This window comes from Streptomyces sp. NPDC054932, assembly GCF_053610205.1.
In genome coordinates, this window is record NZ_JBSGXU010000024.1 from 1 (window position 1) to 57,671 (window position 57,671).

42 protein-coding genes, 1 pseudogene and 1 riboswitch (1 of these 44 running past the window's edge) are annotated in these 57,671 nt (G+C 72.0%); of the genes and pseudogenes, 17 read left to right on the top strand and 26 right to left on the bottom strand.

Annotated features, from left to right (window positions below; translation table 11 throughout):
• Nucleotides 1-55: 55 nt before the first annotated feature.
• A complete protein-coding gene (locus tag ACWGE1_RS09700) occupies nt 56-859 on the bottom strand; it encodes an inositol monophosphatase family protein (RefSeq protein ID WP_453419984.1) in 804 nt (267 codons plus the stop codon).
• A gap of 11 nt (nt 860-870) precedes the next feature.
• On the bottom strand, nt 871-2,025 hold the full coding sequence (locus tag ACWGE1_RS09705; protein WP_453419985.1) for a ferrochelatase: 1,155 nt from the start codon (nt 2,023-2,025) through the stop codon (nt 871-873).
• 174 nt (nt 2,026-2,199) lie between these two features.
• On the opposite strand from ACWGE1_RS09705, the gene ACWGE1_RS09710 reads away from it, so the two are divergent.
• Together ACWGE1_RS09710 and ACWGE1_RS09715 are read left to right on the top strand one after the other, a co-directional pair.
• Nucleotides 2,200-3,456, top strand: coding sequence for an MFS transporter (locus ACWGE1_RS09710; protein ID WP_453419986.1), 1,257 nt, complete (start codon nt 2,200-2,202; stop codon nt 3,454-3,456).
• Nucleotides 3,404-4,735: a D-arabinono-1,4-lactone oxidase gene (locus ACWGE1_RS09715; protein WP_453419987.1), complete on the top strand. Its 1,332-nt coding sequence runs from the start codon at nt 3,404-3,406 to the stop codon at nt 4,733-4,735. The genes ACWGE1_RS09710 and ACWGE1_RS09715 overlap by 53 nt, the downstream gene beginning before the upstream one ends.
• 20 nt (nt 4,736-4,755) lie before the next feature.
• Here ACWGE1_RS09715 and ACWGE1_RS09720 read toward each other — a convergent pair whose 3' ends face one another.
• Nucleotides 4,756-5,556 carry a hypothetical protein gene (locus tag ACWGE1_RS09720; protein WP_453419988.1) on the bottom strand — a complete coding sequence of 267 codons (801 nt, stop codon included), beginning with the start codon at nt 5,554-5,556 and terminating at the stop codon, nt 4,756-4,758.
• Between the two features lie 489 nt (nt 5,557-6,045).
• Between ACWGE1_RS09720 and sepH the strand changes: the two genes are divergently transcribed.
• The gene (gene sepH / locus ACWGE1_RS09725; RefSeq protein ID WP_453419989.1) at nt 6,046-7,104 is read left to right on the top strand and encodes a septation protein SepH; all 1,059 of its coding nucleotides are present in this window, start codon (nt 6,046-6,048) and stop codon (nt 7,102-7,104) included.
• A 148-nt stretch (nt 7,105-7,252) separates the two neighbouring features.
• On the opposite strand, the gene ACWGE1_RS09730 is transcribed toward sepH, so the two are convergent.
• Nucleotides 7,253-8,098, bottom strand: coding sequence for a sulfurtransferase (locus tag ACWGE1_RS09730; protein ID WP_453419990.1), 846 nt, complete (start codon nt 8,096-8,098; stop codon nt 7,253-7,255).
• Between the two features lie 176 nt (nt 8,099-8,274).
• Between ACWGE1_RS09730 and ACWGE1_RS09735 the strand changes: the two genes are divergently transcribed.
• Nucleotides 8,275-9,060 carry a VOC family protein gene (locus ACWGE1_RS09735; protein WP_453419991.1) on the top strand — a complete coding sequence of 262 codons (786 nt, stop codon included), beginning with the start codon at nt 8,275-8,277 and terminating at the stop codon, nt 9,058-9,060.
• A gap of 2 nt (nt 9,061-9,062) precedes the next feature.
• Here ACWGE1_RS09735 and ACWGE1_RS09740 read toward each other — a convergent pair whose 3' ends face one another.
• Complete coding sequence (locus ACWGE1_RS09740; protein WP_453419992.1) at nt 9,063-10,358, bottom strand: MFS transporter; 1,296 nt, start codon at nt 10,356-10,358, stop codon at nt 9,063-9,065.
• Nucleotides 10,359-10,520: 162 nt separating this feature from the next.
• Between ACWGE1_RS09740 and ACWGE1_RS09745 the strand changes: the two genes are divergently transcribed.
• The 8 genes from ACWGE1_RS09745 (at nt 10,521) to ACWGE1_RS09780 (ending at nt 18,615) form a co-directional block, all read left to right on the top strand.
• Nucleotides 10,521-11,549: an ABC transporter substrate-binding protein gene (locus tag ACWGE1_RS09745; RefSeq protein WP_453419993.1), complete on the top strand. Its 1,029-nt coding sequence runs from the start codon at nt 10,521-10,523 to the stop codon at nt 11,547-11,549.
• Nucleotides 11,539-12,687 (top strand): FecCD family ABC transporter permease, encoded by a 1,149-nt coding sequence (locus ACWGE1_RS09750; RefSeq protein ID WP_453419994.1) that lies wholly within the window; start codon nt 11,539-11,541, stop codon nt 12,685-12,687. The genes ACWGE1_RS09745 and ACWGE1_RS09750 overlap by 11 nt, the downstream gene beginning before the upstream one ends.
• On the top strand, nt 12,684-13,520 hold the full coding sequence (locus tag ACWGE1_RS09755) for an ABC transporter ATP-binding protein (protein WP_453419995.1): 837 nt from the start codon (nt 12,684-12,686) through the stop codon (nt 13,518-13,520). The genes ACWGE1_RS09750 and ACWGE1_RS09755 overlap by 4 nt, the downstream gene beginning before the upstream one ends.
• Entirely contained in the window at nt 13,517-14,356 is an 840-nt protein-coding gene (locus ACWGE1_RS09760) for a Rossmann-like domain-containing protein (protein WP_453419996.1), read from the top strand. The genes ACWGE1_RS09755 and ACWGE1_RS09760 overlap by 4 nt, the downstream gene beginning before the upstream one ends.
• The gene (locus tag ACWGE1_RS09765; RefSeq protein ID WP_453419997.1) at nt 14,353-15,405 is read left to right on the top strand and encodes a GHMP family kinase ATP-binding protein; all 1,053 of its coding nucleotides are present in this window, start codon (nt 14,353-14,355) and stop codon (nt 15,403-15,405) included. Before ACWGE1_RS09760 ends, ACWGE1_RS09765 begins: the two co-directional genes overlap by 4 nt.
• Nucleotides 15,326-16,360: a pyridoxal-phosphate dependent enzyme gene (locus ACWGE1_RS09770; protein ID WP_453419998.1), complete on the top strand. Its 1,035-nt coding sequence runs from the start codon at nt 15,326-15,328 to the stop codon at nt 16,358-16,360. The genes ACWGE1_RS09765 and ACWGE1_RS09770 overlap by 80 nt, the downstream gene beginning before the upstream one ends.
• Before the next feature lie 48 nt (nt 16,361-16,408).
• A complete protein-coding gene (locus ACWGE1_RS09775; protein WP_453419999.1) occupies nt 16,409-17,035 on the top strand; it encodes a TetR/AcrR family transcriptional regulator in 627 nt (208 codons plus the stop codon).
• Between the two features lie 74 nt (nt 17,036-17,109).
• Nucleotides 17,110-18,615 carry an MFS transporter gene (locus ACWGE1_RS09780; protein ID WP_453420000.1) on the top strand — a complete coding sequence of 502 codons (1,506 nt, stop codon included), beginning with the start codon at nt 17,110-17,112 and terminating at the stop codon, nt 18,613-18,615.
• Between the two features lie 71 nt (nt 18,616-18,686).
• Here the strand turns inward: ACWGE1_RS09780 and ACWGE1_RS09785 are convergent, their stop codons facing one another.
• From ACWGE1_RS09785 to ACWGE1_RS09810, 6 genes are all read right to left on the bottom strand, one after another.
• The gene (locus tag ACWGE1_RS09785) at nt 18,687-19,790 is read right to left on the bottom strand and encodes a zinc-binding dehydrogenase (RefSeq protein ID WP_453420001.1); all 1,104 of its coding nucleotides are present in this window, start codon (nt 19,788-19,790) and stop codon (nt 18,687-18,689) included.
• Complete coding sequence (locus ACWGE1_RS09790; RefSeq protein ID WP_453420002.1) at nt 19,790-20,602, bottom strand: phytanoyl-CoA dioxygenase family protein; 813 nt, start codon at nt 20,600-20,602, stop codon at nt 19,790-19,792. Before ACWGE1_RS09790 ends, ACWGE1_RS09785 begins: the two co-directional genes overlap by 1 nt.
• A gap of 78 nt (nt 20,603-20,680) precedes the next feature.
• On the bottom strand, nt 20,681-21,451 hold the full coding sequence (locus ACWGE1_RS09795; RefSeq protein WP_453420003.1) for an SDR family NAD(P)-dependent oxidoreductase: 771 nt from the start codon (nt 21,449-21,451) through the stop codon (nt 20,681-20,683).
• 101 nt (nt 21,452-21,552) lie between these two features.
• On the bottom strand, nt 21,553-25,431 hold the full coding sequence (locus ACWGE1_RS09800; RefSeq protein ID WP_453420004.1) for an amino acid adenylation domain-containing protein: 3,879 nt from the start codon (nt 25,429-25,431) through the stop codon (nt 21,553-21,555).
• Nucleotides 25,432-25,814: 383 nt separating this feature from the next.
• Nucleotides 25,815-26,531, bottom strand: a complete 717-nt coding sequence (locus ACWGE1_RS09805; RefSeq protein WP_453420005.1) for an AfsR/SARP family transcriptional regulator — start codon at nt 26,529-26,531, stop codon at nt 25,815-25,817.
• Nucleotides 26,532-27,395: 864 nt separating this feature from the next.
• Nucleotides 27,396-27,905, bottom strand: a complete 510-nt coding sequence (locus ACWGE1_RS09810) for a hypothetical protein (protein ID WP_453420006.1) — start codon at nt 27,903-27,905, stop codon at nt 27,396-27,398.
• A gap of 294 nt (nt 27,906-28,199) precedes the next feature.
• Here ACWGE1_RS09810 and ACWGE1_RS09815 point away from each other — a divergent pair, with 294 nt between their 5' ends.
• Nucleotides 28,200-29,303 (top strand): hypothetical protein, encoded by a 1,104-nt coding sequence (locus tag ACWGE1_RS09815; protein WP_453420007.1) that lies wholly within the window; start codon nt 28,200-28,202, stop codon nt 29,301-29,303.
• A gap of 26 nt (nt 29,304-29,329) precedes the next feature.
• Here the strand turns inward: ACWGE1_RS09815 and ACWGE1_RS09820 are convergent, their stop codons facing one another.
• From ACWGE1_RS09820 to ACWGE1_RS09860, 9 genes and pseudogenes are all read right to left on the bottom strand, one after another.
• Entirely contained in the window at nt 29,330-30,811 is a 1,482-nt protein-coding gene (locus ACWGE1_RS09820) for a UDP-N-acetylmuramoyl-L-alanyl-D-glutamate--2,6-diaminopimelate ligase (RefSeq protein WP_453420008.1), read from the bottom strand.
• 119 nt (nt 30,812-30,930) lie between these two features.
• Complete coding sequence (locus tag ACWGE1_RS09825) at nt 30,931-31,083, bottom strand: hypothetical protein (RefSeq protein ID WP_453420009.1); 153 nt, start codon at nt 31,081-31,083, stop codon at nt 30,931-30,933.
• A gap of 241 nt (nt 31,084-31,324) precedes the next feature.
• The gene (locus ACWGE1_RS09830; protein ID WP_453420030.1) at nt 31,325-31,987 is read right to left on the bottom strand and encodes a thymidine kinase; all 663 of its coding nucleotides are present in this window, start codon (nt 31,985-31,987) and stop codon (nt 31,325-31,327) included.
• Between the two features lie 230 nt (nt 31,988-32,217).
• Nucleotides 32,218-32,895, bottom strand: coding sequence for an Lsr2 family DNA-binding protein (locus ACWGE1_RS09835; protein ID WP_453420010.1), 678 nt, complete (start codon nt 32,893-32,895; stop codon nt 32,218-32,220).
• Nucleotides 32,892-37,218, bottom strand: a pseudogene (locus ACWGE1_RS09840) (RHS repeat-associated core domain-containing protein). The gene ACWGE1_RS09835 and the pseudogene ACWGE1_RS09840 overlap by 4 nt, the downstream one beginning before the upstream one ends.
• 823 nt (nt 37,219-38,041) lie before the next feature.
• On the bottom strand, nt 38,042-38,692 hold the full coding sequence (locus ACWGE1_RS09845; protein WP_453420011.1) for a thymidine kinase: 651 nt from the start codon (nt 38,690-38,692) through the stop codon (nt 38,042-38,044).
• Nucleotides 38,693-38,786: 94 nt separating this feature from the next.
• The gene (locus ACWGE1_RS09850; RefSeq protein ID WP_453420012.1) at nt 38,787-39,989 is read right to left on the bottom strand and encodes an alkaline phosphatase family protein; all 1,203 of its coding nucleotides are present in this window, start codon (nt 39,987-39,989) and stop codon (nt 38,787-38,789) included.
• Entirely contained in the window at nt 39,989-40,591 is a 603-nt protein-coding gene (locus tag ACWGE1_RS09855) for a DUF5998 family protein (protein ID WP_030385644.1), read from the bottom strand. Before ACWGE1_RS09855 ends, ACWGE1_RS09850 begins: the two co-directional genes overlap by 1 nt.
• A 50-nt stretch (nt 40,592-40,641) precedes the next feature.
• The gene (locus ACWGE1_RS09860; protein WP_453420013.1) at nt 40,642-43,419 is read right to left on the bottom strand and encodes a bifunctional acetate--CoA ligase family protein/GNAT family N-acetyltransferase; all 2,778 of its coding nucleotides are present in this window, start codon (nt 43,417-43,419) and stop codon (nt 40,642-40,644) included.
• Nucleotides 43,420-43,603: 184 nt separating this feature from the next.
• Here ACWGE1_RS09860 and ACWGE1_RS09865 point away from each other — a divergent pair, with 184 nt between their 5' ends.
• Nucleotides 43,604-43,885: an HPr family phosphocarrier protein gene (locus ACWGE1_RS09865; protein ID WP_030012489.1), complete on the top strand. Its 282-nt coding sequence runs from the start codon at nt 43,604-43,606 to the stop codon at nt 43,883-43,885.
• A gap of 492 nt (nt 43,886-44,377) precedes the next feature.
• On the opposite strand, the gene ACWGE1_RS09870 is transcribed toward ACWGE1_RS09865, so the two are convergent.
• From ACWGE1_RS09870 to ACWGE1_RS09885, 4 genes are all read right to left on the bottom strand, one after another.
• Nucleotides 44,378-45,055, bottom strand: coding sequence for a GntR family transcriptional regulator (locus ACWGE1_RS09870; protein ID WP_453420014.1), 678 nt, complete (start codon nt 45,053-45,055; stop codon nt 44,378-44,380).
• Between the two features lie 184 nt (nt 45,056-45,239).
• Complete coding sequence (locus ACWGE1_RS09875; protein ID WP_453420015.1) at nt 45,240-46,040, bottom strand: M23 family metallopeptidase; 801 nt, start codon at nt 46,038-46,040, stop codon at nt 45,240-45,242.
• Nucleotides 46,041-46,053: 13 nt separating this feature from the next.
• Nucleotides 46,054-46,212, bottom strand: a riboswitch (cyclic di-AMP (ydaO/yuaA leader).
• 217 nt (nt 46,213-46,429) lie between these two features.
• Nucleotides 46,430-47,797: a M16 family metallopeptidase gene (locus ACWGE1_RS09880; protein ID WP_453420031.1), complete on the bottom strand. Its 1,368-nt coding sequence runs from the start codon at nt 47,795-47,797 to the stop codon at nt 46,430-46,432.
• A gap of 20 nt (nt 47,798-47,817) precedes the next feature.
• A complete protein-coding gene (locus ACWGE1_RS09885) occupies nt 47,818-49,170 on the bottom strand; it encodes a M16 family metallopeptidase (RefSeq protein ID WP_453420016.1) in 1,353 nt (450 codons plus the stop codon).
• A 282-nt stretch (nt 49,171-49,452) separates the two neighbouring features.
• Here ACWGE1_RS09885 and ACWGE1_RS09890 point away from each other — a divergent pair, with 282 nt between their 5' ends.
• The gene (locus ACWGE1_RS09890) at nt 49,453-51,909 is read left to right on the top strand and encodes a DNA gyrase/topoisomerase IV subunit A (RefSeq protein ID WP_453420017.1); all 2,457 of its coding nucleotides are present in this window, start codon (nt 49,453-49,455) and stop codon (nt 51,907-51,909) included.
• Nucleotides 51,910-52,008: 99 nt separating this feature from the next.
• On the top strand, nt 52,009-54,078 hold the full coding sequence (locus ACWGE1_RS09895; protein WP_453420018.1) for a restriction endonuclease: 2,070 nt from the start codon (nt 52,009-52,011) through the stop codon (nt 54,076-54,078).
• 219 nt (nt 54,079-54,297) lie between these two features.
• Here ACWGE1_RS09895 and ACWGE1_RS09900 read toward each other — a convergent pair whose 3' ends face one another.
• Both ACWGE1_RS09900 and ACWGE1_RS09905 read right to left on the bottom strand, forming a co-directional pair.
• Nucleotides 54,298-55,389 carry a CobW family GTP-binding protein gene (locus ACWGE1_RS09900; RefSeq protein ID WP_453420019.1) on the bottom strand — a complete coding sequence of 364 codons (1,092 nt, stop codon included), beginning with the start codon at nt 55,387-55,389 and terminating at the stop codon, nt 54,298-54,300.
• A gap of 24 nt (nt 55,390-55,413) precedes the next feature.
• Nucleotides 55,414-56,580: a citrate synthase gene (locus tag ACWGE1_RS09905; protein WP_453420020.1), complete on the bottom strand. Its 1,167-nt coding sequence runs from the start codon at nt 56,578-56,580 to the stop codon at nt 55,414-55,416.
• 65 nt (nt 56,581-56,645) lie between these two features.
• Between ACWGE1_RS09905 and ACWGE1_RS09910 the strand changes: the two genes are divergently transcribed.
• A protein-coding gene (locus tag ACWGE1_RS09910; RefSeq protein WP_453420021.1) for a citrate/2-methylcitrate synthase crosses the window boundary here: on the top strand, nt 56,646-57,671 show its 5' portion. It continues 222 nt past the right edge of the window; 1,026 of the gene's 1,248 nt are visible here — the first part of the coding sequence; the start codon lies at nt 56,646-56,648; the stop codon falls past the right edge of the window.

The window sequence follows — 57,671 nt, forward strand, 5'->3', positions numbered from 1 at the left end:
GCCCCAGCGGGCGTCCGGGGTTCGCGTGCTTCCGGGCGGACGGCGCCGCCGGAGGTCAGTCGTGCCAGGCTCCCGACTCCTCCAGCAGCGGCTGGAGCGAGGCGAACACGGCAGGCGTGGCGGCCAGGGTCAGCCCGCCCGAGGCCGGCTCACCCGGGCGGCCCCCCGTCACGGCCCCGGCCTCCCGGGCGATCAGGTCCCCGGCGGCCAGGTCCCACGGGTTGAGCCCCCGCTCGTAGTACCCGTCGAGGCGCCCCGCGGCCACGTCGCACAGGTCCAGCGCCGCCGACCCGCCCCGCCGGATGTCCCGCACCAGCGGGATGATCCGCGCCACGACCTCGGCCTGGTGGGCCCGCCGGGTCTGCACGTACGCGAAGCCGGTCCCGAGCAGCGCCTGGTCCAGCGGCGCCGCCGGCCGGCAGGCGAGGCGGGACGTACCCAGCCACGCGCCGCCGCCGAGCACCGCGTGGTAGGTCTCCCCGCGCATCGGCGCCGCGACGACGCCCACCACGGTCTCGCCGCCGTACTCGGCCGCGATGGAGACGCCCCAGCTCGGCAGCCCGTAGAGGTAGTTCACGGTGCCGTCCAGCGGGTCGACGACCCAGCGCACCCCGCTCGTCCCCGGGGTGTCCGCGCCCTCCTCGCCCAGCAGCCCGTCCTCGGGCCGCCGCTCGGCGAGGATGCCGGTGATCAGCTTCTCCGCCGCGATGTCCATCTCGGTCACCACGTCGATCGGGCTGGTCTTCGTCGCCGCCACGGCCAGATCGGCCGGGCGGCCGTCGCGCAGCAGAGCTCCGGCCTGCCGGGCGGCCTCCAGGCCCACGTCCAGCAGTTCGGCCTTCAGCTCGTCAGAGATCACGGTCCCACTTCCTACGCGTACGGACTGTCCACGCCCGCGGCCGCCGGCCGGGGGCCCCGCGCCGGGCAGCAGCCCACCGCGCACAGGTCATGACTCTGGCCCAGCGTGCCCACCCAGCACTCCGCGGCCGGCTCCCCGCGCTCCTTGGCGGCGCGCTCCAGCACCAGCTCCCGTACGGCGGAGGCGAAGCGCGGATCGGCGCCGACGGTGGCGGACCTGCGGGCGGGCAGGCCCAGCCCGGCCGCCTTCGCGGTGGCCTCGGTGTCCAGGTCGTAGAGGACTTCCATGTGGTCGGAGACGAAGCCGATGGGCACCATGACGACGGCGGGCGCCCCGGCGGCGTGCAGGGCCTCCAGGTGGTCGCAGATGTCCGGCTCCAGCCACGGGATGTGCGGGGCGCCGCTGCGGGACTGGTAGACGAGCTCCCAGGAGTGCGCGACCCCGGTCCGCGCGGCCACCTCGTCCGCGATCACCCGGGCGACGTCCAGGTGCTGCTTGACGTACGCCCCGCCCTCGCCGCCCCCGGTGTGGTCCGCGACGGGGCCGGAGGTGTCGGCCGCGGCGGTCGGGATGGAGTGGGTGGTGAAGGCGAGGTGCGCGCCGGAGCGCACCTCCTCCGGCAGCTCGGCGAGCGAGGCCAGCACCCCGTCGATCATGGGCTCCACGAAGCCGGGGTGGTTGAAGTAGTGGCGCAGCTTGTCGACGCGCGGCAGCTCCACGCCCTCCCCGGCCAGGGTGGCCAGCGCGTCGGCGAGGTTCTCGCGGTACTGGCGGCAGCCCGAGTACGAGGCGTACGCGCTGGTCGCGAGCACCGCGATCCGGCGGCGCCCGTCGGCGGCCATCTCCCGCATCACGTCGGTCAGGTACGGGGCCCAGTTCCGGTTGCCCCAGTACACCGGCAGGTCCAGCCCGTGCCCGGCGAAGTCCTTGCGCAGTGCGTCCAGCAGCTCACGGTTCTGCCCGTTGATCGGGCTGACCCCGCCGAACCCGAAGTAGTGCTGCCCGACCTCCTTGAGCCGCTCGCGGGGGATGCCGCGCCCGCGCGTGACGTTCTCCAGGAAGGGCACGACGTCGTCGGGTCCCTCGGGGCCGCCGAAGGACAGCAGGAGAAGGGCGTCGTAAGGGGCGGCGGAGCCGCCGTCGGGGGCACGGAGCTGGTCTGACATGCCTCGAATCCTGCCACCCGGTGCCCGGGCCCGGGCACCGGACCCGGCCCGTCCCACCCCTCGGACGCGAGGTAAGGTCACCCTAACTTCCTGTCGGTATTTTCCCCATGCGGGCGCCTTGTCGGCGGACGTAACCTGTGTTTGCCAATCACGTCCCTTACGGAGGGCACCACCTTGCCCAGTCCCTACCGCGCCATATTCGCCATCCCCGGCACCAAGGGGTTCACGGGCGCCGGCATTATCGGCCGGCTACCGCTGGCCATGGTGGGCATCGGCGTCCTCACGATGATCACGGAGCTCGGCGGCAGCTACGGGCTCGCCGGCGCGCTCACCGGCACCATCGCCCTGTCCGCCGCCGCCGTGGGCCCCCAGATATCGCGGCTCGTGGACCAGTACGGACAGCGGCGGGTGCTGCGCCCCGTCACCCTGATCACGGCCGCCGCGGTGACCGGCCTGCTGGTCGCGGCGGCGAACGGCTGGCCGAGCTGGACCCTCTTCCCCTTCGCCGTCGTCGCCGGGTGCGTGCCGAGCGTCGGATCGATGGTCCGGGCCCGCTGGACGGCCCTGTTCCGCGACACCCCCCAGCTGCACACGGCCTATTCGTTCGAGTCCATCGTCGACGAGCTCTGCTTCATCATCGGCCCGCCGCTGGCCGCGACCCTCTCGGCCGGCTGGTTCCCCGAGGCCGGCCCGGTGGTCGCCCTCGTCTGCCTGGTGACGGGCGTGTGGTGGCTGACGGCCCTGACCGCCACCGAGCCCGAGCCGCACCCCCACCACGAGCACACGGACCGGTCCTCGGCGCTGCGCTCCCCCGGCCTGCAGGTCCTGGTGGCCACCTTCGTGGCGACCGGCGCGATCTTCGGCTCCGTCGACGTGTCGACCCTCGCCTTCGCCGAGGAGCAGGGCAGCAAGTCCCTCGGTGGGGTGTTCCTGGCGGTCTGGGCGTTCGGATCCTGCCTGGCGGGCATCGTCTTCGGCCTGTTGCACTTCAAGGGCAGGGCCGAACCTCGCTGGCTCCTGGGCATCAGTGCGATGGCCGTGAGTATGATCCCCCTCCTACTGGCCGGGAACCTTCCGTTTCTGGCCGTGGCGCTCTTCGTCTCGGGCCTCGCCATCGCTCCCACGATGATCACCACGATGGCCCTGATCGAGGCGCACGTACCACACGCGAAGCTGACCGAGGGCATGACCTGGATCAGCACCGGCCTCGCGGTCGGTATCGCGCTGGGGTCCTTCGTGACCGGCTTGGTCGTCGACGCAGCCGGAGCGCAGGCCGGGTACGTCGTCTCCATCACGGCGGGGATCGCGGCGGCCGCGGTCGGGTTCGCGGGTTATCGCCGGCTGCAGAGGCCGGCGCAAGGGGAGGAGCCAGCAACCGATGGGGACGGCGACAGCACGGCAGCGCAGCACGGAACGGACCGCGTGGCGTAACTGGGCGGGCAACATCACCGCCACACCGACCCGCGTGGTGAGCCCGGCATCGGTCGGGGAGCTCCAGGAGGCGGTCCGCCGGGCCGCCGAGGACGGGCTGCGGGTGAAGGCGGTCGGCACCGGCCACTCCTTCACCGCGGCCGCCGCGACCGACGGGGTGCTCGTACGCCCGCAGGCCCTGGCCGGGATCCTGTCGATCGACCGGGCCGCGGGCACGGTCACGGTGGCGGCGGGCACGGTCCTGAGGGACCTCAACCGGGCCCTGGCCGCGGAAGGCCTGTCGCTCACCAACATGGGCGACATCATGGAGCAGACGGTCTCCGGCGCCACCAGCACCGGCACCCACGGCACCGGCCGCGACTCGGCCTCCATCGCCGCCCAGATCCGGGGCCTGGAACTGGTCACCGCCGACGGCCGGCTGCTGAACTGCTCGGACAAGGAGAATCCCGAGGTCTTCGCGGCGGCCCGGGTCGGCATCGGCGCGCTCGGCATCGTCACCGCGATCACCTTCGCCGTGGAGCCGGTCTTCTTCCTGTCCGCGCGGGAGGAGCCGATGGGCTTCGAGCGGGTGACGGCCGAGTTCGAGCAGCACTTCGCGGAGAACGAGCACTTCGAGTTCTACTGGTTCCCGCACACCGGCAACTGCAACACCAAGCGGAACAACCGCAGCCAGGGCCCCGCCGCCCCGCCCGGACCGGTGAGCGCCTGGATCGAGGACGAGTTGCTCTCCAACGGCCTCTTCCAGGCCGTCAACTCGCTGGGCCGCGCGGTCCCGGCCACCATTCCCTCCATCGCCCGGGTGGCCAGCCGCGCCCTGTCGGCGCGCACGTACACGGACATCCCGTACAAGGTGTTCACCAGTCCGCGCCGGGTGCGCTTCGTGGAGATGGAGTACGCGCTCCCGCGCGAGCAGGTGGTCGAGGCGCTGCGGGAACTGCGGGCGATGGTCGACCGCTCCGGGCTGCGGATCAGCTTCCCCGTGGAGGTGCGCACGGCTCCGGCGGACGACATCACGCTCTCGACCGCCTCGGGGCGCGAAACGGCGTACATCGCGGTGCACATGTACAAGGGCACCCCGTACCAGTCCTACTTCACGGCGGCCGAGCGCATCTTCACCGCGCACGGCGGGCGTCCGCACTGGGGCAAGGTGCACACGCGGGACGCGGGGTACTTCGCGGAGGTCTACCCGCGGTTCGGCGAGTTCACCGCGCTGCGCGACCGTCTCGACCCGAACCGGGTCTTCGGCAACGACTACCTGCGGCGCGTCCTCGGGGACTGAGCCGGTCCCGGCGGCCGGGGTCAGGGCGTGCTCCGCCCCGCCGCCGGTGTCGACGCGTCAGGGCCGGTCGGCGGGGCCGGCGGTGCGGGGGCCGGGGACGTGGACGGGGACTCCTTCGAGGGGGAGGTGCTGGGCTTCGGATCCCCGGAAGCCCCGGAGTTCCCGGAGTTCCCGCCGGAGTTCCCGGATCCCGAGGGGCTCGGTCCGGGGCCGGGGCTCCGGCCGTCCTGCGGGTCCGAGGGGCTCGGCGAGGTCCCCGGACCGGGGGCCCGCCCGCGCTTCCCGTCGGAGCCCGGCCCCTCCGGGGGCGGGGCGGGCCGGTCCCGGTCCGCCGTGCGGGTGCCGCCGGAGAAGAGCGTGCCGCCGCCACTGCTGACGGAGGTGCCGGCCATCGCCTCGTACGTGCCGAGGCCGCCGATGGCGAGGGCGAAGGCCGCTCCGGAGGCCACCGCGGTGCGCTTCCAGCCCCGTACCCGGGTGCCGTGCACGGTGGCCTCGCCGAACTCCCCCGTGAGCGCGCCGTCCGGGGCCCGCTGCTCCGCACGGTCCGTCGGCACGCTACGGGCCCCGGTCCGGGCGCTCCCCCGCAGCCGGTCGCCGGTGCGCCGGAAGAAGTGCTGGATCACGGGCCCGCCCGCGGTCGCGACGACGCTGACCACGCCGGCCCCGAGGATGGTCCCGTAGACACCCATCTTCGAGGCGAGCAGGGCCGCCGCGACGGTGGCGAGCGAGGAACCGGCGACCTGGGCCGCGCTCAGGTCGAGCTTCTTCCTCTCCGGCTCCTCCCCGACGTCCCGCGCCGCCCTCTGACCCATCGCCATCCCCGGTGTGTCCTGCCTCTCGCGCTTCTCCTCTTTCAGGAGTTACGGACCCATGAGCGAAGCAGATAGTTCCGTTTCTGGTGATTATGTGAAGCAAGACACCCGAAAACGGACCACGGGTGCAGGTCGGACCCGATCGAGGGCAGGCCAACTCCCGCCGTCCGGGGAAACTTCGGCGGCGCGGCGGTCCACCCAGGTGGCCCGAATGGAGTACTGTGGCGAGCCCTGGGGCCGTCCTTCCTTTCGGATGTCCGGACTCGGGAGAGGGGGCCGACTGATGGAACACGGCACTCAAAGACCGGTGATGCCGCGGAATTGCACGGGCTCCTGCTGCGCACAGTAACCGTTCGGTCACTGTGCGTGCCCAACAGGTAACCGTGCCATAACGACGATCAAGGGCGCATGCCCGACACGCCGGTTTAACTCGGCAAGGTTGTGGCAGGCTGCACCCGGGCAGGCCACACTCGACTAGCGGAAGCAGCGACGCACGTGACGTCGGCAGGCACCACCCGGGAGGTCCCCATGCCCGAACTGCGTGTCGTGGCCGTCTCAAATGACGGCACACGACTGGTGCTCAAGGCTGCGGACAGCACGGAGTACACGCTTCCGATCGACGAGCGGCTCCGCGCCGCCGTCCGCAACGATCGCGCACGCCTGAACCAGATCGAGATTGAGGTGGAGAGCCACCTCCGCCCCCGCGACATCCAGGCCCGCATACGGGCCGGTGCCTCCGCGGAGGAGGTCGCTCAACTCGCCGGTATCCCCGTCGACCGCGTACGCCGCTTCGAGGGCCCGGTGCTCGCCGAGCGCGCGTTCATGGCCGAGCGTGCCCGCAAGACCCCCGTGCGCCGCCCCGGCGAGAACACCGGTCCGCAGCTCGGCGAGGCCGTGCAGGAACGGCTGACGCTGCGCGGGGCCGAGAAGGAATCCGTCCAGTGGGACTCCTGGCGCCGCGACGACGGCACCTGGGAGGTCCTGCTCGTCTACCGCGTCGCGAGCGAACCTCACTCCGCGAGCTGGACCTACGACCCGCCGCGCCGGCTGGTCGTGGCCGTCGACGACGAGGCCCGCTCCCTGATCGGCGAGTCGGAGGACCTGCCCGCGACGCCGGAGCCGAGCTTCCCCTTCGTGCCGAGGATCGCGCGGCTGCCGCGCGACCGGCCGCTGGACCGCGCCCTGGACCGGCAGCTGGAGCGGGCCGACAGCCGGCCGGCGCCCACGCCGGAGCCGGAGGAGGAGCGGGACACCCTGACCAGCCTGCTGGAGGCGGTCCCGAGCTTCCGCGGCGACATGGTGGTCCCGGAGCGCACCGAACCGACGGACACGGAACCGGAGGCGGAGGAGCCGCCGGCTCCCGCCGCCTCGGCGGGCGCGGGCGCCGCGTACGCCGATGTCCTGATGCCCCGCACGGTGGCGGGCCACCGCGACCGGCTGACCGGCACGACCGACCGCCAGGCCGAGGCCGACGGGGTCCGCCCCGGGCGCCGTGCGGCCGTACCGAGCTGGGACGAGATCGTCTTCGGCACCCGCCGCAAGAAGCAGGAGTAGCGCCGCAGAGCAGGGCCCCCGCCGACGCGTGGAGCGGCGGGCCGAACGGTACGGCGGGACCGGTCAGGGCCGGTTGCGCCGGGGCCGGGCGGCCTTGCGTCAGGCGCCCCGCAGGGAGCGCCCCGGCATGCGCCCGGCCCCGTCCCGACTACTGGGGGTCCGGGCCCGTGGCCACCGGGCGGGCCGGGTCGCCGGACCATTCGGACCAACTGCCCGCATAGAGGTCGGACTCGATGCCGGCCACCTCCAGGGCCAGTACCTCATGCGCTCCGGAGACTCCCGAGCCGCAGTACACACCGACCGGGGTCCCCTCGGACGCGCCGAGCCCCTCGAACCGGGCGCGCAGCGCGTCCGCCGGCAGGAACCGCCCGTCCGGACGCACGTTCTCCGAGGTCGGAGCCGACAGCGCGCCCGGGATGTGGCCGCCCACCGGGTCGATCGGTTCGACCTCGCCCCGGTAGCGCTCGCCCGCACGGGCGTCCAGGAGGACGCCCTCCCGCGCGCGCAGGGCCGCCGCGTCCGCGTCCAGCAGTCCGACCGCCCCCGGAGTTGGCTTGAAATCGCCCTCCGCGGGAGTCACCCGATCGGCTGTCACCTCACCCCCGGCGGCCGTCCAGGCGGCAAGGCCGCCGTCGAGGACCCGCACGTTCGGGTGACCTGTCCAGCGCAACAACCACCATGCCCGGGCCGCCGCCCAGCCCTGGCCTCCGTCGTACACAACGACGGGCCCGTCCGCCGGGACGCCCGCCCGCCGCATCGCTTCCCCGAAGGCCTCCGGGTCCGGCAGCGGGTGCCTCCCGCCCGACCCGGGCGGACCTGCCAGTTCGCTGTCGAGGTCGACGTACACCGCTCCGGGAAGGTGTCCTGCCTCGTAGGCGGGCCGCTGGTCGGGGCCGCCGAGCTGCCAGCGGACGTCCAGCAGCACCGGCGGGCGGGGGCCCGCCAGCTCGTTCCTCAGTCCGGCGGCGGCGAGGATCGCAGATTTCGCAGTCATGCCCGCCATCTTCCTCCCCGCCCGGCACCGGCGTAACAAGCCCGTCATCGGGGGGCCGCACCGATCCGGTCAACTCCGCGCCGGGCCCCCTCGTTGCGGCCCGGTCGGGGCGCGCCGAGTCCCCGGGAGTGGAAGCATCAGCACCGGTAAGCGCCACGACGGAGGAGACGGCTGACATGACCGAGGCAGCGGAAGCAACCCGGCGCACGCCCGGTACCCCGTGCTGGGTGAGCCTCATGGTGCACGGCCTCGGGACCACCGAGGACTTCTACGCCGACCTGTTCGGCTGGGAGTACGAACCGGGACCCGAGCAGCTCGGCCCGTACGTCCGTGCGGTGCTGAACGGCCACGAGGTGGCCGGGATCGGGGAGATGCCGCCGGACCGGCATCTTCCGGTGAACTGGACGACGTACCTCGCCACCGACGACGCGGACGCGACCGCCGAGTCGGTCCGCGCCTGCGGCGGCACGGTCGCGGTGGGTCCGCTGGACGCCGGCATCGCGGGGCGGGTGGCGATCTGCTCCGACCCGCTGGGTGCGATCTTCGGACTGTGGCAGGCGCAGAGCCGCATGGGCACCCGGCTGCACGGCGGGCCGGGCACCCCCGTGTGGAACGAGCTGGTCACCCAGGACACCTCGACGGTCGGGAAGTTCTACGAGCACGTCTTCGGCCACGAGGCGCAGACGCACGCCACGGCCTCCGACGACTTCGACTACCTGACCCTGCACCTGGAGGGCCGCCCCGTGGCCGCCGTGCACGGCGTCGGGCGTTCGCTCCCGCACGACCGGGGACCGCACTGGATGGCGTACTTCGAGGTGGAGGACACCGACGCGGCGGCGGCCCGGGTGGTCGAACTCGGCGGACGCGTGGTCGATCCGCCCCGCGAGGGTCCGCGCGGCCGGCAGGCCACGGTCGCGGACCCGGAGGGAGCGGTCTTCGCCATCGTGCGGTCCCCGCGCTGAGCTCAGTCCGCCCTCGGCCCGGGCGCCCGTCCGAAGTGGCGGGCGGTGGGCACGAGGGCGGCCGCGGCGGGTACGAGGAAGCAGGCCCCGGCGCACACCGCGAGGACCGGGGTGACGCCGAAGGTGTCGATGGCCGGGGCGATGAGGGCGAGGCCCACCGGGGCGAGGCCGTAGGACAGGAGGAAGTCCAGGGAGGAGACCCGGGCGAGCTTGTCCGGGGCGACCTCGCGCTGGGTGGCCGTGAACCAGGGCACGTTGAACAGTTCGATCCCGGCGCCGGCCACGACGTAGGCCGCGATCACCACCACCGGGTGGACCGGCAGCATCAGGCTCAGCGGCGCGAAACCGTAGGCGGCGAGTCCCGCGAAGGCGCTCCAGCCCTGGGAGCGGGGCCGCCGGCGGGCGGTGACCAGGGCCCCGCCGAGCGCGCCCACGGTGTAGGCGGTCATGGCCGCGGCCAGGACCCACCCGGTGCCGTAGCGGTCGCGGCTGATGAGGGGCAGGGCGACGCTGGTGGCGGAGTAGCCCAGCGCGATCACGGCGGTCAGGGCGCCGAGTCCGGCGAGGAACCAGGGGTGTCGGCGGGCCTCGCGTATCCCGTCGATGAATTCGGCGCGCAGCGATGCGCGCGGGGCGGGCGCGGCCGCCTCGGCCGATCCGGCTGACTCGGCCGGTGCGGCGGTGGGCCGCGGGACGGCTCCCCGGCCCGGCAGGAGGGCGGCGACGAGCCAGAGCACGCCGATCCCCAGCAGCAGAGTCCCCACGTCGACGAATGCCGCGAGCAGCGCGGTCAGGGTGGGGCCCGCCAGCGTGGAGGTCCGAACCGCCATGGTCATGGCGGCGTTGGCCTGCTGCCTGCGGTCGGCGGCGACGACCTCGGCGGTGAGCGCCTGGAAGGCGGGGCGGCAGGCCCCCTGACCGGCGCCCGCGAGCGCGGCGGCCAGGGTCATCAGGGCCAGCGACCGGCCGAGACCCAGGGCGAGGAGCGGGGCCGCCGCCGCGGCCGCGAGGGCGGACCAGAGCACGACGGCCCGGCGCGGGTGACGGTCGGCCAGCACTCCGCCGACGGCGACGGCGACGAGGAAGCCGGCGGTGCGGGCGGCGAGGACCAGGCCCAGGCCGGCCGCGCCGAGTTCCCGGTGCAGGACCGCGAGACCCAGGACGAAGGGCAGCGCCCAGGTCGCGAGTCCGGAGGCGGTGGTGCCTGCCCACAGGCGCAGGAAGGCGGGGTCGCGCAGGACGGAACGTGCGGGCGGCGGAACGGCCTTGGGCGTCGCGGGCGCGGGTGTGGTCGACACGGTGTGGTGCTCCTCATTCGTCGGCAGGTGCCGGGTCGTGGTTCGGCGAACCATGACCCCAGGGGTGTTAATGAAAACGATAACCATTACAGTACTCTTCGAACGCGGCACCCCTGCCCGGTGCACGACCGCACCCACGGCCCTTCCCGAACCGGAGAACCCATGCGCCACCGCGCCCGACTCGGCATTCCCCTCACACTCGCCCTGGCCCTTACGACCGCGGGCTGTTCGGCCGCCACCGACGACCGCGCCCCGGCCGGCCCGTCCGCCGCCCCGGCGGCGGCGATCAGCAGTTGCGGGCGCCCGCTCGCCTTCGACCGGCCCCCGGAGCGCGCCGTCGCCCTGGACCAGACCTCGACCGAGATCCTGCTGGAACTGGGACTCCAGAAGCGGATGGCCGGGACGGCCAACCTCAAGACGAAGATCCCCGCGCAGTACCAGGACGCGTACGCCGGTGTCCCGGTCATCGCCCCCAAGATCGCCACCAACGAGCAACTGCGCTCCGCCACACCCGACTTCGTGATCGCCGGCTCCACCGACCTCTACACGAAGGACCGCGCCGGCACCCGCGAGGAACTGGCGGCCCTCGAGGTCGCGACCTTCGTCAGCGCCGTGGACTGCCCGCAGCAGAACGAGGCCGGAAAGACCCCCTTCGAACTGCTCTTCTCCGACTACGAGCAACTCGGCAAGGTCTTCGGCAGCGAGGAACGGGCCGGCCGCCTCGCCCGGGAGCAGCGCGCCGCGGTCACCGCGGCCGGTGAGAACGCCTCCCGGGCCGCCGCGCCGGGCGGCGGGCAGCCCACCGTCGTCTACCTCTACTCGGTCTTCAACGGCATGCCGTACGTCGCGGGCCGGACCGGTCTGCCCAGCGAGATGAGCCGGATCGTCGGTGCGAAGAACGCCTTCGACGACGTGGACGAGGACTGGCCGGAGGTCTCCTGGGAGGAAGTCGCCAAGCGCGACCCGGACTTCATCGTGATCGGCGATCTGTCCGAACGCGGCCGGCCCGGCGACCGCGCCGCCGAGAAGCGCGACACGATGGCCAAGGACCCGGTGGCCTCCAAGCTGGCGGCGGTGCGCGAGAACAGGATCATCGAGGTGCCGGGCATCGAACTGGACCCCTCCGTACGCTCGGTGCACACCCTGGGGCTGCTGGCGGCGGGGATGAAGGACCTCGGGTATGTCCGCTGACCCGGTCGCCCGGCCGGACGCCCCGGACCCGCCGGTGGACCTGCTGCTCCCGGCCGCCCGCGGGGTCCGGGTGCGCACGCCGTCCCCACCGCCCCGGACCGGGCGGTCAGGACCGCGGACCCGGGCGGTACTGCTGCTCGCCGGGATGCTCGTGCTGGCCGCCTCGGTGGCGGCCGGCACCCGTATCGGTACCGCCGACGTGGGATGGGCCGACCTCGGCCGGGTGGTCGGTGCCCGGCTGGGCCTCGGCACCGAACCGCTGCCGCCGCTGCTGGACTCGCTCGTCTGGGACCTGCGGCTGCCGCGGGTCCTGATGGCGGCCCTGGTCGGCGCCTCGCTCGCGGTCTGCGGCACCGTGCTCCAGGCCGTCACGCGCAACGCGCTGGCCGACCCGTACCTGCTCGGCGTGTCCTCGGGCGCCTCGGCCGGGGCCGTCACCGTGGCCGTCCTGCCCCTGTCCGGACTCGGGCTCGGGCTCGGCGGCACGCTCGGGATCACCAGCGGCGCCCTCGCGGGCGCCCTGCTCTCCTTCGGCCTGCTGCTGGTGCTGCTGCGTCGGACGGGCCTGGACTCGGGCCGCATCGTCCTCACCGGCGTGGTCGTCGGGCAGCTCTTCACCGCTCTGACCTCGCTCGTCCTGATGGCCTCGGCGGACGCCGACACCACGCGCGCCCTCACCCACTGGCTGCTGGGCTCGATGGCCCCGGCCCGCTGGGACGCCGTCGCGGTCTGCGCGCTCGTCACCCCGCTCGGGCTGGCGGCCGCCTGGCTGTGCGCGAACTCCCTGGACGGCCTCGCGTTCGGCGCGGACACCGCCGCCTCCCTGGGGATCGGCGTACGGCGCACCCGGATGCTGCTGCTCGTCATGACGGCCGTGCTGACCTCGGTGGCGGTGGCCACCGTCGGCGCCATCGGGTTCGTCGGGCTGATCGTCCCGCACGGGGTGCGCCTCCTCGCCGGTCCGCTCCACCGGGTCCTGCTCCCGCACGCGGCGCTCGCGGGCGCGGTGTTCCTGGTGTGGACCGACGCCCTGGCGCGGGTCGCCTTCGCACCGCGCGAGATACCGGTCGGCGTGATCACCGCGCTGCTCGGCGTACCGCTGTTCCTTCTCGTCCTGCGCAGGAGGGGTGAGCTGTGAGGATCACCGCCGAAGGGCTGAGCTGGTCGGCCTCGGGAACGCCCGTCGTCCGCGGGGTCGGCCTGGACGTCGCGCCGGGCGAGACGGTCGGACTGCTCGGCCCCAACGGCTCGGGCAAGTCCTCGCTGTTGCGCTGCCTGGCCGGGCTCCGCGTGCCCGACGCGGGCACGGTGCACTACGACGGGCAGCCCGTACGGGACTGGAGCGCCCGCCGGATCGCCCGCCGGGTCGCCTTCGTCGAGCAGGACGGCGCGTTCGACACCGACCTGCGCGTCGTCGACGTCGTGGGGCTGGGGCGGACCCCCTTCCGCGACCGCTGGCGCGGGCCGGACGCCACCGACCGGGCGGTCGTCGCCGCCGCACTGGAGCGCGTCGGTCTCACCGGGCTCGCCGACCGCTCCTGGAAGGGCCTGTCCGGCGGCGAGCGGCAGCGCGCCCACATCGCCCGCGCGCTCGCCCAGCAACCGTACGCCCTGCTCCTGGACGAGCCCACCAACCATCTGGACGTCAAACACCAGTTGGAGCTCATGGAGCTGCTCGCCGGTACCGGGCAGACGGTACTGGTCGCCCTCCACGACCTCACCCTGGCCGCCCGCCACTGCGACCGGCTGCTGCTCATGGACCGCGGCCGGCTGATCGCCTCCGGCACCCCCGCCGATGTCCTCACGGCCGAGCGCCTCGCCCTGGTCTTCGGCGTGGACGCCGAACTGTCCACCGACGGGCTGGGCCGGCCCGCTGTCTGCTACCGCGGCCCCCTGCGCACCACCGGGCCCGAACCCGCATCTGCATCTGCATCTGCATCTGCATCCGTACTTCGACAAGGAACGTCATGACGACCCAGTCAGCCACCGCACCCGCACCCGCACCCGCCGTCGATGCGCTCATCGCGGCCGTACTGGCCGGTGAGCACGGCCCGCTGCCCTCCGGGCTCGTGGCCACCAGCGTGTTCTGGATCCACCACGGCACCCGGCTGGCCGGCGGCGACACCACCTACCTCAACCAGTACGTCCTGGTTCGCCTCGGCGGCGCCTTCGGCGGCTGCGCCTTCGAGGCGGGCGAGGTCGACCCGGCGATCTGCCGCGAGGCCTCCGGGGCCCCGCTCGACGTCCTGCTGCGCGAGGCACCGCGCCCGCTGCGGATCGCCGCCCTCGATGCCTACCTGGCCGCGCAGCTCCCGCACCGCGACGCCGGGGCCGAGCCGCTCACCCTCCCCGCCGGCACCCCCGAGGTGCGCGCCCGCGCCCGCGACGCGGCCATCGCCGGGCTGCTGGACATCGACGCGGGCGCCCGCGTCGGCCTCATCGGCGTGGTCAACCCGCTGGTCGCGGCGATCCGTGAGCGGGGCGGCGAACCGCTGCCGTGCGACTTCAACCTCAAGACCACCCAGTGGGGCGATCCCGTCACCACCGACATGCACGAGGTGCTGGAGCGCGCCGACGCCGTCGTCGCCACCGGCATGACCCTCAGCAACGGCTCCTTCGACACCGTCCTCGACCGCTGCCGCACCCGGGGCATCCCGCTGGTCGTCTACGCACAGAGCGGCAGCGCGGTGGCCCGGGCCTTCCTCGGCTCCGGAGTGACCGCCCTGTCCGCCGAACCCTTCCCCTTCTCCCAGTTCAGCGCCGACCCGACGACCCTGTACCGCTACCGGACGGTGGGGCAGCCGTGATCCCGTCCACCGCCCGCCGCGGCGCCGGGCACGCCTCCTGCCACCACGGCGAGATCCTCCAGGGCGTCTTCCTCGACGCCGCCGGGCGCCGGTGCGCCGGCCTGGTCACCCTGCCGATGACCGGGCTGGGCAGCCGCGCCGAGTTCACCCGCCGCCCCGGCACCCCGCCGGAGCAGCTGACCGTCCTCCCGGCCGACCGTACGAAGGCCGCCCGCGCGGCGGTCCTCGCCGTCGAGGAGTGCGCACGACGGCGCCGGGAGCCGCCCTGCGGAGGGGAGTTGCGGATCACCGGCGACATCCCGGTGGGCCTGGGCATGGGCAGCTCCACCAGCGATGTCATCGCCGTCGTGCGCGCGGTCGCCGACTCCTACGGAGCGCGGCTGGCGCCCGGCACCATCGCCCGGCTGGCGGTGCGCGCCGAGCTGGCCTGCGATCCGCTGATGCTCGACGCCCGCCCGGTGCTCTTCGCCCAGCGCGAGGGGCGGGTGCTGGAGGTCCTCGGCCACCGCCTGCCGCCCCTCGTCGTCGTGGGCTGCGCGCTGGGCGGGGGCGCGCCCGTGGACACCCTCTCCCTGCCGGTCCGACCGCACGAGGACACCGACGTACGCGCCTTCGAGCGGCTGCGCGCCCTGCTGCGGCGGGCCGTGGCCACCGGGGACGCGGCACTGCTGGGTCAGGTCGCCAGCGCCAGCGCACGGCAGGGCCAGCGGCTCTTGCGCCACCCGGAATTCGACACGCTCGCCGACATCGCCCGGCGGCTGGGGGCCGCGGGGGTGCAGATCGCGCACAGCGGCGCGGTGGCCGGTGTGCTCCTCGACCCGGCGGCCCCGGGTCTGCGCCACCGGGTCCGCAGCTGCGTACGGGCCCTGGAGAGCAACGGCATCGCCGCGACCCGCACCTTCGCGACCTTCCCGCCGACATCCCCGACGGCTTTCCCGACGACCTTCCCGACCACCAAGGAGTTCCCGAGTGGACCAGCACATCGCGGAGGCCATCGGCCGACCGGACCTGATACGCCTCGACGAGCGGCTCATCTGCCTGCGCTTTGAGACCATGAAGGTCGTCTCCGCCCTCGCCGCGGTCCGCCACCTGCTCGACACCGGGGTCGTTCGGCGCGGAGACACCCTGCTGGACAGCTCCAGCGGGATCTACGCCTACGCCCTCGCCCTGGCCTGCCACCGCCACGGCATGCGCTGTCACATCGTCGGCTCGACGACCGTCGATCGCACGCTGCGCGCCCAACTCGCCGTGCTCGGGGCGACGCTGGAGCAGATGGAGCCCTGCAGCGACCTGAAGCTGGACCAGAAGCGGCGGGTCGGGCGCATCCACGAGATCCTCGCGGAGCACCCCGAATACCACTGGATGCGCCAGTACCACGACGACATCCACTACCTGGGCTACCGGGCCGTGGCCGAGCTGATCCGCAGGTCGACGGGCAAGGACGACGGAGGCGCCGGCGGGGGCGGGGGCGGCCTGACCCTGGTCGGCGGGGTCGGCTCGGGTGCCTCCACCGGAGCGCTCGCCCGCTACCTCCGGGAGGACTCCCCCGACGTCGAACTCGTCGGCGTGCAGCCCTTCGGCAGCGTCACCTTCGGCGCCGAGCACGTCGCGGACCCCGAGATCATCATCGCCGGGATCGGCAGCTCCATCCCCTTCGAGAACGTCAGCCACGCCTCGTACGACACGCTCCACTGGATCTCCTTCGACGCCGCCCTGGCCGGCAGCATCGATCTGCTGCGGCGGCACGCGGTGTTCGCCGGCCTGTCCACCGGGGCCGGCTACCTCGCCGCGCGGTGGGAACGGTCCCGGGCCCCGGAACGCACGGTCCTCTTCATCGCCGCCGACACCGGCCACCGCTACGTGGACACCGTGTACGCCCGCCACCGCGAGGCGGCCGCCATCGACTCGCTGGCCCCCCACCCCGTCACTGACCGGGCCGAACTCGCCCTCCCCTGGTCCCGGATGCGCTGGAACCGGGCTCCCGGCACGGGCGGCGGCGCATGACCCAGTTTCAATACACGGCGTATTAAATACATGATGTATCGTTCCCGTGTGGCTCCCTCGAAGACTCCTTCCACCGATTCCGGCCGGCCTCCCCGCCGCCGCGTCCACACCCGTGCGCGGCTGCTCGACGCCGCCGGGCAGGTGCTGGTCGAGCGGGGCTACGCGAAGACCACCATCGAGGACGTGTGCGCGGCGGCCGGTTACACGCGGGGGGCCTTCTACTCCAGCTTCGCGAGCAAGCAGGACCTCGTCCTCGCGCTGTTCGACCGTCACTCCACGAACCGGCTCGACCAGTTGGGCGGTCTGCTGCGCGATCCTGCGCCGGGGGCGGCCCGACGGATCGGCGAGCTGCTCCTGGCGGTCGACCCCGACGAGCGGGGCTGGATCCTGCTCTTCCTGGAGTTCCGGCTCGACGCGGCCCGCAGCCCGGAGCTCCGCGCACGGCTCCATGAACACGACAAGGCCGTCACCGAGGCCCTCGCGATCCTGCTGGAGCGCAGCGGCACCCGCGTCGGCGCGCAGAGCCTCGCCACCTTCCTGCTCGCCTCCCGCGAGGGCATCCTCGCCCGGACCGCCACGGGCGGACCCGGCAGCGACGAAGCACTGGGCGCCGCAGTCGACGTACTGGCCGAACTGCTGCCCACCCTGCTGCCCTCGCTGGAGCAGGCTCCCTGAGGCGCCCGGCCCGTCAGCCCCATCAGTCCTGCAAGCCCTGCCCACCCCGGCCGCCCGGTCAACCGAGAGGCGTCATGCACGCAACACCCCAGCCGGACCCCCAGCGCTGGAAGGCGCTGATATTCATCGGCATCGCCCAATTAATGGTCGTGCTCGACACGACCATCGTGAACATCGCCCTGCCCTCGGCCCAGCACGACCTCGGCATCTCCGACGGCAACCGGCAGTGGGTGATCACCGCCTACTCGCTCGCCTTCGGCAGCCTGCTGCTCTTCGGCGGCCGTATCGCCGACCTGACCGGCCGCAGGCGCGCGTTCATCATCGGCCTGCTGGGCTTCGCGGGCGCGTCCGCGCTGGGCGGCTTCGCGGTCAACCCGGCGATGCTGCTCGGCGCCCGGGCCCTGCAGGGCGTGTTCGGCGCACTGCTCGCCCCGGCCGCGCTGTCGCTGCTCGCGGTCACCTTCACCGAACCCGGTGAACGGGCCAAGGCGTTCGGGATCTACAGCGCGATCTCCGGTGCCGGCGGCGCCTTCGGCCTGATCATGGGCGGTGCGCTGACCGAGTACCTGAATTGGCGCTGGGCGCTGTTCATCAACATCCCCTTCGCCGTCACCGCGGTGTTCGGTGCCGTCGCCGTGCTGCGCGAGCCCGCGGGTGCCCGCAACGGCGCGCGCCTGGACCTCCCCGGAGTCGTCCTCGCCACCGCCGGCCTGCTGTCGCTGGTGTACGGGTTCACCCGCGCCGAGTCCGACGGCTGGACCGCCCCCGTCACCTTGGCCCTCTTCGTCGCCTCGGTGGTTCTGCTCGGCACGTTCGTCCTGGTGGAGAGCAAGGTCTCGGCCCCGCTGCTGCCGCTGCGGGTGGTCACCGAACGCAACCGGGGCGGCATCTACCTCTCCCTGGGGCTGGCCGTCATCGGCATGTTCGGGCTCTTCCTCTTCCTGACCTACTACCTGCAGGTCGTGAAGGGGTACACGCCGGTCCTCACCGGATTCGCCTTCCTTCCCATGATCGTCGGCATGGTGATCGGGTCGACGCAGATCGGCTCCCGGCTGATGACCCGCCTGCCCCCGCGGCTGCTGATGGGTCCGGGCTTCCTGACCTCGGCCCTCGGTATCGCACTGCTCACGCAGATCGAGGTCGACAGTTCGTACGTCGGCCTGGTGCTGCCCGCACAGGTGCTCCTCGGCCTGGGCATGGGTACGGCGTTCATGCCCGCGATGAGCCTGGCCACCCGCAGCGTGCAGCCGCAGGACGCCGGCGTGGCCTCGGCCCTGATCAGCGCCTCCCAGCAGGTCGGCGGCTCCATCGGCACCGCCCTGCTGAACACCATCGCGGCCGGCGCCACGGCCACCTGGCTCGCCGAGCACGCCCGTTCCGGGGCCGACCGGGCCAGGCTGGCCGACGAGGCGGCCGTGCACGGCTACGCCAGCGCGATCTGGTGGGCGGTCGGCATCCTCGTGGTGGCCGCGGCCGCCGCCTTCCTCCTCATCAACGCCCGTCGGCAGAACGGCAGTACGGGACCCGACGGCAAGGCGGTGGAACAGCCGGAAGCGGTCCCCGTGGGGGCCCACCACTAATGGCGGGAACGCGTGAGGAGCCGCCGGACCGGATCCGGCGACTCCTCACCCGCACAACACGTGCCCGATGCCTACTGGTTCACGAAAACGGCCTTCATGACCGAACCGTCCGCCACCGCCGCGAGCGCCGCGCCGTGACCGTCCAGCGGGTACGACGACACCAGGCTGGCCAGGTCGAAGCGGGCCGCGAGGGCGGGCAGCAGGCGCACGTACTCGACGAGGTGCGCGCCGGTGAACGCCCAGGAGCCGACGACGTCGAGCTGCCGGTAAACGATCTGGTGCGGGTTGAGCAGGGTGTCGCCCGCGTCCGTGTACTGGCCGATGACCAGGTAGGAGCCGCCGCGGCGGGCGAGGGTCAGGCCCTGCGCGACGGCCGCGGGCACGCCCGCGCACTCGATGACGAGGTCGGCCCCGGCGCCCCCGGTCTCCGCGCGGACCCGGTCCAGGACGGCCGGGGCGCCACCGGGCGCGGTGATGTCGAGGTGCACGTCGCCGATGCCGGCGGCGGCCGCGAGGGCCAGGCGGCTTTCGGGACCGCCCACGAGGATGACCTTGGCGGCCCCGGCGAGCTGGGCGAAGGCGGCGGCCGCGAGACCCACCGGGCCGCTGCCCTGGACCACGACGGTCTCGCCGAGGCGCACCGGCCGCCGCTCGTACAGGGCGTGCACGACGGTCGGCCCCGCGCAGGCCAGGGACATGGCGGCGAGCGGGTCGATGGCGTCGTCGAGCTTCACGACGGTGGTGCCGGCCTGCAGCACGATGTACTCGGCCCAGGCACCGGAGAGCTCGGGGCCCTCGGTGGTGGAGCGGTTCACCCCGTAGGTGCGGCGGTTCTCGCACAGGGTCGGCTCGCGGTGCAGCCGGCACGGCACGCAGGAGCCGCAGGCGATCGAGGAGGCCCACATCACCGTGTCGCCGGTGTGCAGCGCGGCGCCCGTGGCGTCGTGCGCGGGGGCGCCCGGACCGAGCGCGTGGACGGTGCCGAGTCCTTCGTGACCGAGGACCAGCGGGGTGGGGATCGGCAGGTGGCCCTGCTGGAGGTGGAGGTCGGTGCCGCAGATGCCGCCGTGGCTGCAGGCGACGAGCATCCCCCCGGGCGGGGCGGCCGGGACCTCGTACTCCCGCAGTGCGAGCGGTCGGCCGAACTCCTCCAGGACGACGGCTTTTCCGCGCATCACGCCGACACCCCCTCGAGGGCGTCGAGGAAGGGGGCGTCCAGGACGCGCAGGGGCTCGGTGTCCCGGCACACGACGTAGTCGGGGCGCGGTTCACCTGGCCAGCTCGGCAGGTTGGAGGTGTCGTTGTAGGTGGCGAGGAGCAGGCGGCGCGGGAACGGCGACATGTTGGGCGCCGAGCCGTGCACGATCTCGGGCGAGAAGAAGACGAGGGAGCCGGCCGGGCCCTTCGGGCTGACCATGCCGCGCTCGGCGACCAGGGTGGTGAGCTGGTCGGGGGTCAGGGCGATGTCGTCCGGGTCCAGGTGCTGGTCGGACTTGGCCTCGGCGGTGCGGCTGTCGCGCACCAGGCCGGAGCGGTGCGATCCGGGCAGGAAGATCACAGGACCGTTGAACTCGTCGACGGTGTCGAGGAAGACGCCGACGTTGACCTGGAGCGGGGCGGGCAGCTGGTCGGCGATGCGCCAGGCGACGTAGTCCTGGTGCCAGGACCACTTCTCGCCGCCGAAGGCCGGCTTGGCATTGATCTTGAACTGGTAGACGTAGACGTCGTCCGTGAGCAGCTGCTGCACCGGCCCGAGCACCCTGGGGTCACGGACGAGTCCGGCGTACTCCGGCCGGCGGTGGTGCGAGGCGTACACCGCGCGCACCTCGTCGCGGGATTCCTCCCTGATCACCTGCGGTCCGGGGACCTCGCAGTCGCGCAGGAACGCATCCCGCAGCCGGTCCACCTCCCGCTCGTCCAGCGCGGACTCCACGAGGAGGAATCCGTCCTCGCGATATCGGGTGATCTGTTCTTCACTGAGGTGCATGGGTGTTCCTTCGTATGAGGGTGGGTGGTGGTGCGTGGTGGTGCGGCCGGCCCGATCGGCAGGAACCCTGCCCCGGGCTCAGCCCATGAAGTTGCCGCCGTCGATGATCAGTTGCTGCCCGGTGACGTAGCGGCCCGGGCGGCCGACGAGGAATTCCAGCGCGTCGGCCATGTCCTCGGCGGTGCCCAGGGACCGCAGCGGGATCTGCCCGAGCACCTCGGCACGCCGGACGGGGTCCTCCAGGCCGTACCGCTCGACGACCTCCGGTGTGTCGGTGAACCCGGGGATGAGCGAGTTGACACGGATGGCGGGGGCCAGCTCCAGCGCGAGGCACCGGGTGAAGTGCAGCAGACCGGCCTTGCTGGCGCAGTAGTTGACCCCGCCCAGGCGCGGGCGGATGCCGGTGGTCGCGCCGACGTTGACGATCGTGCCGCGGCCCGCCGCCACCATCGCCGGGGCGAGGGCCCGGGTCAGGTGGAACGGCCCGGACAGGTTCGTCGCGAGGACCTGGTCCCAGTCCTCGTCGGTCAGTTCCAGGAAGGGCCGGTCCCGGTTGACCCCGGCGTTGTTCACCAGCACCTCGGGGGCACCGTGCTCGGCGAGCAGCCGCTCGCACACGGCGCGCACCTGCTCCGGACGGGCCATGTCGGCCTGGTGGGTCTCGATCCGGCCCGCACCGAGCGCGACCGCCTCGTGTGCGGACGCGTGGTCGTTGCGGTAGAGGGCGGCCACCCGGTGGCCGAGGTGTGCCAGCCGCAGGCTGAGGGCGAGGCCGATGCCCCGCGTGCCGCCGCTGACGACGGCAAGGGATCCGGCCGCCCTCTCGGGGCCGGTCGGCGGGACTGTCATGCGGAGGGATCTCCTGGTTCCTGGGGGCGCGGATGCGCCGGAGCGGTGGGTCGAGAGGGGTGGGACGAGAGGGGTGGGACGGCCGACCGGGGGCGGGGGCGTCACACGGTGGCGGAGCCGAGCCGCGCCGCGAGGACCGGCCCGATCTGCGCCAGGGCGGACGGGCGCATCATGCGGTGGTGGGTGGCGGGCACGTCGTGGGACTCGACGGGGCCGCCGATGTGGCCCGCCCAGGCCGCCGCCGTGCTGCGGCCCGGTTCGTACGGGTCGTCGGGGTCCGTCTGCGCGGCCCGGAAGAACAGCAGCCCGCCCCGGAACCTGCCGGGCCTGAACCCGGCCATCAGGTCGAGGTCGTTGCGGTACACGTCGAGGAGCGCGGCCCGGGCGCGGTCGTCACCGAGCAGGAGCTCGTCGTCCCCGGCCGACTGGAGCAGGGAGCGGGCGAACTCGTCCTCGCTGAACCGGGGCATGGCGGACCGCAGCCGGTCGTCCACGGGATAGGAGTCGACCATCACGAGCAGGTCGACCACCTCGCCCTCGCCCTCCAGGAGGGTGGCCATGGCGTGGGCCACCAGACCGCCGAAGGACCAGCCGAGTATCCGGTAGGGGCCCTCGGGGCGCACCGCACGGATCTGCGCCACGTAGTCGGCGGCCATCTCCTCGACGGTGGCCGGCAGGCCGGGCGCCTCCCCGGACCCGCGCGCCTGGAGCGCGTACACGGGCTGGTCGGGGCCGAGGTGCGGGAGGAGGCCCGCGTAGGGCCAGCCCATCCCGGCGGCCGGGTGGACGCAGAACAGCGGGGGCCGGGAGCCGTCCGCGCGCAGCGGCAGCAGGGAGCGCGGAACGGAGCCGGACGACGGGTCGGCGATCCGCCGGGCGAGCCCGGCCGGGCTCGGGGACTCGAACAGGACGTGCACCTCCAGCGGCGTGCCGAGGGCGGCCCGGATGCGCGCGACGAGGCGGGCGGCGAGGAGGGAGTGCCCGCCGAGGTCGAAGAAGTTCTCGTCGACGCCGACGGAGGGCAGCTCCAGCACCTGGGCGAAGAGGTCGCACAGGACCCGTTCTTCCTCGGTGGCCGCTTCACGGACCGGCGCGGCACCGGTGAGCCGGGGCTCGGGCAGGGCCCGGCGGTCCAGCTTGCCGTTCGGCGTGAGCGGAAGCTCCGCCAGCTCGACTACGGCCGAGGGCACCATGTGGGCCGGCAGCCTCGTCCGGACGAACTCGCGCACCGCGGCCGTGTCGCACCCCGGCGTCTGCGGCACGACGTATCCGACGAGCCGCCGGTCCCCCGGCCTGACCTCGCGGGCCACCACCTCGGCGCGGACGATGCCGGGGCAGGCGGCAAGGGCCGCCTTGATCTCGCCGGGCTCGATCCGGAAGCCGCGGATCTTGATCTGGTCGTCGGAACGGCCGTGGTACTCCAACTGCCCGTCGGGCAGCCAGCGGACCACGTCCCCGGTCCGGTACATACGGCTTCCCGGGGCCCCGTACGGGTCGGCCACGAACCGCTCGGCGGTCAGCCCGGGACGGTTCAGATAGCCGCGGGCCACCCCGGCCCCGGCGAGGTACAGCTCTCCCCGGGCGCCCTCCGGGACCAGGCGCAGCCCGGCGTCCAGGACGTACGCCCGGATGTTGGGGATCGGGCGGCCGATCGGGGCGGCGGCCGGCCATGCGTCGACGTCCGCCCCCAGGGTGTGGGCCGTCACCAGGTGGGTCTCGCTCGGGCCGTAGTGGTTGTGCAGCCTGCGCCCGGCGTGGCCGCGCACGAACTCGCGCACCCGGCGGCTCGGGGTGAGCGCCTCGCCGCCCTGCGCAAGGACCCGCAGCGACGGGATGGTCCGCCCCTGGTCGAGGGCCGCCTCGCAGAGGGCCTCCAGGACGAGGTTGGGGGCGTAGAGCTCGTTCACGCGCTCGTCGTCGAGCCAGGCGGCGAGCAGCTCCGGGTTGCGCCGGACCTCGTCGGACGGCACCACCAGGGTCTTGCCGAACAGCAGCGCGGAGAGGATCTCCTGTACGGACACGTCGAAGCTGAGCGCGGTGAACTGGGCGATCCTGGTACCGGCGGCCGAGGGGAAGGCCTCGTCGTGCCACGACAGGAGGTTGACCATCGCCCGGCCGGGCATCATCACGCCCTTGGGCCGGCCCGTGGTGCCCGAGGTGTAGATGACGTACACGGGGTGCTCCGGGTCGAGCCGGCGCAGCCGCTGCCCGTCGTCGATCTCCGTGCCGGCCAGCCGCTCCAGCTCCCGCAGGGTGGCGGGCTCGTCGAGGATCAGCCGCGGGGCGTCCGTGTCCGGCAGTCGGCGGGCCGTGTCCGTGGTGGTCAGCACGACGGCGGGCGCGGTGTCGCTCAGCATGAACGACAGGCGCTCGGCCGGGTATTCGGGGTCGACGGGCAGGTAGCAGCCGCCGGCCTTGAGGACGGCGAGGACGGCGACGGCGAGGTCCGCGGAGCGGGGCAGGGCGAGGGCGACGATCCGCTCGGGTCCCACACCTCGCGAGATGAGCAGCCGGGCGAGCCGGTTCGAGGCGGTGTCCAGCTCCCGGTAGGTCAGCGTGGCCGCGGCCGAGACGACCGCCGGCAGGTGGGGGGTGTCCGCGGCCTGCCGGGCGAACAGCTCCGGAAGGATGCTTTCCGGGTACTTCTGTTCGGGGCCGCCGAGCTCGGTGAGCAGCCGGACCCGCTCTCCGTCGGTGAGCAGCTCGACGGAGCCGACCGGCATGTCCCGGTCCGCGCTGAAGGCGCGCAGGAGGCGCAGGAAGCGCGCGTGGTGGGCGGCCAGCTCGTCGGCTCCGTAGCGGGCCGAGTCGGCGACGAGGTCGATGCGCAGCCCCCGGCCGTCCGCACGGTCGAACGCCGTGAAGGACAGGTCCTCGACGATTCCCTGGGTGAGGTGGTGGGCGGTGGCGGGCTGCCCGGCGAAAGCCAGGTCGTAGTCGAAGGCCATGATGTTGACCATGGGGCCGGTCCGGTAGCGCCCGGTGTCCGGCAGGCCGAGGTCGCGCCCCAGCTCCTCGCCCCGGTGGCGCTGGTGCCGGATCATCTCCCGGAATCCACCGGCGACTTCGCGGACGAGCTCGCCCACCGTGAGGTCGGGCCGGACGTTCACGCGCAGGGGCAGGACGTTGGAGTACATGCCGGGCATGGTGCGCGCCGCGGGGTCGGTGCGGGCGGCCATCGGCATGCTCAGGATGACGTCCTGTTCGCCGGAGAGCCGGTGGACCTGGGCGGCCGCGGCGGCGACCACGAGGACGGACCAGTGGGTGCGGGCCGCCCGGGCGGCGGCCTTGAGGCTCTCCGTCTCGGCGGCGGAAAGGCTGCCGGTGTGGCTGATCTGCCCCTGTGCGGCGGGTCCGCCGGCCGGCCGGGTGGCGAGGGTGGCGACTTCCGGGGTGTCCGCGAACCGGTTCGTCCAGTACGCCCGGTCGGCGGCGGCCTTGTCGGAGGCGCGGTGGTCCGCGTCGGCGGACAGCATCTCCCGGACGGTCCCGAACCGGCCGGCGGGCAGGGGAAGCCCCGTGGTCATGGCGGTGTAGAGCTCGCAGACCCGCTGGGCGAGGAGGGCGCCCGTGTGTCCGTCCGCGACGGCGTGGTGGGCGCTGAGGTACCAGAAGGTGCGGTCCGGGCCGAGGGTGAGCAGCGCGTAGGAGAAGAGCGGTCCGCGGGAGAGGTCCATCCGGCGGGCGAGGTCGGCCCGCATCCAGGCACGGGCGGCGGCCGCCGGGTCCGGTTCGCCGCTGAGGTCGAGGACCGGGAACTCCCAGTCGGTGAAGGGGGTCACGCACTGCCGGGGCTCACCGTCCTCCTCGGTGAACCGGGCGTGCATGGGGGCGGCTTCCGCGATGGTCTGCCGCATCGCCGTTTCGAAGGCCTGCCGGTCGATGGGGCCCTGGAGTTCCAGGTACTCGCCGATGCGCTGCTGCGGGGCGGTCGGATCGACCTGCTCGGCCAGCCACATCTCTCGCTGGGCCGTTGACACGGGAAGGTGCATGCCGCCGGATCCGGACCCAGACACTTCTTCCACACTCCTCGTATTGCGCGCCGGTCGGCGGCTCCCCGCCGAAGGCGAGGGCGGAACGTGGAGGACGTGCGAAAGAGTCCGGGAGTAACACTCAGACCGCCGTGATCCCACCCGACCAGGACCACTTCACCCGCCCCCACCTGTGAGAACGACGCTAGGGGAGGGCGCTAAACCGTCGCATGCACGCCATCATGGTTCGCTTATCCGGAACGCTTCCCGGCCTCGGGGCAAGCCTGCGACCCCGCGAGCGGAACGCGTCGCGGGGCCGCAGGGATCATGGGGAAGCAGGCGGCGGGAAGGGGCTCGTCGCCCGGAATCCGGCGCCCGGTGCGTGTTGCCGTTCAGCAGGCGAGATGGGCGAGGGTGCGCTCTTCGAGGACGGCGTCCCGTTCCAGGATCGACTGCTGCAACTGCTGCAGCCTGGCGCCCGGTTCGACGGCGAGCTCGTCGATGAGGACGCGCCGGATGCGGTTGTAGATCATGAGGGCTTCGGCCGGCCGGCCGCTGCGGTACAGCGCGAGCATCAGGAGACCGTGGAAGCTCTCCTGCATCGGCTGTTCGTCGATCAGCCGGTAGAGCTCGACGATCAGCGGCTTGTGCCTGCCGAGGAGCAGTTCCGTCTCGGCCCGCTCCTCCAGGGCGGCCGAACGCTTCCCGTCCAGCTGGTGCCCCAGGCTCTGCAGGACCGGAACCGTGCGCAGGTCCGCCAGAGCGGGGCCGGCCCAGAGCCCGAGCGCCTGGGAAAGCAGCCGCGAGGCCTCCTCCAGCCGGCCCGCCGCCCGCGACTGCCCGGCCCGCAGGCACAGCGACTCGAAGCTGTGCAGGTCCAGGGTGAACGGGGCGAGTTCCATCATGTATCCGGGCGGCCGGGTGACCAGCCGGGACACGTCGAAGCCCGCGCCCGCCAGATGCTTGCGGAGCCGGGAGACGTACACCTGCAGCGCGGTGGACGCGGTGCGTGGCGGCGTACCCGACCAGAGGTCGTCGATGAGCTGCGGCGCGGACAGCGGGCGGCCGTCGTTCAGGCACAACAGCGCCAGCAGGGCACGGAGCTTCAACGCCTGTGGAGTGCACGGCGTCCCGTCGTCCGTCTCCACTGCCAGTGCTCCGAGAACGCGAAAATACACGATCCTTCTCATCCCCCGTGGTCAAAAGGCCCGGAATCCTCAGAACCGACGGTCCGGCGAGTCCCGGGCATGGTTCATGAAGAAAGCGGAAGCCGCACCGACGGCACACCTTTTCGTATGCATCCCTCGCCGGCGCGCCCGAATTCCCGACGCAGATCCGACGACACCGGACCGCCTGGATTCCCCCAGAACGGCCCGGCCTGGTCTGCGCCGGGTCACAAATTCAGAATACTATCACGCACCCACTGAGCCATTCCCGCCCCGCGAGGGCACTCCGAGATACCAGTTTCAGCCCGCCGAGGACGCCTTCCCGGGCATCCCGGATGCTTTAGTTCGGTAAAGATTCCGCACCGGATGCAAAGATTCCGCTTTAGCCTTCGCGCCAGTACTCCCCTGCTCAGAGTGGTCGTGAGCGTCCACGTCCGGGTCGGATCGATGCCACACGGAAGAAATTCACTTGAGGGTTCAAATGACTTTCGGCCTCGACGATCAGAATCTCAATTGCCCCACCAGTGACCGTCCGGCTTGCGCCTCCTTCAGGAGGTTCAGCCACCCACGAGCGAGATCTGCGCGGCTCCTCACCCGGAAGTCCGAACCGCCCCCATCACATTTCACGCATCACTCACACATCAACAATGAATCGGCACGCAAATCACGCCGTTTCGCGAGCGAATCGATTCGAGGGGCCTCTGCAGCAGGTCACACGGGACGGTCATCGAAATCGTGCACGGCCGTTGCCGACTGCGGCACCGGAGCGCTCCCGCTCCGTTCGTCCGTCATCCTCAGCCCCCGTTCTCACTGCTCCAGCATCGTCTCGAGCACGCGCGCGTACGCCCTGAAACGCCGCTTGACGGTCCCGTGCGTGTTCGAACCGGGCAACAGGACGCTCGGGAGGAACGCGACACGCCACATCAGGAAGACCTCACGGGTCGACCGCCCACGGCCGGTCTCCCCCCAGGGGCAAACCGCCTCGATCACCTCCGCGATCCCGCCCGCATCGACCTCCAGGTCATCACTTCCCCGGAACACCGCCACTCCCACCAGGGCATGAAGCAGACGGGTCGTCTGGAGATCGGCGCCCATCCGGGCCATGCGCCGCACCGTTGCAGGTGCGCCGATGTCCGGGGTGAGTTCCTCGATGCAGCCGGACCACATCAGCAGGATGGCCGCGGGGACGTCGTGCTCGCGCAGATATCCCAGCCCGTCGAGGATGTCCATCGTGTCCGGACGGAAGGCGCCGAGTCGCCTCACCACGTCCAGCACGCGGTCCAGTTCACCGCGATGCCGCGCGACGAACTCTCCCACGGACACCCCTTCGAGCGAGGCACCGCATTCGACGATCCCGCCGAGTGGTCCGAAGACCTCTCGAACGAGAGACGTCTCCGACACCGCCGGTACCGCAGATCCCTGATCCACCGTCGCACTGCTCCTTCCACGAGCCGCCCACCGCACCTGTGTGCCTGCCGCCGGGCCGTTCGCGTCACCGAGCGGGAGGTCGGGAAGGCAGCTGGAAGCAGCTTCGCCCGTGAGCACGGCAAGCCGGAACTCCGAGCAGGATGGGGTGCGCCGACGCGGCCCCGGACAGCAAGTGAGGATCACATGACCCGTACGACCCCACCCCGCCCTGCCGACGCCGAGGGACTGTTCCCCGCGCTCGCGCTCGCCGGCTACCGCCGCACCAGCACCCGCCTCCACCCGCGCCACGGCTCGCCCAAGGCCGGCGACAGCTCGGTGGCCGGCCCGCTCCTTTGGCCCGCCGACGAGCCGTGGCCCGTCTGCACCGCCGTCCATCCCAAGGGCAGCGGACACCGGCTGTCCGACGTGCGCCTCCAGCGGCGGATCCTCGACGAGGCGTGGCGCCGCGATCCCGGGTCGGGTCCCGACGACGCGGAACGCGAGGTCCTGGCCACCCTCCAGCCGGGGCCGCACGCCCCGCAGATCGGCGATGCGGACCCGATTCCGCTGCTCGCCGCCGCCCAGCTCTTCGCCCGCGACGTCCCCGACCTCGCCGGACCGGACGGCTGCGACCTGCTCCAGGTCCTCTGGTGTCCCTTCGAAGTGCACGGCCCCGACCGCACCATCGACGTCGTGCTGAAGTGGCGGCGCTCCCAGGACGTGGGCGAGGTCCTCTCCGTGATCCCGGAGCCCGTCGTCGTGGGCAGGGCCGAATGCGTCCCGAACATGTGCGGGCTGCACCCCGAACAAGTGGTCGAGCACGAGTACGAGGGCCTGCTGGACGAGGACCTTCAGGAGGCCGTCGAAGCGTGGGAGGCGGGAGACGAGGAGGAGGACGACGATGCCTTCGCCCCCTCCGGCCCCGCCAGCCCCTCCGGCTTCGACACGTACGAGGAGTACGCGGCCGCCATGGCCGCCGCGCGCGCGGACGAGGACGCCGAGGTCCCCTACCGGGGTGACCTGTCCATCGCGCCCGGCTGGAAGGTCGGCGGCTTCGCCTCGTGGCACCTCACCGACCCGGCGGACATCGCCTGCACAGTCTGCGGAACGCCCATGCCTCCCCTGCTCACGGTGGCGGGCAGCGAATGGGACGGGGCCACGGAGAGCTGGATCCCGCTGGAGGACCGGGCCGCCGTACCGGACAGCCGGATCAGTGACCCCGTCGGCGTCCACCTCGGCCGCGGCCTCATGCGCGTCCACACCTGCCCCGCCACCCCGGCGCACCCGCACCGGCTCAGCTTCCAGTAGCCGGACCTTCCCGACCCGGGCGCCCTCTACGTCTGGGCCAGTTCGCGCACCGTCGCCATATCGCTGAAGGGCAGCAGCTCCTCGCCGATGATCTGGTGTGGTTCGCTGCCCTTGCCGGCGATCAGGACCGTGTCGTCGGGGCCCGCCTCGGACAGGGCGAAGGCGATCGCCCGGCGGCGGTCGGTGTACCGCCGGAAGGGGGTGCCGGTCGCCGACAGGCCGGGGGAGATCTGGTCCAGGATGGCCTCGGGGTCCTCGTTGCGGGGGTTGTCCGAGGTCAGGACACAGAGGTCGGAATGGGTCCCGGCGATCCGGCCCATCTCGGCCCGTTTGGTGGTGTCCCGGTCCCCGCCGCAGCCGAAGACCGTGATCACCCGGCCGCGGGAAAAGCCCCGGATGGTGGTCAGGACCTTGTCCAGGGAGTCCGGCGAGTGGGCGTAGTCCACGATCACCGACGTGCCCGGCGGGGTCCGGAAGCGCTCCAGCCGGCCCGGGACCGGCGGCATCCGATCGAGCGCGTCGACCAGGGGGCCCAGCTCGTGCCCCATCACGTGGCAGGCTGCCACCGTGGCCAGCGCGTTCGCCACCGAGAACCGGCCGGGGACGGGGATCGAGGCCGGGTAGGCGCGCCCGTCGTGCTGCAGGGTGAACCGCGTACCCGAGGCACTCACCATGAGGTCGGTGGCCCGGTAGTCGGCCGGGCGGTCGAGGGCGTACGTGGTCACCGCACCCGGCATCATCGACACGATGGACGCGCCCACCGGGTCGTCGGCGTTGACCACCGCACGCCGGCACAGGCCCTGGAAGAGCCGCAGCTTGGCGTCCCGGTAGTCCGCCATCGTCCCGTGGTCGTCCAGATGGTCCTGCGTGAGGTTGGTGAAGACCCCGACGTCGATGAACGTACGGTCCACCCGGTGCGTCAGCAGCGCCATCGAGGTGGCCTCCAGCACCACGCCGGTGGCCCCGCGGTCGCGCATGTACCCCAGCAGGTACTGCAGGTCGGGAGATTCCGGCGTGGTCAGCGCCGATGGCGGCATGGGGATCGGTTCGTCGCCGATCCTGCTTCCGGCGGTTCCGATCACCCCCGTCCTGGAGCCCTCGGCGATCCGCAGGACGGACTCGACCATGTACGAGACGGAGGTCTTCCCGTTGGTGCCGGTGATCGCCACCATGTCCATCTGCCTCCCGGGTTCGCCGAAGTAGCGGGAGGTCACCACCGCGGCGGCCGTCCGCGTGTCGGGGACCCGGACGGCGCAGGTGCCCGGGGGCCATGCCGCGGCCGGCAGGGCGGGTGCACTGCCGTCGACGAGCACGGCGGCGGCGCCCCGGGCCAGGGCGGGCGGGACGGATCCTGGGCCACCCTCCCGGTGTCCGGGTACGGCGATGAAGAGCGAGCCCGGCGTCACCCGGTCAGCGTCGAAGGTGGTTCCGGCGGTGATCAGCGTCGTGTCCGGATCACCCTGGAGAACGTGGTGTTCCTGCCCGGCCAGCAATGCGCTCAGCTTCACAATGATCCCTTCGAGGGGGCTCGGGCCCGGGCGTGCGGCCGTAGCCAGGCGGCAGCGCCGGCGGCATGCCGGGAAGCTGCTGTGGTGATGTGGAGCGGAGGAGCCTGAGGCGCGAAGCGCTAGCCGTGACCGTGCAGGGCGGTACGGCGCGTCTTGGGCGGTACGGCAAGGGCCGCGTCGGCCGGGTCGACGACGGTCGGGACCCCGGCGGCCGGGCGCATCCCGAAGGCGGCCTGCTGCAGGCACTGCCTCGAGGAACGTGTGCGGCCCATGGGCCGAGTGTACGGCCCACCCGGCAGCCCGGGGATCGCCGCTGCCGGCGCGCGAAGGCCACCGGTCCGCCCACGACGGGGCGCCGGCTCAGGCGAGGGCGACCCTCGTCCTGGCGCGCACGGACCAGGGCGCCGTCCGCCGGCCGGCTCCAGGAGGACGGAGCCGGAGCCCGGTCCCCGCGATGTCCACGGCATCACCGTTCGGCAGGCGCGGCACCCGGGACCCGGGACCCCGGACCGGTCAGCCGCCGTTGACCGGGAGGACGTCCGGGGAGAGGGCGCCCGCGTGGGCCGCCGCCGAGGTCATCCGCTTGCGGTGGTGGCGGCGGCAGAGGACCTCGTAACCGATCTCCTCCGCCGGGCGGTTCACGTCGCCGACCACCACCTGGGCGCCCTCGACCACCATCTCCCCGCCCACCGTACGGGCGTTGTGCGTGGCACGGGCCCCGCACCAGCACAGCGCCTCCACCTGGAGCTGCTCCAGGCGGTCCGCCAGCTCGATCAGGCGCTGCGAGCCCGGGAAGAGCTTCGTGCGGAAGTCCGTCGTGATGCCGAACGCAAAGACGTCCATGTCCAAGTCATCGACGATGCGCGCCAGTTGGTCGATCTGGACGGGGGCCAGGAACTGGGCCTCGTCCACGATCACGTAGTCGGCCCTGCCGCCCTTGGAGATCTGTGCGACCAGGTACGCGTACAGGTCCATGCCCTCCGGCGCCTCGATCGCCTCCGTCACCAGCCCGAGCCGGGAGGACAGCTTGCCCTCGCCCGCCCGGTCGTCACGGGTGAAGATCACGCCCTGGAGTCCCCGCGCGTCGCGGTTGTGCGCGATCTGGAGCGCCAGGGTCCTTTTTCTTGGGCATCCACCATGCGTGAGTGGGGTCGCTACGTCACCGCCCCCGCTGATCGTGGCCTCTGCCCGCCGTACCGACTGCCGCAGTGACCCGGCGAGCAAGATCGACGCCGTCAAGCCCTGCCTCGCCCGTGGCTGGGAGGAGACCTGCGGCAGCATTGCCGGGCACGTTCTCCTCTCCGAAGTCAACGAACACGGTACCGAGGCGGCCAGACGCTCGTCGCCCAGCGGAAGCGCCAAACCCAAGGTGCTGACACCTCCGCAACTCCGCGCCCACACTGACCTCAACTGGGGTTCGCACGCTCCCATGCTTCGCGGATGTCTGCGGGGATCCGGCCTCGGAAAGGGACCTGGTATCCGTTGGCGCGTGCCCATTCACGGATGGTATTGAGGTCGACGCGTGGCCTGTCTGGCGTCTGCGTGGGCCGGTAGCCGGTGGGGATGGAGGAAGCGAAGTCGGTCTGTCCCTCCAGAAGATCGTCGGGAAATTGGGGAACGTTCGTCTGCCCGCTGAGGACGCTGGTGAGAAACTCGGTCAGGCCTCCGTCAAAGGTGAACCAGCGGGGCCCGCGGGCTTCGTTCACGGCGATGCGCCAGGTGTCGGGGGCGTCGTGGGGGTCGGTAATCCAGAACAGGTACTCGCCGTTGTCGGTGACGCCGATGGCGAACATGTGCCGCGGATCATATGGGACCGGATGTGTGCCCTGGTCGTAGTCCCGCTGAAGGTGGGCCCGGATCCGGGCGGGCATCGGACCGGTGATGTCGACATACTCGGTGATGCCGGCTGGCTGGTAGACGCTCAGATAGTCGTAGAACCTTCCTGGGCCGTAGGCGGCGGCGAGCTGCTTGTAGTCCTGCGGAAGTCGCATGCCCAGAGTGGCTTCCACCGCGTCCCAATCGATCGCAGGGCGGGGGCCTGGCGGGGGTGGGCAAAGCTGAACGAGAGCGTCGATGTCGGTCACTGTATTCCTCGGCGGCGGCGCCGCTGCTGGTCAGCGTGGTCGGGGTTCTCAAGGTCCTCGCGGAGGCTGAAGGTGCCGTCGCCGTCAGCTTCCATCGTGATCCACTTGGGTACTGAGTCCTTGCGGTCGTCTGTGTACTCAAGGTAGACGCTGTACTGAACGATCTCTCCCGGGATGCCATCGGCAGGTTTGCCCTTCACAGCGTTGTAGATCGACTGTTCCAGGTCTCGCATGTCGGGGGAGTTGGTCGGGTCCTGGGTGATGGTGAACAGGTTGTCCAGATGCTTCCCGGTTCCGCCGAGCATGTTGGCCAGCATGTGACCTCGGGCCTGGTTGTAATCGGTGCCGTGAAGGAAGCCCGGTGGCTTGAGCCACTTCGCTGCGTCGGTGCCCTCGTCGAGCATGTCCCGGGTGATGGTCGCATGCATCTCGTAGGGACGGCCGTGCTCGTCTCGCACGAATACGACTTTCCCGCCCCAGGTGTGATCGGGCTCGCAGCCGGCCAGGCCCAGTGGGTCGGTCAGGGTGAAGGGGTTGGGAACGTAGCTGTAGTGGTTGACTGCCGGAGCCAGGCCGAGCGGGTCAGGTGTGATGTACCGGCCCAGGTCCGGGTCGTAGTAGCGGTTGAAGTTGTAGTGGAGTCCGGTCTCCGCGTCAAAGTACTGGCCGGGGTAGCGCAGCGGGGTGTAGGCGGTGCTTCCCCGATTCCACTGAGTGGCGCCCCACGCCGTACTGCGTGTGCGCCAGCTGACCTGGCCGTCAGCTGAAACCAGCTCGCTGGGACTGCCCGCCAAGTCGGTGACGATCGCGAAGAACCGCCGGTCGATCTCCAGCTGCCCGGGGCCGGACTTGGACTCGCGCTGTGCCAGTGGGCGAAGTCCGACGTAGTCCCAGACGAGGGTCGTGGCGCCTGTGCGCTCCTCTGCGAGCTGCGAGCCGTCCCAGCAGTACGAGGATTCCTCTGACAGACGACCGTCACCGTTCCAACGCTGCTTGGCAACACGTCGGCCGAGTGCGTCGTAGAGGTACCGCCAGGTAGCGCCGCCCGGGGCGCTGACGTGGGTGAGACGGTCTTCTGCGTCCCACTGGAAGTGCCACGTGACGGTCTTGCCGCTGAGCGTGCGGGTCTCGCGGCGGATCAACCGGCCCTGAGCGTCGTAGCTGTAGTGGGTGCGGCCGGCGCGGGTGATCCGGGTGCCTTCGTAGACACGTGCACCCGCGGTGTCCTGGCCGGGCGCGGCAGAGGGAAGAGCGGTATGGGTCTGGTCACCGGCCGTGTTGTACGCATATTGCTCGCTCCAGCCCTTTGCCTGGACGGCTGTGATCCGACTTGCCGTGTCGAGGGTGTAGGCACGGTGGCCGGCAAGGCTGTCGCTGACGGCCGTGGGTGCTCCGTCGGGCTGGTAGGTGAAGGACCGTTCCAGGATTTCGGAGTCTCGCATGCGCAGGGACTGCCGCGTCAGTCGGCCGACTGGGTCCCAGGTGTGGTGAAAGGTGAGGGCGTCGTCCAGGGTGCGTGTTGTTTCGCGGCCGAGCGCATCGCGGTGGAAGCGGAAGGTGTGCTCGCCGGTCGTGTAGGCAGCTAGCCCCTGTGAGGTGTACTCGAGGTGGCTCTCGGATCCCGAGGGGGTGCGCCGGTGCGTGCGGCGGCCGAGGGCGTCGTACCCGAATGCGAGGGAGCGACCGTTGACAGTCTCGGTGATGACCCGGCCGGCAGCATCCCGCTCCAGGGTGATCCGGCTGTGGGGGTTGTTGACCTCAGCTACGTGGCCCGCTTCGGTGTAAGTGAACGAAGAAACGGATCCGTCGTCGTGCAGGATTCGGCTGACCCGGCCCAGGGTGTCGCGTTCAAAGGTCAGGCTTTGACCTGCGGCGTTGGTCCGCCGGGTCAGGCGGCCCAGGGCGTCGTGCTGGTAGGAGAGGGTGCGGCCGTCGAAGTCCGTCTCGGCCACGAGCCGGCCGGCCGCGTCATAGCAGTACTCCCACTCCAGGCCCTGTGCGTTCGTGACCCTCGTCAGCCGCAACTCGGTGTCGTGGGTGTATTCGTAGTGACCTCCGTCCCCAGCAGTGGTTGTGGCGGCACGGTCGAAGTGGGTGACGGTGTGCGTGCTGGTGCGGCCCATGCGGTCGGTGTACGAGACGAGGTTTCCTTCCCCGTCCCATTCCCACTCTTCCCGGGAGCCGTCAGGTAGCTCACGCCATGCGGGCTTGCCCTCGATCGTCCAGGCCTGACGCAGGATCGCGCCCTCGGCGTCCGTGGCGGACGTGATGCGGCCGAAAGAGTCCCTTGTGAAGGTGGTGGTCGCACCATCCGGGGCGACGAGCATGAGAGGCAGACCAGCCTCGTTCGTCCTTACGCGGATCACATCGCCGACGGCGTTGCGAATGGAGGTCAGGTGCCCGCGGCTGCTGAACTCGTACTCCGTGCGCGCACCTGCCGCATCGACGGAGGCCGCGAGGTTACCTTGGGCGTCGTAGGCGTAGCGCTGCTGGGTCCCGCCCCGTTCGGTGATCTCCACCGGCAGGTGCAGGTCGTTATAGGAAGCTGTGGTGCGTATCCCGTCCGGTGCTATCAGGGCGACGAGGCTTCCCTGGCTGTCACGCTCGCATCGGGTGACAGCGCCCAGCGCGTCGGTCCGTGAGAGCAGCCGATCGGCGTTGTCGAACTCAAAATGAGTGGTCGCCCCGAGGGGATTTGTTTCCGCGATGACCTGGAAGGCGTCGTTGATGTGGAAGACCGTTGTGGCTCCGGTGGAGTCGGTGTACCGGGTGATCCGATGGCCGATCTCGGGATGTACCTCGTCGTAGGTGAACGACGAGGAGAGGAAACCTTCGGGGCCCACGGTTGCCGTGACCCGGCCGACGTCGTCGTAGACGTACCGGTAGGTGGAGCTGTTGCGGTCGGTCCACGACGTAACGCGATCGCTGGAGTCGTAGGCCAGTCGCAGTGGGAGGCCGGAGGAGTTGGCGATGGCGTCCAGGTTCCCGCGTCCGTCGTAGCCGTAGCTGCGGACTTCGGCCCAGCCCTCTGGTGTGCGGAGCTTAAGCGCCTGTATTCGGCCGGTGTCCGAGACAATCTGGACTGCGTAGCCGCTGTCGTGGCTGACCGCAGTGGGTGTTCCGTCCGGACGGCGTGTCAAGGTGATGCGGTTGTGGTTGCGGTCCTCGATGCTGCTCAGCCAGAACGCGGAGGAGGCGCGGTAGGGGCTGCCTGTGAAGCAGCGGGTCAGCCCGGTACGCGGATCAGTGATCGCATATGTGATCTCGTCCTCGTACTCGCCGTAGTGCGTAAGCGCCAGCTGGGGCCCTTCCAGCGGCATGACGGTCTCGCCTCCCGGCCGGGGCAGGCGAGGGTAGACGAGAAGTGAACCGTCCTCGCGGGCCCACACGGCGCCGACACCGGTTGGCTTTGGTGGCCTTGGTGAGGGCTGCCATTGCCTTGTCGGCGACGGGGTCGATGGCCTGGGCGATGGAGTCACGGCCGCGGGTTCGGCCGTGGTGGGACTTGGCCTTGGTCAGGTGGGTCGTGGTCTTGCCGTGGATGTTGGTGCTGACGGAGTTGAGGTTGGTGCCGGCGCGGGTGTGTTCGGAGTGTTCGATGTGGAGGTCGGTCAGGCCGGTGCCACCGCCTCCATTGCCGCCGCCGGCCGACGCGAGGTGGAGGGCTTCCTTGCCGGACTGGACGCCGTCCTTGAAGCCGTCCTTGCCCGCGTTCTTGGTCTGGTCGAGGTCGACGCCGTCCTGGAAGCCGAGTGCCATCGAGCCGAGCTGGACGACGAGGTCGGCGGCCATGCCCTCCAGGGCGGCGACGGCCGGTTCGGTCATCGCGGAGACGATGTAGCCGACGGCTTCCTCGACGCACTCCTTGATGAGGCGCTTGACGACCTCCTGCGTGGCGCGCATCGCGGCCGCGCCGAAGAGGGCGGACAGGCCCGCGGTGACGGGGATCAGGGAGAGCGCGATGCCGGCTTCGGCGGCAAGGTAGCCGAGCTGGACGAGAGCGGCGTACTTCATGGCCTCGACGGCGTCGGCCGCCATGTCCATCGCGCCCGCGATGGTGCGGGCAGCGTCCGCGATGTCCCTGAAATGCTTACCCTTGACCGTGTTCCAGTGCCGGTTCAGGGCCTCGATCGACTCGCCCTTGCTGGCGGAGAGGAGGCGTTCGACGTGGTTGTTGGCGAGCTGGCCGTCGTCGAGGAGGTCCTCGGCGAAGTCGCGGAGCGCGTTGGCCATCTCCCGGTAGGCGTCTTCGTCGACGTTCGGCCAGGCCACACCGATCAGGTCCAGCAGTGTGTCCGCCCAGTCGGGCACCGTGACAGCCACGTGAACCTCATCTCCGCGAGTCGAAAACGATCAAATGATCGAACAGTCCTACCACGTAATTGATCTGACGGATAATCCGCTTCCGCAAATTTCAGTCACACAGGGATGGGGTCGCAGCTGCATCCAGGGGGCAACATGCATGCACATCTCCACGAACGCGTATCGCGCATCGCCGGCGCCGCCAACCAACTGCGTACAGAGCACCGCCCACTGCAGACCCGCACGAGGCGTGGGCCGCAACTCCTCGAAGGGGTTGGCTCGACGGCCGTCCGATGAACGCGAGCACGCCCACGTCGCCCCGGCAAGTACGCCCCGGTCCTCCGCACCCCCAACACCGCCCCGCGCCACCCGCTCGACATAGCGGGCTGCACCTCCACCGATGGCTCGCGGCAGGTCGCGGCGGCCTCGAAGATGAACTTGCCGAAGCCTTCGTCGGGTCCTTCATGAACGCCTCGTACATGCGGGAGCCCGCCGTTCACCGTTGCCATGAGGCCGACCCCCATGCTCAGCAACCGCGTCTTGCACTCGGTCGGGTGCATGCGGTTGCAGGGGGCTTCCGGGTCGACGGCGCGGAAGGAGCTGATCGCTCCTGTGGCGCCCTGCACTATGCTCCCTCCGACGCGTTCGAGGTCCACCCCCGTGATCACGGGCCAGGATACGAACGTTTCCAGAGCAGGGTCAGCGGAGTAATGGCCGAAGGATTGGGCCATGCAGCCGCCGAAATAGACGAGGCCCGGGGAATACGATCACACCCGAATGCGGCTCCCGGCAAGGGCGGTCGTCGCCACCTACCAATGCGGCACTCCCCCAGCAGTGCCTGCGGTCAGCCCGATGTGACCGGAAGGACGTCCGGGGAGAGGGCGCTCGCGTGGGCCGCGGCCGAGGTCATGCGGCGGCGGTGGTGGCGGCGGCACAGGACCTCGTAGCCGATCTCCTCGGCCGGGCGGTTCACGTCGCCGACGACGACCTGCGCGCCCTCGACGACCATCTCCCCGCCCACCGTACGGGCGTTGTGCGTGGCCCGGGCCCCGCACCAGCACAGGGCCTCGACCTGGAGCTGCTCCAGCCGGTCCGCCAGCTCGATCAGGCGCTGGGAGCCGGGGAAGAGCTTGGTGCGGAAGTCCGTCGTGATGCCGAAGGCGAAGACGTCCATGTCGAGATCGTCGACGATGCGGGCCAACTGGTCGATCTGGTCAGGGGCCAGGAACTGGGCCTCGTCCACGATCACGTAGTCCGCCCTGCCGCCCGCCGAGAGCTGGGCAACCAGGTACGCGTACAGGTCCATGCCCTCACCGGCCTCGACCGCCTCCGTCACCAGGCCCAGGCGCGAGGACAGCTTGCCCTCGCCCGCCCGGTCGTCACGCGTGAAGATCACGCCCACCAGACCGCGCGCCGAGCGGTTGTGGGTGATCTGAAGAGCCAGGGTGCTCTTTCCGCAGTCCATCGTTCCGGAGAAGAACACCAGCTCGGGCATGGGAAGTACGGGACCTTTCGGGTCGTGGGCAGACGGTGGGCGGTGGGCAGTGGGCGGTGCGTGCTCAGTGGTCGGGAAGTGGGCCCGACGAGGGTCAGGTGCGGATTTCGAGCAGCGGGACGAGCTGCTCCGCCGCGGTCATGGAGCCGTGCATTCCGGCGAGGGCGGACTCGTTCGGCTCGTTGCGCGAGGCGGTGATCGCGACATCGGCCTGGGCGGCGGCGACCACATCGCCGATACGGCCGAGCACGCGCTCGTCGCACTCCCCCGGCGCGCCGAACCAGCCCAGTTCCAGGGCCTCTTCGCGGCTCGCGACCCAGAACCGGTCGCCGAGCACCTCGCGCCACACGGTCAGTACGTCGGCCTGCGCGCCCGGCACCGCGTACGCGTGCCGGGCCCGGCCCTCGCCGCCCAGCAGGGCGACGCCGGCGCTCAGCTCCCAGTCCTCGTCGAAGTCGATGCGGGAGTCCTCGTCGAAGGGGACGTCGACCATGCCGTGGTCCGCGGTCACGTACAGGGCCGTGCGCGCGGGCAGCTGCTCGGCGAGCCGCTGGACCAGCCGGTCCACGTACATCAGCTGGCCGCGCCAGACGTCGGAGTCCACACCGTGGCGGTGTCCGGCCCCGTCGAGCTCGCTGTAGTACGTGTAGACGAGCGAGCGGTCACCGGCCGCGAGGCGCTCGGCCGCCAGGTCCATCCGCTCCTCGCCGGTCATCCGGCCGAGGAAGGTGCCGCCGCTCAGCGCGATCTTGGTGAGCGGGGTGGTCTGGAAGGCGGGCGAGGAGACCTGGGCGGTCGCCACACCGGCCTTGTCGGCCTGCTGGAAGACGGTCGGGTACGGCTGCCAGGGCTTCGGCGGGGTCCACGGGTGCCAGCGGAGCTGGTTCATCAGCTCGCCGGTGGCCGGGTTGCGCACGGCGTAGCCGGGCAGGCCGTGGCGGGCCGGCGGCAGACCGGTGCCGACGGAGGCCAGCGAGGTGGCGGTGGTCGCCGGGAAGCCGGCGGTGATCGGGCGGCCGGTGCCGCCGCGCGAGCTGCCGAGCAGGGAGGTGAGGTACGGGGCCTCGTCCGGGTGGGCCTTGATCTGCTCCCAGCCCATGCCGTCGACCAGGAACACGCAGTTCCGGTCGGCCGGGGTCAGCTCGGTGATGGTGGCGGTGAAACCGGGGACGCCCTGGCCGGCCACGAGTGTGGGCAGCAGGTCGGCGAGCGACCCGGCGCCGTACTCCGGGACGGGGGCACCGGCCAGGTCCAGCAGCTCCGGCTCGGGCCACTCCTGCGCCGCGGAGTACGCCATCAGCGGGCGGGGGTGGAGGTGGACGTCGCCGCTGTGGCCTCGGAGAGTGCCTGCGCGAAGACCAGGGTCTGGCGCACCGCCTCCGGGCCGTCGCCGGCCTCGCTGACGCGCAGGCTGAGGTCGTCGGCGGTGGAGTTGCCGGTGTAGCCGTGGTCGGAGTCGCAGTTCGGGTCGCCGCACGCGGCCGGCTCCAGGTCGATCCGGGAGACGGCGCCCCAGCCGATGGTCAGGACGACCTCGCGGGGCAGGGTGCCGGGGGTGTAGGACTCCGGGTTGGCGACGACGCGGCTGAGCACCACCGAGGAGATGCTGGAGAGCTTGACCGACTCGGTGGAGGTGGTCGCGTACGGGGAGGGGGACCCGGCGTCGGCGGCCTGCTCGTCGGTGTGACTGACGATGAACCGGTTGCCGGTCAGGACCAGCACGGTGACGTGACGGCGCACCTCGTTGGAGTCGAAGGTCGTCTCCTGGTGGACCAGGTACGACGAAATCGGCTCGCCGCCCACCGCGGCCTCCACGGCCTCGGCCACGAGGGCCGGGTAGTAGCCGCTGCGCTCGATCGCCGTGCGCAGCCCCTGGGTCGTCGTACCGGATTTCGCCATGAGGTCCATCCTAAGGCCCGTGCGGGGCCCTCAGGCCGCGCCGTACCCGGTCAGTAACTGGGGAGGGTCCGCGGGCCGAGATCACCGCGGGCGGGCGGGTGGGCGACGCGGACGGTGGCGCTGAGCACGGAGATGCCCTCGGCGGCCACGACCACCGGCTCCAGGGAGACGCCGATCACCTCGGGGTGGTCGTCCACCAGGCGCGACAGCCGCAGCAGCAGTTCCTCCAGGGCGGCTGTGTCCACGGGGTCACTGCCGCGCCAGCCGAAGAGAAGGGGTGCGGTCCGGATGGACCGGATCAGTCCGGCGGCGTCCCGGTCGGTGGCCGGGACGAGCCGGTGGGCGGTGTCGCCGAGCAGCTCGGAGGCGACGCCGGCGAGACCGAAGGAGAGGACGGCGCCCGCGGCCGGGTCGATGACGGAGCGGACGACGGTGTCGACCCCGCGCGGCACCATGGCCTGCACCACGGGCTGGAGCTCGGCCGGCTTGCCGAGCGCGTCGGTGAGCTCCTCGTACGAGCGCCTCAGCTCGGCCTCGTTCGTGAGGTCGAGCCGTACGCCGCCCAGGTCGGCGCGGTGGCGCAGATGCGGGGCGGTGGTCTTCAGCGCCACCGGGTAACCCAGGACCCCGGCGGCCCGGACCGCCGCGTCCGCGCTCGGCGCGGGCAGGACGGGCAGGACCCGGATGCCGTAGCGGGCGAGCAGCTCGCGCGCGTCCCAGTCGGTCAGGGTCGGCGCGGCCCCGTCGTCGACCTCCGCCAGCAGCCCGGCCAGCTGCGCCGCGGCCCCGGCCTCGTCGATGTCCTCGTACTCGGGAACCTGGCCGGCCTCGGTGGTGGCCCGGCGCCACTGCCCGTACCGGACGGCCTCGGCGACGGCCTTGACCGCCCGCTCGGCGGCGGGGTAGCCGGGGATGCTGTCGCCCGCGGCGGCGTACAGCTGCGCGGGAATCGGAACCGGGGCGGGCTCGGTGGTCCGGCTGGGGGCGGGGCGCGGGCCGCCGCGCACGGCGGACAGGGCCTCGACGAGCTCGCTCAGCTCCACGTGCACCACGACCACGGGCTTGCCGGGACATTCGGCGACCGCCTCGCGCAGCGCACCGGCCAGGTCGTCGGCGGGCGCTTCCTCGCTCACCCAGGGGATGGCCGTGACCACCACCGCGTCGCAGTCCTCGGAGCGGAGCGCGTCGGTCAGGGCGGCGCGGAAGTCCGCCGGCGAGGCGGCCGTGGTCAGGTCCAGCGGCGGCAGCGGCAGCAGCCCCTGGGTGAGGCAGGCGTCGTAGGTGAGGATCCCGAGCGATTCGGAGTTGCCGAGGATCGCGATCCTCGGCCCGGCGGGCAGCGGTTGCGCGGCGAGCAGGAGACCGACGTCCACCAGCTCGGTGACGGTGTCGACGCGGATGACGCCGGCCTGGCGCAGCAGGGCGGAGACGGTGGCCTCCGGCAGCCTGGTGTCGGGGACGACGTGCCCGGCCGGGCTGTGGCGGCCGCCCTTGGCGACGACCACCGGCTTGACGGCCGCCGTGCGGCGGGCGAGGCGGGTGAACTTCCTCGGGTTGCCAAGGGTTTCGAGGTAGAGCAGGGCGACGTCGGTCGCCTCGTCGTCGTACCAGTACTGGAGGATGTCGTTTCCGGAGACGTCGGCCCGGTTCCCCGCGGAGACGAAGGAGGACAGGCCCTCGCCGCGCCGGAGCAGGGCGGAGAGCAGGGCGATGCCGATCGCCCCGGACTGTGTGAACAGGCCGATCCGGCCGCGCGTCGGCATCGGCGCGGGGGTCAGCGAGGCGTTGAGTTCCACCTCCGGCGCGGTGTTGATCACCCCGTAGGCGTTCGGCCCGATCAGCCGCATGCCGTACGAGCGCACCTGGCGCACCAGTTCGCGCTGGCGGGCGAGTCCGGCCGGGCCGCTCTCTCCGTATCCGGCGGACAGGACGACGAGCCCCTGCACCCCGTGCTCGCCACAGGCGGCCACCGCGTCGGGGACCCGGTCGGCCGGGACGGCGATCACCGCGAGGTCGACGGGGGCGCCGATGGCCTCGATCGTGCGGTAGGCCCGTACGCCGTCGAGCAGGTCGCGGGTGACGGCCTCGTTGACGGCGTAGAGGTGGCCGTGGAAGCCGCTGTCGCGCAGGTTGCGCAGGGCGGCCGCGCCCACGCCCGCGCCGGAGCGGCTGACGCCGACGACGGCCACCGAGCCGGGGGCCAGCAGCCGCTGCACCGAGCGGGCCTCGGCGCGCTGTTCGCGGGCGCGCTGCACGGCGAGGGACTCGGCGGTGGGTTCGAGGTCGAGGGTGAGGTGGACGGAGCCGTCCTCGAAGCTGCGCTTCTGCTGGTAGCCGGCGTCCGTGAACACCTTGATCATCTTGATGTTGGCGGGCAGGACCTCGGCGGCGAACCGCCGGATGCCGCGCTCCCGGGCCACCGCGCCGATGTGTTCGAGGAGGGTGGAGGCGACCCCGCGGCCCTGGTGGGCGTCCTGGACGAGGAAGGCGACCTCGGCCTCGTCGGCGGGTCCGGAGGCGGGCCGGCCGTCGGCGCCGATGCGGTCGTAGCGGACGGTGCCGATGAACTCCCCGCCGATGGTCGCGGCGAGGCCGACCCGGTCCACGTAGTCGTGGTGCGTGAAGCGGCGCACGTCGCGGTCGGAGAGCCGGGGGTAGGGGGCGAAGAACCGGTAGTACTTCGACTCGTCCGAGACCTGCTCGTAGAAGCTGACGAGCCGGCCCGCGTCCTCGGTGGTGATGGGCCTGATCCGGGCGGTGCCGCCGTCGCGGAGGACGACATCGGCTTCCCAGTGGGCCGGGTACGAGGGGTCCGACTCGGTGGTCATGGGCCTACCTTACGGCCGGACCGGGGCGGAGAGCGCTCGCGCGGCGCATGAGGCATATCAGGGTGTACCAGGGCAAGCTGGGGAAGGTCGAACGGCGGAAAATTCAGGCCGGAGGTCGGTCCGAGCATTCCGGACGTCGTGAGAGACTGGTCTAGACAACCGTAAGAACCTGAAGGGCATCACCATGGCAGAGCGCCGCGTCAACGTCGGTTGGGCCGAGGGCCTGCACGCTCGTCCCGCCTCGATCTTCGTCCGTGCGACGACCGCTTCCGGCGTCCCGGTGACCATCGCGAAGTCCGGCGGCGACCCCGTCAACGCCGCCTCCATGCTGGCGGTCCTGGGTCTGGGCGCCCAGGGCGGCGAGGAGATCGTCCTCGCCTCCGAGGCCGAGGGTGCGGACGCCGCACTGGACCGCCTCGCGAAGCTGGTCGCCGAGGGTCTCGAGGAGCTCCCCGAGACCGTCTGACCCTTCGGGTTCGACCTCATGCACGAAGCCGCGGTTCCGGTGCACCGGGACCGCGGCTTCGTCGTTCGTGTGCGGGGCCTGTCGCGCGGCGCCGCATGCGCACGGGCTCGCCACGACCGCCGCGCCGGGCCGGGCCGTTGACGCACGGGCCTGACACCGGGCACCGGAGAGCTGGCGAGCGAACGGGCACGGCCGAGCGCTGCGGGCGAGGCCGGGACCGGGGCCGGGGCCGGAGCCGGGCTCTGCGAGGCCTTCCGGCGTTGCCCGCCTGCGCCGGGTGCGACCCGGCGCAGACCCCGTCCCACCCGGGCTCCCGGCAGCACGCAACGGCCCGGGGAGAAATCCCGCCCGGCAGAGAAAATGGCCCGCCGAAATCCGGCGCACGCCGAATTGAGCTCCGCAGGAATTCCGCACGGCGAATTGACCCGCACAGAGCGGACCGGGCGCCGGACAGTGAATTCGCGCGATCCCACCCTTTGTATACGGCTCCTGTTAATGCCGGCCGCTCGACATGTTTACGGCAGGTTGCGAAGTCCTCACCGCCTGGCGGAGCCGCAGCCGGTGCGCCCCCGCCACCCGGTCGGCGTGCACCGCGGTCAGCGCCCGCGCCCGCTCGGCGTCGCCGCGCGCCACCGCGTCCACGATCGCGCCGTGCTCCGCCCAGGAGTCCACGGGCCGGGCCGGCGCCTCCACCGCGTACATCCACGTGATCTTGTGCCGCATCTGGGTGAGCAGCGCGATCAGCCCGGGGCTGCCGGAGGCCTGTGCGAGCGTCTCGTGGAACCAGCCGCCCAGGGACCGCAGGTCCTCCCCCTGGCCCCGCCTGGCCCGTTCCTGACCCAGCCTGACCAGTCCGCGCAGCACCTTGAGGTGTGCGTCGGTGCGCCGCCGGGCGGCTCTGGCGGCCGCCAGGGGCTCCAGGAGCATCCGCATCTCCAGCAGGTCCGCGGCCTCCTGCTCGGTCGGCTCCGCCACGCAGGCCCCCGCATGGCGCCGCGTGGTCACGAATCCCTCGGACTCCAGGGTCCGCAGGGCCTCGCGGACCGGGACGCGCGAGACCCCGTACCGGCGGGCCAGCACCTCCTCGGTCAGCCGGCCGCCCGGCTCGAACACCCCGGAGACGATGTCGTCGCGGATTGCTGTGCATACCGCGTGCGCAGGAATACGCAAGACCGAACCTCCGCCTATTTCCGACTGCCAGCCTCATTGCACGCACATGCGCGTGCTGCGACTCTATTGCAACACACGATAATTTCCGAGAGCGGCCGGAAATCCGAAACATTTGCACAAGAGCGCAACACAAAGGCCCCGGCTCGGGGAGCCGGGGCCTTCGGTGAAGCGGTGCGGTGCGGGGTCAGAGGCTGACACCGTGCGAGCGCAGGTACGCGATCGGGTCGATGTCCGAGCCGTACTGCGAGCCCGTGCGGGCCTCGAAGTGCAGGTGCGGGCCGCTGGAGTTGCCGGTGGAGCCCGACAGGCCGATCTGCTGGCCGGCGCTGACCTGCTGGCCGACTGAGACGCTCAGCGAGGTCATGTGCCCGTACTGGGTGTACGTGCCGTCGTTGTGCTTGATGACGACGTTGTTGCCGTACGCGCCACCCCAGCCGGCCTCGACGACGGTACCGATGCCCACCGCGTGGACCGAGGTGCCGGAGGCGGCGTGGAAGTCGATGCCCGTGTGGCTGCCGGAGGACCACATGCCGCCGCCCGCGTGGTACTGCGTGCTGACGTACGAGTCGTCGAGCGGGGCGACGAAGGTGTTGAGGCGCTTGCGCTCCTCCTCGCGGGCCGCACGCTCGGCGGCCTCGCGCTCGGCCTTGGCCTTGGCCTCGGCGAGGCGCTTGGCCTCCGCGGCCCGCTGCTTCGCGTCGGCCTCGGCCTGCGCCTTGACGGCGTCCTGCTCGGCGGCGCGGTGCTGGGACTCGGCCTGGGCGTTGATGTCACCTGCGAGGTCCTCGGCGACGACCACGGCACCCAGCCCGTTCTCCGGGGCGGAGCTGCTGTGGTTGTCCGCGGCGAAGGCCGGGGCGGCGAGGGAGCCGACCACACCCGTGGTGGCGATCGCGGCGATACCGGCGTAACCGGCGGTCTTCTTGCTCAGACGGCTGGAGCCACGGTGCTTACCGGTACCAGCGGGACGACTGCCAAACGCCATGAAGGGTTTGATCCTTTCCTTCCTTCTCGCCTACCGGGTTAGCTGACGGGTTCGGAGCAGGAAGGTCTCCTACGGGCCTCCTCTTGCGAGGGGGTCCGATTCACCCCAGGGACTCATGTGGGTCCCCGGCTCCCCAGGCTCGCGCCTGACGGGGACTCGGCGATCGCTGTCCGGTGCCGCGGGTGCGGCGGGCACAACTGACGGGCAGCACGGCCGACGCTAGGCGGATCATCAGTCAATCGCCAAACAGACGCGGCTTTTTGTTGCGTACGCCACACCGCATACAAGCAACCTCACCACTAAACGGACAAAAGGGGTTCCGGTGACCAAGTCACCAGAACCCCTTGCTGAAACCTTCAGCCGGCCATCGATCGGCCGTCACCCGGCCGTCAGTTGGAGACGACCGTGACCTCCCCGATCCCGAGCGCCCGCACGGGCTCCTCGATGAGCGTCGCGTCGCCCACCAGGACGGTGACCAGCCGGTCCGCCGGGAAGGCCTTCACGACCGCCGTGGTCGCCTCCACCGTGCCGGTCTCGGCCAGCCGGGCGTACAACTGCGCCTGGTAGTCGTCCGGCAGCTCCTGCTCGACCTGGTCGGCGAGGGTGCCCGCGACCGAGGCCGCCGTCTCGAACTTCAGCGGTGCCACGCCCACCAAGTTCTGCACGGCGACGTCGCGTTCGGCGTCGGTCAGACCGCCCGCCGCGAGGGTGTGCAGGACCTTCCAGAGGTCCTCCAGGGCCGGGCCCGTGTTGGGGGTGTCCACCGAGCCGCTGATGGCGAGCATCGAGGCGCCCTTGCCGTCCGCGGTGGAGCGCAGCACCTGCCCGAAGGCGCGCACGCCGTAGGTGTACCCCTTCTCCTCGCGCAGCACCTTGTCCAGGCGCGAGGTGAGGGTGCCGCCCAGGCAGTAGGTGCCCAGCACCTGGGCCGCCCACACCCGGTCGTGGCGGTCCGCCCCGATCCGGCCGATCAGCAGCTGCGTCTGGACCGCGCCGGGCCGGTCCACGATGACCACGCGGCCGGTGTCGTCCGCGGTCACCGGCGGCACCGGAAGGGCCGCGGCGGTGTTGCCCGTCCACGCGCCCAGGGTGTCCGCCAGCACGGCGTCCAGGTCGATGCCGGTCAGGTCACCGACGACCACCGCGGTGGCGGTGGCGGGGCGTACGTGGGCCTCGTAGAAGGCGCGCACGGCGGCGGAGTCGATCCGGGCGACCGTCTCCTCCGTCCCCTGGCGCGGCCGGGACATCCGCAGGTCGGCCGGGAAGAGCTCCTTGGAGAGCTGCTTGGCGGCGCGGCGCTGCGGGTTGGCCAGCTCGTGCGGGATCTCGTCGAGCCGGTTGCGCACCAGCCGGTCGACCTCGGCGTCGGCGAAGGCGGGGGCGCGCAGCGCCTCGGCGAGCAGGCCCAGCGCCTTGGGCAGCCGGGACGCCGGAACCTCCAGCGAGACCCGGATGCCCGGGTGGTCGGCGTGCGCGTCGAGGGTGGCGCCGCAGCGCTCCAGCTCGGCCGCGAACTCCTCGGCGGAGTGCTTGTCGGTGCCCTCGGAGAGCGCCCGGGCCATGATGGTCGCCACGCCGTCCAGGCCCGCGGGCTCGGCGTCGAGCGGGGCGGCGAGGTTGACCTCGACCGCCACGACCTGCTGGCCCGGCCGGTGGCAGCGCAGCAGGGTCAGCCCGTTGGACAGCTGCCCGCGGTCGGGGGCCGGGAAGGCCCACGGCTGCGGCTCGCCGGCCTGCGGCTGCGGGTGGAAGGTCATCGTGACGGCTGCGGTGTCGCTCACTGCTCCGCCCCCTCGTTCTCGTCGGACTCGTCGTGCTGGTCGGACTCGTCGGCTGCGATCGGCTCGTACACGAGCACCGCGCGGTTGTCCGGGCGCAGTCGGGCCGCGGCCACGGCCTGCACCTCCTCGGCGGTGACGTCGAGGACGCGCTGGACGGCGGTCAGCGCCAGCTGGGGGTCGCCGAACAGGACCGCGAAGCGGCACAGTTCGTCGGCACGTCCGGCCACCGTGCTCAGCCGGTCCAGCCACTCGCGCTCCAGCTGCGCCTGTGCGCGCTCCATCTCCTCGGCCGTCGGGCCCTCGGCGGCGAACCGCGCGAGCTCCTCGTCCACGGCCGCCTCGATGGCGGGGATCTCGACCCCGCTGGAGGTCTTGACGTCCAGCCAGCCCAGGGAGGGCGCCCCGGCCAGGCGCAGCATGCCGAAGCCGGCCGCGACGGCCGTCTGGTCGCGGCGTACCAGCCGGTTGTGCAGCAGGGAGGATTCCCCGCCGCCCAGGATGGTCAGGGCTACATCGGCGGCGTCGCACTCACGGGTGCCGTCGTGCGGCAGCCGGTAGGCGGCCATCAGCGCACGCGCCGGGACCTCCTCGACGATCTCCTCGCGCAGCTGCTCCCCGATGATCTCGGGCAGCGAGCCGTCGCGGGGCGGCTGCTTGCCGTCGTGCGCGGGGATGGTGCCGAAGTACTTCTCCACCCAGGCGAGCGTCTGCTCGGGGTCGATGTCCCCGACGACCGAGAGCACCGCGTTGTTGGGCGCGTAGTACGTGCGGAAGAAGGTCCGCGCGTCCTCCAGGGAGGCGGCGTCCAGGTCGGCCATGGAGCCGATCGGGGTGTGGTGGTACGGGTGGCCCTCGGGGTAGGCGAGAGCGGTGAGCCGCTCGAAGGCGGTGCCGTACGGCACGTTGTCGTAGCGCTGGCGGCGCTCGTTCTTGACGACGTCGCGCTGGTTCTCCATGGACTCGTCGTCCAGGGCGGCCAGCAGGGACCCCATCCGGTCCGCCTCCAGCCAGAGCGCGAGCTCCAGCTGGTGGGTCGGCATCGTCTCGAAGTAGTTGGTGCGCTCGAAGCTGGTGGTGCCGTTGAGGGAACCGCCGGCTCCCTGGACCAGTTCGAAGTGCCCGTTGCCCGGTACGCTCGCCGATCCCTGGAACATCAGGTGCTCGAAGAGGTGAGCCAGGCCGGTACGCCCCTTGACTTCGTGACGGGAGCCGACGTCGTACCAGAGGCAGACCGCGGCGACCGGGGTCAGGTGGTCCTCGGACAGCACCACGCGCAGGCCGTTGGCCAGCCGGTGCTCGGTCGCTGTCAGGCCGCCGGAGCCGGCCTGGGCTGTGGCCGTGTGACCCATGGGCATGTGGTCCCTTCGATCGCGATGCAGAGATTTCTTATCGACCTGCCACTGTATGCAAGCGCGCCGACCGCCGGATAAGTTCCCGGGTCACTCCCCCGCACTCCGTCCGGGGGACCCCCGGGGTCGGAGTCGGCGTTGTCGGTGCGTCGGGCCACAATGGTCCGCGTCGTACCCTCGCCGGACACCACGAGACCGCCGGACCCCGTCCAACCCCGCCAGACCCGTCAGAACCAGCCAGACACCCAGCACACCCCATTTTGGTTAAGGAGCCGCGCAGCGATGGCCCGCCGCAGCACGAAGACCCCGCCGCCGGAGGATTTCGAGGAGAAGATCCTCGACATCGACGTCGTCGACGAAATGCAGGGCTCCTTCCTCGAGTACGCGTACTCGGTGATCTACTCCCGTGCCCTGCCCGACGCCCGGGACGGCATGAAGCCGGTGCACCGGCGCATCGTCTACCAGATGAACGAGATGGGCCTGCGCCCCGACCGCGGCTACGTGAAGTGCGCCCGTGTCGTCGGCGAGGTCATGGGCAAGCTCCACCCGCACGGTGACGCGTCCATCTACGACGCCCTCGTGCGCATGGCCCAGCCCTTCTCCATGCGGCTGCCGCTCGTCGACGGTCACGGCAACTTCGGCTCGCTCGGCAACGACGACCCGCCGGCCGCGATGCGTTACACCGAGTGCAAGATGGCCGACGCCACGTCACTCATGACGGAGTCGATCGACGAGGACACGGTCGACTTCACCGCCAACTACGACGGCCAGGAGCGGGAGCCGGTGGCCCTGCCCGCCGCGTACCCGAACCTGCTGGTCAACGGCGCGTCCGGGATCGCGGTCGGCATGGCCACCAACATGCCCCCGCACAACCTCGGCGAGGTCATCGCGGCCGCCCGCCACCTGATCCGCCACCCGCACGCGGACCTGGAGGCGCTGATGCGCTTCGTACCGGGTCCCGACCTGCCCACGGGCGGCCGGATCGTCGGCCTCTCGGGCATCAAGGACGCCTACGAGAACGGCCGCGGCACCTTCAAGATCCGCGCGACCGTGGCCGTGGAGGACGTGACGGCGCGCCGCAAGGGTCTGGTCGTCACCGAACTGCCCTTCACGGTCGGCCCCGAGAAGGTCATCGCGAAGATCAAGGACCTGGTCGGCTCGAAGAAGCTCCAGGGCATCGCCGACGTCAAGGACCTCACCGACCGCTCGCACGGCCTGCGCCTGGTCATCGAGATCAAGAACGGCTTCCACCCGGAGGCCGTGCTGGAGCAGCTCTACAAGCTGACGCCGATGGAGGAGTCCTTCGGCATCAACAACGTGGCGCTGGTGGACGGGCAGCCCCTGACGCTGGGCCTCAAGGAGCTGTTGGAGGTCTATCTCGACCACCGCTTCGAGGTCGTCCGGCGCCGCAGCGAGTTCCGCCGCACCAAGCGCCGCGACCGGCTGCACCTGGTCGAGGGCCTGCTGGTGGCGCTCCTCGACATCGACGAGGTCATCCGGCTCATCCGGGACAGCGACAACTCCGCGCAGGCCAAGTCCCGGCTGATGGAGCGGTTCTCGCTGAGCGAGATCCAGACCCAGTACATCCTGGACACCCCGCTGCGCCGGCTCACCCGGTTCGACCGGATCGAGCTGGAGTCCGAGCGCGACCGGCTGACGGGCGAGATCGACGAGCTGACCGGGATCCTGGAGTCGGACAGCGAGCTGCGCAAGCTGGTCTCCGCGGAACTGGCGGCGGTCGCGAAGAAGTTCGGCACCGAGCGGCGTACGGTGCTGCTGGAGTCCGCGGGCACCGCGGTGGCGGCGGTTCCGCTGGAGGTCGCGGACGACCCCTGCCGGGTGCTGCTGTCCTCGACGGGCCTGCTGGCCCGCACGGCCAACGGCGACGCGCTGCCGGAGGAGGAGGGCGGCGCCCGCGCCAAGCACGACCTGATCGTCTCGCAGGTCGCTGCGACCGCCCGCGCCGATGTCGGCGCGGTCACCTCGTACGGGCGCCTGCTGCGGCTGTCGGTGATCGACCTGCCGCAGCTGCCGGACACGCACGCCGCGCCGAACCTGGCGGGCGGCGCCCCGGTCTCGGAGTTCCTCTCCGGGCTGGAGGCGGACGAGAAGGTGATCTGCCTGACCTCGCTGGACGAGTCCTCGCAGGGTCTGGCGCTGGGCACCGAGCAGGGCGTGGTCAAGCGCGTCGTGCCGGACTACCCGGCGAACAAGGACGAGCTGGAGGTCATCACCCTCAAGGAGGGCGACCGGATCGTCGGCGCGGTCGAGCTGCGCACCGGTGAGGAGGACCTCGTCTTCATCACCGACGACGCCCAGCTGCTGCGCTACCCGGCGGGCCAGGTCCGCCCGCAGGGCCGCCCCGCGGGCGGTATGGCGGGCATCAAGCTCGCCGAGAACGCCAAGGTGATCCACTTCTCCGCCGTGGACCCGGCGCGGGACGCCGTGGTCTTCACGGTGGCGGGCTCGCACGGGACCCTGGACGACTCGGTGACGTCCGGGAAGCTGACCCCCTTCGACCAGTACCCGCGCAAGGGCCGCGCCACGGGCGGCGTGCGCTGCCAGCGGTTCCTGAAGGGCGAGGACGTCCTGGTCCTGGCCTGGGCGGGCGGCTCGCCCGCCCGCGCCGCGGCGGCGAACGGCACCCCGGCCGAACTCCCGGCCGTGGACCCGCGCCGGGACGGCTCGGGGGCGGCGCTGCCGGCGGCCGTCGCGGCGCTGGCGGGAGCCGCACTGTAGGACGCAGGAGGGCATTCGGGTGGTGCGACCCGGGGGACGTACCACCCGAATGCCGACTAGTGTTTTCCTCCTGGACGCGGTGGGGGGAGAACGCAGCTGATGAGCCGTCGAGCGGGCAGCGGACTGATCGGGAACTGGGCGGAGGCGCAGCGCCGGCAGCAACAGACCCAGCTGATCCAGCAGCGGGAGGCCGAGCGCCGGCAGCGCGCCCACGAACGGGACGCGAACCGGAGCCACCGTCAGTACCGCGAGGCGGAGGCCCTGCGGCGCACCGCGCAGCTCGACGCCGAGGTCGACGCCCTCAAGGGCCTGTTGGCCGCGGGCTGCCGGGCACCGGCGTTCCGGATATCCGCCCTGGCCCGGCCCGACCAGCTGCAGCCCTTCGACCCCGGTGCGCTGGCGCACCCGGTGCCGATGCCGCGCATCGAGGACTTCCAGCAGCAGAGCCGGGGCTGGACGCTCGGCTCGAACCACCGGGCGCAGGCGGAGCGGGAGGCGCACGCCCGGTACACCCAGGCCTGGCAGGCCGCGAACGCGGCGGAGGCGCAGCGCCGGCAGCAACTGGACGCGTACCGCCAGCAGTACGACCGGTGGGCGGCGGAGCAGCTCGCCGGGATGCGGACGCACAACGGCGGACTGACCGAGCTGGCCGACGCCCTGCGCGCGGGCGACGCGGAGGCGGCGGTGGAGTACTTCTCGGCCGCTCTCTACGCCTCGGGGGCCTGGCCCGAGGCACTGCCGAGGCAGGTGACGGCCGCGTACGACCCGGCCGCGCGCCAGCTGGTGCTGGACTGGGAGCTGCCCGGGTACGCGGTGGTGCCGGAGGCCCGCGCGGTGCAGTACCTGCCGAGCACGGACCAGGACAAGGTGAAGCCCCGCCCGGTCACGGAACGGCGGGCGCTGTACCGGGACCTGCTGGCGCAGTGCGTGCTGCTGGTGGTGCGCGAGCTGTACGCGGCGGACGAGTTCGGTGTACTGGATTCGGTCGTGGTCAACGGCTTCGTGGACTGCCACGATCCGGTGACGGGGCAGGAGGCGCGCTTCGTGCTCGCCACGGTGCCGGCGGCGCGCAGCGCTTTCGCCGGGCTGCGGCTGGAGCAGGTCAGCGCGGTGGACTGTCTGGTCTCGGGGCTGGGCGGGCAGCTGTCGGCGCGGCCGGACCTGCTGACGGCGGTGCGCCCCGGGCGCCGGCCCGACGAGGTCGGCGGGGACGTCGTCAGCCACGGCGGGCACGCGGACGAGGACGACCCGGATCTCTTCGCGATGGACCCGATCGCCTTCGAGAACCTGGTGGCGGAGCTCTTCCGGGCGATGGGCATGGAGGCGGTGACGACGCAACGGTCGGGCGACGGTGGCGTGGACGTGGAGGCGGTGGACCCGGCGCCGATCCGGGGCGGGCGGATCGTGGTGCAGGTCAAGCGCTACCGCAACACGGTGCCGCCGACGGCCGTGCGTGATCTGTACGGCACGGTCCAGGACAAGGGGGCGAACAAGGGGGTGCTGGTCACCACCGCGTCCTTCGGGCCGGGGTCGTACACCTTTGCCAACGGCAAGCCGCTGGAGTTGGTTCCCGGAACGGACCTGGTCGATCTGCTCCACCAGTACGGTCTTCGCGGCAGGCTCGGCAGCGGCGCCGCGCCCGCGCGGCAGGCGCCCGACCCGGCTCCCGCGACCGCTCCCGCGGCGGACCACAACGTGCTGGGCATGTCCTGGTCGGGTGCGGTCGCCCTGGACGTGTGCGCCCTCGTCTGCACGGGCAACCGGGTGCTGAGCGAGGACCACTTCGTCTTCTTCAACAACACCCGGACCCCGGACGGTTCGGTACGGTCCCGCGAGCACGCGGAGCCCGACAAGGCGGCCCTGGAGGTCTCCTTCGACGCGCTGCCCGCCTCCGCCGACCGCCTGGTCCTCGTGGCCGCGATCGATCCGGAGGTGGATCCCCACGCCGACCTCGCCGGGTTCACCGATGCGCACATCCGGCTGCTGTCCGCCGGGGGCGAGGAGCTCGGCCGGCTGGACGTCTCCGACGGTCGGGCCGGCGAGACCGCCCTGGTCCTCGGCTCGTTCCGGCGCCGCGCCAACGGGGACTGGGACTTCGTGATCGGCGGCAAGGGCTACCGCGGCGGCCTGGAGGCCCTCCTGGGCGAGTACGGCGTCGAGGTCGCCTAGGCCGTCTCTCTCGGATCTGCCCAGCAAGATCCGAAAGAGACGGCCTTAGGTCGTGTCCGCAAAGTCCCGTCTGCTCGGCGGGGCCTGGCACGCACGCCTGCCGCGTTGTCGTCGGTCGTCGATGCTCCGCATGGACTCCCTCCTCCGCCTTGCAATCGCACGCACCAGGCCCCGCCGAGCCCGCCCTCCGGGCGGACGACGCTACTTTGCGGACACTCCCTAGGAGTCGCTCCGGACCTGCTCGGGGGCGGCGTCGGTCCCGGGTTCCGCGGGCCGGGCCACGTACCGCAGGACGCCCCACATGCTCTCGGGGCGCGCCTCGTGCGGGGCCGTTTCCCGGCATGCCTCCAGCTCGCGCAGCAGACCCGCCCCGTCGGTGCCGGAGCCGATCAGGACCAGCTGGGTCAGGCGCGCTTCGCCGCGCCCCCAGGGCCGCGGGGCGAAGCGGAGGAAGCGGCCGACCGCGTGGACCTCGTAGCGTTCCTCGTGCCCGGGTACGCCGAAGTAGACGAAGCCCTTGATCCGGTAGAGCCCGGCGGGGCGCCGGTCGAGGAAGTCGATGAACCGGCGCGGGGACAGGGCCTGCTCGGAGGTGAACTCGGTGCTCTCGTACGCGGCGTGCGCGTGGCCGCAGTGGTCGGGGTCGTGACCGTCGGCCTCCGCGAGCAGGTCCTCGAAGGAGAGCTGCCCGCGGGTCTCGGTCCAGGGCCGGCGGTCGAAGAGCAGTTCCGGGTCGATCCGCCCGTGGTCGGCGCCGACGACCGGGGTGCCCGGGGCGCAGAGCGCGGCGAGTTCCTTCTCGATCCGGGCCCGCTCGGCCGTGTCCACCCGGTCGGTCTTGTTGAGCACCACCAGGTCGGCGACGGCGAGGTGGCGGTCGGTCTCCGGGTGCCCGGCCCGGGTCGCGTCGAATTCGGCGGCGTCCACGACCTCCACCATGCCGCCGTAGCGGATGGCGGGGTTCTCGCTGGCCATGAGCATGCGGATCATCTCCTGGGGCTCGGCCAGCCCGCTCGCCTCAATGACGATCACGTCGATGCGGTGCACCGGGGCGGAGAGCTTCTCCAGGTACGCGTCGAGTTCGCTGCCGTCGACGGCGCAGCACAGGCAGCCGCCGCCGAGGGAGACCATCGAGTCCCCGACCTGGCCGGCCACCGACATCGCGTCGACCTCGATCGATCCGAAGTCGTTGACGACGACCCCGATCCGGGTGCCTCCGCGACCTGCGAGGAGGTGGTTCAGCACGGTGGTCTTGCCGGATCCGAGGAAACCGGCGAGGACGACGACGGGAATGGGCTGCCTGCTGTTCACCCGGTCGATCGTAGCCAGGCTCCGTCAGTGCAGGTGCGGCACCGGCTGGGGCGGGGTGGGGCCGGTGTACCGGGCGGCCGGGCGGATGATCTTCGAATCGGCGGCCTGTTCGAGGACGTTCGCGCTCCAGCCGACCACCCGGGCCGCGCAGAAGGTGGGCGTGAACATTTCGCGCGGGAGCCCGCACAGCTCCATGACCACGCCCGCGTAGAACTCCACGTTGGTGTGCAGTTCCCGGCCCGGCTTCAGTTCGGCGAGGATCTCCTCGACCTGGCGCTCGACCTCGACGGCGAGGTCCACGAGGGGGCCGCCGAACTCGAGGGCGATCTCGCGCAGCATGCGTGAGCGCGGATCCTCGGTGCGGTAGACGGGGTGGCCGAAGCCCATGATCCGGTCGCCCGCCAGGACCCGCTCGCGGATCCACGGCCCGATCCGGTCCACGGTCCCGATGGCGTCGAGGGTGTCCAGGGCCCGGCTGGGGGCGCCCCCGTGCAGGGGACCGGAGAGCGCGCCGATCGCCCCGGTCAGGCAGGCCGCGACATCGGCGCCGGTGGAGGCGATCACCCGCGCGGTGAACGTCGAGGCGTTGAAGCCGTGGTCGATCGTGGATATCAGGTACCGCTCGACCGCGCGGGCCCGGGCCGGGTCGGGTTCCCGGCCGGTGAGCATGTAGAGGTAGTTGGCGGCGTACGGGAGGTCGTCGCGCGGCTCCACAGGCTCCAGGCCCTGCCCCAGCCGGTGCAGGGCGGTCAGCAGGGTCGGTACGGCGCCGCAGGCGGCCAGCGCGTCGGCGGCCCGGCGCCCGGGGTCGAGGTCGTAGACCGGGCGGAAGCCGGCGGAGGCACCGAGCAGCGAGAGCGCGGTGCGCAGCCCGGCCAGGGGGCCGGAGAGCCGGGTGGCCCGGGCCAGGCCCGGCAGGGCCTCGCGCACTTCTTCGGGCAGGCGGCGCAGGGGTGCGATCTCGGCCGCGAAGGCGGCGCGCTCGGCGGCGTCCACCGGGAGCGTGCCGCGGAACATCAGGTGCCACACGTCCTCGAAGCTGCGGCCGGCGGCGAGCTCGACGGCCGAGTACTGGCGGTAGTGGTAGAAGCCCTCCCGGCCCCGGACGTCACCCAGCCCGGTTTCGGTGACCACGACTCCCGCGAGACCGCGGGGTACTTCCAAGGTGGTGTTCATGGATTGACCATCCATGATGGATTCAATCCGTGTCAATGTTGATTGGATCAATACTCTTGTCGATCTGTAGGGTATGCATCATGAGCGACCAGACGGACGGCGGGCGCAGGCTCAGCACGCAGGAGGCGGCCCGCGCACTCGGGGTGAAACCGGCGACGGTGTACGCGTACGTCAGCCGGGGCCAGCTGACCAGCCGCCGCGATCCGGCCGGGCGGGGCAGCAGCTTCGACGCCTCCGAGGTGGAGGCTCTGGCCCGGCGGAGCCGGCGCGAGGCGGCAGCTCCCGCCGGGGAGCCCTCTGTCCGCACCGCGCTCACGCTCATCGAGCCGGACCGGTACTACTTCCGCGGCGTGGACGCCGTGGAACTGGCCTCCCGGTACCGCTACGAGGAGGTCGCCGAGTGGCTCTGGACGGGCACAGTCCCGCACCGAGCCCGGTTCACCGCTCCCCCACAGGCTCTGGACGCGGCCCGGCGGGCGGTCGCCGCACTGCCGGAACACGGTGGCCCCATCGACCGGTTGCGGGTGGCGGTCGCCGCCGCCGCAGTGGCCGATCCACTGCGCTTCGACCTGTCCGAGGAGGCGGTACTCGGCTCCGCGCGCACCCTGATCCCCACGCTGGTCGGCGCCCTGCCCGCGGCGGGCCCGGCGCAGTGGGCCGGGGACGGCCGGATCGCCCGGCAGCTCTGGTCGAGGCTGACGGCTCGGGAGCCGGACCCGGACGCGCTGGCCGCCCTGGACCTGGCGCTGGCGCTACTGGTCGACCACGACCTGGCGGCCTCGACCCTGGCCGTACGGGTGGCCGCGTCGGCGCGGGCCCATCCGTACGCGGCGGTGTCCGCCGGGCTCGGCGCCCTGGAGGGCCCGCTGCACGGTGCGGCGGGGCGGCTGGCACACCGGATGCTCGTGGAGGTGCTGGAACAGGGCGGGGCCGCGCCGGTGGTGGCGGAGTACCTGCGGGCCGGGCGGCGGGTCCCGGGGCTCGGCCACCGGTTGTACCGGGGTGAGGACCCGCGGGCCCGGGCTCTCTTCGCCCGGCTGGAGGCGCTGGAGCAGGCCGGTCCGGCGCTGGGAGCGGCGCGCGAGGTGGCCGCGGTGATGGCCCGG

Bases quoted from the DNA above. Each gene is read 5' to 3' on its own strand.
- ACWGE1_RS09705 (WP_453419985.1), bottom strand. From the start codon at position 2,025: ATGTCAGACCAGCTCCGTGCCCCCGACGGCGGCTCCGCCGCCCCTTAC.
- ACWGE1_RS09715 (WP_453419987.1), top strand. From the start codon at position 3,404: ATGGGGACGGCGACAGCACGGCAGCGCAGCACGGAACGGACCGCGTGG.
- ACWGE1_RS09720 (WP_453419988.1), bottom strand. From the start codon at position 5,556: ATGGCGATGGGTCAGAGGGCGGCGCGGGACGTCGGGGAGGAGCCGGAG.
- ACWGE1_RS09730 (WP_453419990.1), bottom strand. From the start codon at position 8,098: ATGACTGCGAAATCTGCGATCCTCGCCGCCGCCGGACTGAGGAACGAG.
- ACWGE1_RS09735 (WP_453419991.1), top strand. From the start codon at position 8,275: ATGACCGAGGCAGCGGAAGCAACCCGGCGCACGCCCGGTACCCCGTGC.
- ACWGE1_RS09745 (WP_453419993.1), top strand. From the start codon at position 10,521: ATGCGCCACCGCGCCCGACTCGGCATTCCCCTCACACTCGCCCTGGCC.
- ACWGE1_RS09750 (WP_453419994.1), top strand. From the start codon at position 11,539: ATGTCCGCTGACCCGGTCGCCCGGCCGGACGCCCCGGACCCGCCGGTG.
- ACWGE1_RS09760 (WP_453419996.1), top strand. From the start codon at position 13,517: ATGACGACCCAGTCAGCCACCGCACCCGCACCCGCACCCGCCGTCGAT.
- ACWGE1_RS09780 (WP_453420000.1), top strand. From the start codon at position 17,110: ATGCACGCAACACCCCAGCCGGACCCCCAGCGCTGGAAGGCGCTGATA.
- ACWGE1_RS09785 (WP_453420001.1), bottom strand. From the start codon at position 19,790: ATGCGCGGAAAAGCCGTCGTCCTGGAGGAGTTCGGCCGACCGCTCGCA.
- ACWGE1_RS09790 (WP_453420002.1), bottom strand. From the start codon at position 20,602: ATGCACCTCAGTGAAGAACAGATCACCCGATATCGCGAGGACGGATTC.
- ACWGE1_RS09795 (WP_453420003.1), bottom strand. From the start codon at position 21,451: ATGACAGTCCCGCCGACCGGCCCCGAGAGGGCGGCCGGATCCCTTGCC.
- ACWGE1_RS09815 (WP_453420007.1), top strand. From the start codon at position 28,200: ATGACCCGTACGACCCCACCCCGCCCTGCCGACGCCGAGGGACTGTTC.
- ACWGE1_RS09825 (WP_453420009.1), bottom strand. From the start codon at position 31,083: ATGGGCCGCACACGTTCCTCGAGGCAGTGCCTGCAGCAGGCCGCCTTC.
- ACWGE1_RS09845 (WP_453420011.1), bottom strand. From the start codon at position 38,692: ATGCCCGAGCTGGTGTTCTTCTCCGGAACGATGGACTGCGGAAAGAGC.
- ACWGE1_RS09850 (WP_453420012.1), bottom strand. From the start codon at position 39,989: ATGGCGTACTCCGCGGCGCAGGAGTGGCCCGAGCCGGAGCTGCTGGAC.
- ACWGE1_RS09855 (WP_030385644.1), bottom strand. From the start codon at position 40,591: ATGGCGAAATCCGGTACGACGACCCAGGGGCTGCGCACGGCGATCGAG.
- ACWGE1_RS09860 (WP_453420013.1), bottom strand. From the start codon at position 43,419: ATGACCACCGAGTCGGACCCCTCGTACCCGGCCCACTGGGAAGCCGAT.
- ACWGE1_RS09865 (WP_030012489.1), top strand. From the start codon at position 43,604: ATGGCAGAGCGCCGCGTCAACGTCGGTTGGGCCGAGGGCCTGCACGCT.
- ACWGE1_RS09875 (WP_453420015.1), bottom strand. From the start codon at position 46,040: ATGGCGTTTGGCAGTCGTCCCGCTGGTACCGGTAAGCACCGTGGCTCC.
- ACWGE1_RS09880 (WP_453420031.1), bottom strand. From the start codon at position 47,797: ATGACCTTCCACCCGCAGCCGCAGGCCGGCGAGCCGCAGCCGTGGGCC.
- ACWGE1_RS09885 (WP_453420016.1), bottom strand. From the start codon at position 49,170: ATGGGTCACACGGCCACAGCCCAGGCCGGCTCCGGCGGCCTGACAGCG.
- ACWGE1_RS09890 (WP_453420017.1), top strand. From the start codon at position 49,453: ATGGCCCGCCGCAGCACGAAGACCCCGCCGCCGGAGGATTTCGAGGAG.
- ACWGE1_RS09895 (WP_453420018.1), top strand. From the start codon at position 52,009: ATGAGCCGTCGAGCGGGCAGCGGACTGATCGGGAACTGGGCGGAGGCG.
- ACWGE1_RS09905 (WP_453420020.1), bottom strand. From the start codon at position 56,580: ATGGATGGTCAATCCATGAACACCACCTTGGAAGTACCCCGCGGTCTC.